Genomic DNA, 51,963 nt, shown 5'->3' on the forward strand with positions numbered 1-51,963 from the left:
CCAGCTGCCCCAGGCCAAACGCCTGGTCGTCAAGGTGGGCTCCAGCTCGCTGACCACCGTGGAAGGCGGCATCTCGCAAGAGCGGATGGACTTCCTGGTGGAAACGCTCTCCAGGACCGTGGCCTCGGGCACCGAGGTCGTGCTGGTGTCCTCCGGGGCCATCGCCGCGGGCCTGGCCCCGCTGGCGCTGGCCAAGCGCCCCAAGGACCTGGCTACCCAGCAGGCCGCCGCCTCGGTGGGTCAGGGGCTCTTGCTCGCGCAGTACACCGCGCAGTTCGCGCAGCAGGGGATCACCGTGGCCCAGGTGCTGCTCACCGCGGATGACCTGATGCGTCGCACCACCTACACCAACGCGCTGCGCGCGCTGGTGCGGCTGCTGAACCTCGGGGTGCTGCCGATCGTGAACGAGAACGACACGGTCGCCACCCACGAGATCCGCTTCGGCGACAACGACCGCCTGGCCTCGCTGGTGGCCCACCTGGTCAAGGCCGACGCGCTGCTGCTGTTCTCCGACGTGGACTCCGTCTACGACGCCCACCCGGCCCAGGGCGGCAGCCGCATCCCGCTGGTTGGGCACCCGGACGAGATCAGGGCCATCGACCTGGGCACCTCGGGGTCCTCGGTGGGCACCGGAGGCATGATCACCAAGGTGCAGGCGGCCACGCTCAGCGCCTCGGCCGGCATTCCCGCCCTGGTCACCTCCACCGCCAACGCCGCCCGCGCGCTGGCCGGGGAGGACGTGGGCACCTGGTTCGCCGCGCGCAACACCCGCCGCTCGGCCCGCGACGTCTGGCTGGCCCACCTTGCGGTGGCCCACGGCCGCCTGATGCTGGACGCCGGAGCGGTGCGCGCCATCCGCAGCGGCGAGAAGTCGCTGCTGGCCGCGGGCATCACCTCCGCCACCGGCGACTTCGAGGCCGGGGACGCGGTGGAGATCTGCGACGCCTCGGGGACCGTGGTGGCCCGCGGGCTGGTGAACTACGCCGCGCTGGAACTGCCGGCAATGTACGGCCGCTCGACCTCCGCGCTGCTCACGGACCTCGGCGAAGGTTACGAAAAACCCGTGGTACATGTCGATGACTTGGCGTTGATCTAGGCTACGGAACCTACAATGGGTGCATGACCCTCACCGTTTCCGAGACCGATGCAGCCGTCCACAAGCTGGCCGACCGGGCCCGCCGCGCCTCGCGCGTGCTGGCTCGCGCCAACCGCGACTGGAAGGACAAGGCCCTGCGCGCCATTGCGGCGTCCATCGACGCCAACCGCGCAGGGATCATCGCCGCGAACGCCAAGGACCTCGAAGCCGGCAAGGCCAACGGGACCTCGGCGGCGATGCTGGACCGCCTGAAGCTGGATGACCCGCGCATCGATTCGCTGATTTCCGCCCTGCACGAACTGGCAGGCCTGCCCGATCCGGTGGGCCGCGTCGTGCGCGGAGAGACCCTGCCCAACGGCCTGCGCATGCGCCAGGTGAACGTCCCCATGGGTGTCATCGGCACCATCTACGAAGCCCGTCCCAACGTCACCGTTGACATCGCCGGCTTGTCGCTGAAAAGCGGCAACGCCGTACTGCTGCGTGGAGGCTCCGCTGCGCTGAACTCGAACCTGGCCCTGGTCGGCTTCATCCGTGACGCCCTGGACTCCGTTTCGCTGCCGCGGGATCTGGTGATCTCCGTGGACGAATACGGCCGCGAGGGCGCCGACGCCATGATGGGCGCACGCGGCAAGATCGACGTGCTCATCCCGCGCGGCGGGCGAGAACTGATCCAGCGTGTGGTCACCACCGCCAAGGTGCCGGTCATCGAAACCGGCGAAGGCAACGTGCACATCTACCTGGATGAAAGCGCGGACCTGGAGATGGCCACCGACATCCTGCTCAACGCCAAGACCCAGCGTCCAAGTGTCTGCAATACCGTCGAAACCCTGCTGATCCACCAGAACGCCGCGGCCGCTGCCGGTGTGCTGCAGGCCTTGTCCGCGGCCGGGGTCACCCTGCATGCCGAGGAACGCGCCGCGGCACTGGTTCCGGAGATCACCATGGTACCGGCGGGGGAGGACGACTGGGCCAACGAATACCTCGACCTGGATCTCGCGGTCAAGGTCGTGGATGACATGGACCAGGCCTTCGAGCACATCCGCGCCTACTCCACCGGTCACACCGAGGCGATCATCACCTCCTCGCTGCGCAATTCGGAGCGCTTCGTCTCCGAGATCGACTCCGCTGCGGTCATCGTGAACGCCTCGACCCGCTTCACCGATGGCGGCCAGCTGGGCCTGGGCGCCGAGGTCGGCATTTCCACCCAGAAGATGCATGCCCGCGGACCGATGGGACTGGCCGAGCTGACCACGACCAAATGGATCGTCCAAGGCGATGGGCACATCCGTAAATAGTTTCTGACCGCCTTATTCGGTACCATGTAGAAGAACGTAAGTGACCTTTCGGGCCACTGCCCGGGGCTGGCCCCCGACGCGGCGGGCAACGAGGAAAACAACTGGAGAATTATCTTGAACGCGCTGATTATGGCTTCCGCAGCCGCAAGCACCACTGGTTTGGATTCGCATACCTGGGCCCTGATCGTCGGCGGCGGCATCTTCCTGGCATTCATGCTGTTGCTGTTGGTCGTAGTGTCCTACACCAACGTGGGCCTGCGCCACGAGATCAAGCCTGACGATTTCGACGAGCACCGCCAGTTCAAGTCCCACCCTGAGCACCACTAATCTTGGCGGACGAGCAAGTCAAGAACCGCCCATTGCGCCTCGGCGTGATGGGCGGTACTTTTGACCCCATTCACAACGGCCACCTGGTTGCCGCGAGCGAAGTGGCCGCGGAATACGACCTGGATGAAGTGGTCTTCGTGCCCACCGGCGAACCATGGCAGAAGGCTGACCGCAAAGTCACCGACGCCGAACACCGGTACCTGATGACCGTCATTGCGACAGCATCCAACCCGCGGTTCACCGTCAGCCGCGTGGACATCGATCGCGAGGGCGCCACCTACACCCGGGATACGCTGCTTGACTTGCGGGCGCAGCGACCGGAGGCAGAGCTGTTCTTCATCACCGGCGCTGATGCCATGAGCCAGATCATGAGCTGGCGCGATATCGACCAGGTCTGGGACCTGGCGCATTTCGTCGGCGTCAGCCGCCCTGGCTACGTGATAGCCGATATGGGGCGGGACAACGTCTCCCAGTTGGAGATTCCTGCACTGTCTATTTCCTCCACCGACTGCCGCGTACGCGTCGCAGAGGATAAGCCCGTCTGGTACCTGGTACCCGATGGTGTGGTGCAGTACATTGCAAAATATGGGCTCTATACCGAGTCGTAACCTCACATTGAGCCGTATTACACGGCATAATCGATTAAGGTGACGGTATTTGTCTATGCGGTCGGGAGTAGCACCAGATGAGCGATAACTCGCAGCCAGTTTCCAGCAGGCGGGCATTGCGTGAAAAGCGACGCGCCGAAATGGAGGCGCTGCTCGCCAATAGCAAGGCTGAACAGGCCGCCAAGGAACAGGCGGACAAGAAGGCCAAGGCTGAATCCGCCAACTCCGATTCCAAGGACTCGTCTGGTGCGGCAAAATCCGCATCTTCGGCTCCAAAGCCTGCTGTATCCAAGCCTGCTCCAGCCAAGGCCGCGGAGGCCAAGGCGTCCGCCAAGCCAGCAGCTAAGCCGGCCGCGGCGGCCAAGCAGCCAGCCGCCAACTCCGGCAACCCGAAAACTCCAGCGAAACCCGCCCCGAAGCCCGCTGAAAAGGCTCCGGCCGCCAAGTCTGCGCCAAAGCCTCAGCCTGCCAAGCCTGTCGATTCCAAGCCTGCGGCGGCGAAACCCGCTGAAACCAAACTCGCGCCGGCTAAGAGCGCGCCGAACAAGCCCGCGCAGTCGAAGCCCGCAGAGAGCAAGCCTGCTGCCTCCAAAACTGCCGTATCGACGTCAGCTGAATCACCTGCGGTGCAGAAGCCTGAAGCATTGGGGGAGCGTGCTTCGTTGCGCCGCGCCCGTGACCGCGAAGCCTTGCGTGAACGCCGACGCCTCGAAGAAGAAGTCGGCTCGCTGACAAGCCACGTTCCCACGGTGGAGCCCGCTGACGACCCGAAGCCGCTGACTCGTCGACAGCTGCGCCTGCAGGCCCTGGCCGATCAGAACAAGGGCGCCGCTGCGGCTAAGCCTGTGTCGGGAACCAAGCCCGCCAAGCCGTCAGGAGCAGAAAACGCTCCAGACACCACGGTCATGAGCGTCGAGGAAGCCTTGGCCGCGCGGCGTGCACACGACCCGAAATCTCCTGTAGACCCGGTTTTGCTGGGCGAAGATGATTCGGAAATCGACCTCGAAGTGCTGGCCCACCAACGTGAAATGGCTGCGCGTGCCGCAATCATCTCGCGACGGGCGGCTGAGCGCGAACGCTTGCGTATTGAAAACTCCAAGCAGGGCAAAGAAGATGTTGCATCGGACCCCTTCACCGGCGCGATGGGCAATATCCGTGAGGTAGAAGAACGGATCGCCAAAACTGGCGTCTCCGGTCCGAAAACCGAAAGCGTTTCGCTGTCGTTGGACGCCCAGGGAAAGATCGCTTCCAAGCCGGCAGTAAAGCCCGCGCCGAAACCCGCGGCGAAGGCCCCCGCCAAGCCGGCACCGAAACCCGCGGCCGCAGCAAAACCGGCTGCAAAGCCAGTACAAAAGCCTGTTGCGAAGCCAGCTCCAGCAGCCAAACCGACGCCGGTTGCCAAGGCCCCCGTGGCAGCCAAGCCAGCGGCGGCATCGGCACCGGAGAGCAAGGCTGTCGAACTACCTCGCATCGAGGCAGTCAACGCCCAAGGTCTACAGCCGCTCGACGTGCAGACTCACGGCGTCCGCCGTGCCAATAACATGCTCATCGCCATGATCGTGGCGCTGGGCGTTGGCGGTGCGGCCCTGGTCGCCGGCCTGATCATGTTGTTGACCAACTAGTTTTTATAGGACAATTAAGTCCTTGACCCACCCCTTCCTAAAGGAGACACCCAACTTCATGGGCGCACACGCAGACTCAATTGCCCTCGTGCATACCGCGGCACTTGCCGCCGCAGAAAAACTTGCCGAGGATATGGTCGCACTCGACGTGGCCGAACGTTTGGGCATCACCGATGCCTTCCTGATCGTCTCCGGTAGTTCCGAGCCTCAGGTCAACGCCATCGTGGATGAAATCCAGGCGAAGGTGATCGAGAAATTCGACCTGCGTCCGGTTCGCCGTGAAGGCTTCGGCCTTGGCCGCTGGGTGCTCCTCGACTACGGAGATGTGGTAGTCCACGTACAGCACCAGGAAGACCGCGTCTTCTACGCGCTGGAACGCTTGTGGTCGGATTGCCCGGTCATCGAGCTGCCTGCTGTCAGCGGCAAAAAGAACTAGTCACGATGGATTTGCATCCTGTTCAAAATTTCATCTATGATAGATGAGTTGCCTGATCAGGTAGCAATCCTCGCGGGGGTATGGCGCAGTTGGTAGCGCGTCTGCATGGCATGCAGAAGGTCAGGGGTTCGAATCCCCTTACCTCCACCATACATGTTTTATTCGAACCACCGTCCGAATAAAACTTAAGAAGTGAAGATAACAGAGGTGACGTCGAGTTTTCGGCGTCATTTTCTGTTTGTCCAAATGTACCGTCCGGAACGCCAGAAACGGCGTTTTGGGCGGTTTTTTGTACCCATTTGCTAAATACGGTAAGTGGGTACCACGAGTCCGGCTAGTCGGTATGTCCTCTCTCAGGACATCGTTTACACCATGACTCATAACATCGCTTACAGGATGTCTCAGGACATCGCTGACAGGTAGCAAGAATGCCTGGCAGGCCCGGTCTGGACAACGATCACTTCGATAATTAAACGTGTCAAATTCATTATCGGCGTCGATGCGCCGCCAAATTATCGAGTTCGATCCGGGCCTGCCGGACTCCTCAAGTATCTCGCAGTTCTGCAATGAACTGGGAATCAGCAGGCCCTCCTACTACAAAGTCAAAGCGCGATACGTCGCGGAGGGGAATAAGGCGTTGAACCCTCATTCCAGAGCTCCGAAAACAGACCGGCGCATCTACGGGGACCAAACCAAAGCCATGGTCCTGCGTATCCGCAAGCGACTAGCCAAAGACGGGTGGGACAACGGGCCACTATCCATCTGGTTCGAAAGCCTCGATACCGAGGAGTTCGGTGAGCAACGCCCCTCGGTGGCCACGATCGGCCGGATCCTTTCCGAGGCCGGGGTAACCCAGCGCAACCCGCGCAAACGCCCGCGTAAATCATGGCTACGCTTCGCCCGCTCCCACCCGATGGAACTGTGGCAGATCGACGGACTGGAGTATCGGCTGTTTGACCAGAACGCGACCAAAGCGATGATCTACCAGCTCGTTGATGATGGGTCCCGATTCGACGTGGGCACGCGGTGCTTTGAACAGCTGGAAAACGCTCGGGACGCGATAGAAACACTCAAGGCAGCGTTCGCGACCTACGGGGTGCCGCAACAACTTCTGAGCGACAATGGTGGGGCATTCAATCTTTCTCGGCAAGGCATCGTGAACCAGACTGAAATATTCCTGGCCAGCGTGGGATGCGAAGCAATCACCGGCCAGTTCAGCCACCCCCAAACGCAAGGCAAGAATGAACGCAGTCACAGTACGCTGCTCAAGTTTCTCGATGCCCACGCTCCGCAGAACCTGACGGAGCTGTCCATATTGTTGGAGCAGTATCGAAACCACTACAACCACCGACGTCGGCATCAAGCACTGAAAGTAGGGCACACGTACCTGACTCCGGCCCAAGCTTGGGAAGCTGGTGATCATCGTGCTTCGGATGGCGTGGCCATCGATATTGCCCAGTTGCAGGCCAAGGCACAATCGTACGTGGACAAAGCCTTGGCCGCGAAAGCTGAGTTGGCTGCACCAGAGGAAGCCGATGACGAGCCCCAGATACCTGGACGTACGAAGGATGAAAACCACACAGGCAGCCCCAGCGTGCTGGCTGATCAACGTGATGACGTGATCCAGATTCGGCGTACGAATCCTCAGATCTACTTTCGAGGTCGTATTTTCAAGGTACCGACTCATTTGATCGGTGAATACCAGCTGGTTTTGAGCAAGGATGCTTATACGCTTTACAGCATGGTTGACGGCGAGCAATCCGTGTCATTCCCGTTACCGGTCAGGCTGCAGTCCAGTGCGCGTCTAGTGCCGTTGTGGCAGGTGTATGGAGCCCGGATCAGGGATCCGAAGCCGGCTTGGACGCAGAAACGGATCGAGTACGAGGACATCTACTATTCGTCTGGCGATGCTGCTTCCTAGGACAGGCGAATCGTCGCGCGCGGTGTCAGCGATGTGTTGATGCCGCGTGTCTACGATGTATTGAGTTTGGTTGTCAGCGATGTGGTGAGTTCGTGTGTAAACAAACTACCGAGTGATTACATACCGACTGGCCGGACTTGACGTACCAGCTTTGCGTATTTGGCAGTATCGGCGGTGGCTGGCGTGAACCGTGCCAAAACTATCCGTTCCAGCCCTTGGCGGCGACATGTCTTAGCATTGCTGGACGATCCGTGGCCCAACACCTATTGACAGCATGGCTGATGGGGTCGATCCTTGAGTGCATGACGTGTAACCCCGGGGGTGACATTATCCCGTGCAGCATTGATGTTCATGCTGATCCGGAGTGGTTACGTGTGCTCGCGCATCGTCGGCGCGAACCAGTTGCTGTTTTGGAAGCTGCAGTCGGGAGATTCCAAGCGGCTGGTGTCACTCCGGAAATTGTTGAGTCCCATCTCCATGACGCCGGGGACCGACTCTACGCGGCCGCTGCTTCCGGACGAGCTTCGTGGGCAGCTGAATTCGGGGGAGAGCGTGTAGTCGCTCTCATCGCCGCCGAAGTCAGCGCACTCGCTTCCCATCTGGTCACTCGCGCAGCGTCCATACGTGCGGCCAGCATTGAAGTGTTGCTGGAGGAATACAGCGCAGTCACCGTGGCCAGCTCTCTGGGAGTGGCCAGGCAGAAAGTCTACGAACTCGCCAAAGGCAAAGTAGGCACCGACTTCATAAAAACCACGCCGTGGAGCTCGAAATGAATGAGATGAACGAAGCTGTAGATCTGCCAGATTTCTCGGAGAAAAAGTTCTTGCATCCTCTCGAAGTGGCCGAGGCACGCGGACTTTATTTGCGTGGATGGTGGTTTGCACGATTGCATTCAGTACCGGTGGTTGTCGCCATCGGGGCAGTCGTATGGGTTGCTACGAATAACCTGTTTGCGGCGCTAGTCGCGCCCGCTGGATCCCTGGCCATCGGCTTGGTCTCAAGCAGATGGCTGACTGCCCGAGCGTGGGACTTCATTCCGCGCAAACGCCAGCTCGACGGGGGAGCGGGGCGATGGCGGGTATTTGCGGCCGCTATCGACGCGGCTGCAATCTTGGTGATTGCCGCAGGAGTGATTTTTTCGATTTCAACTGCTTCCCCGGATCCGGGAGTCATTGCGTTCGCAACAGGTTCGGGCATCGGCGTGGCGCTAGTGCAGGCGCAGGAGCTGTTAGCCGGGAGGAAGCATGGTGTCGAGAACCATGAAACCCTGAGGAGAATAATCCTGTTTGCTGCCGTTGCCGTGGCAACGACAGCGGTTGGCTTGCTGGGCCTCGGCACGGTGTGGGGTGCCTGGACTATCGGAACCGTTGCGATGGGCACCGCGACCGTAGTTGCTGCCCAGGCGATTTTCTGGCTTGCGTCAACCTCACGTCACCGTGGCCAATTGGCGCAGAAGCCCAACTGACCACGGTACCTGTTCATCCTGCCTCGCACAGGGCTGTAGTCGTGGAACGTAAATCGCGCGGGGCAGCTTGCCGGCTATTGCTGTGAAGTGGACTTGCGGCTGACCATCTCATTGATCCAGATGGGTGCGAAGGGGGAGGTACATCCCGGAGGTGTTGGATAGTCAGCCAAAACCTGCAAGTCCTCACCGATTTGCAGTGCACGAGACCGCAGCGGCTCATGCTCGATGCCGATCTGAGCCAAGGTATTGTTCATCGCCCACTGCAAGCGGTCGGGTGCGGTCTTCATTTCGGCTTCGACGATGTCCAGCAATTGCGCAAGCTCCAGATTCTCCGGAGCCTTGACGACCTGGTGCGCAGTCAATTCCCAGCCGGCACTGGCAACAACAGGATCGGAGTCGTGCATAAGGAGCTTTCGGAGGTCTTCCAGGTGCTTGCTCTTCTTCACTACGTAGTTCACGAACCAGCCCTGTACCTTTGGAGTCCTGGCTTCGCGGAGCCACCGTTCCAGATCATCAAGGCTGAACATACGTGGCTTGCAGATCAGGATGGCGACCAGACGCGTGGCAGTCTCGCCGGTTGCCCATAGCCGCTGTGCCAATTCCTGATTGCTTTTCAGGGCTTTCGCCAGCCCACGAAGCTTGGAGAGATTCACTCCGAGGTCGTCGCCGTGCTTTTCATTGACCGCACGCATACGCGGGTCTTCCAACTCGGCGAGAGCCGTTTGAACCTCGGCCACCGTGCTCTGCGGGGTCAGTACAGTGCTCATGACTTGCTCCTAGATTCTCTCGTGGGATATTTAGTTCGCGGCCGGGACCACCGGCTGGCGCAATATGGTGCGAAGCTTCTCGGGTTGGACTCGACGAGGGTCGGAGAGGTAGATCTCGTGATGCTTCCCGGTCAGATCCAGGCCTTGATCCTTGATGTACTGGTGCATTCGAGCCAAAACTGGCGCTTCGTCATCATACGAGCCGATGTGCAGCACCTGGAGGCAGCGGCCTTCGGACAGGTTTCCAAGGCGGATCTTGTCGCCGGCGGGAAGGTCGGCCGAGTTCTGTGCGGCGCCCAGCGCCTTTGCGACGTCTTCCGGGCCGAGCCAATCGGGGACCATCAGCATCATTGTCCAGTCCCACTGGGATTTGTCGCGCGCTGAGGTGAAGGAATCCATTCTCTCGGCCCACCAGAGACCTTCCAATGGTGGCACCACGTAGTCCCGACCTGCCTGTTTGCTGGAGAACTTCAGCTTGTAGGCCACGGGGTAAAGGGTTTGCAATGCATCTTGGTAAGTCTGGGCTGTGTTCGGGTCACCATGCCCATCGATCATGAGGTACTGCATCTGCGGCACCTCTACGAACTGGAAGGACTTAGGTGCGCGATAGGAATCGGTTTTCTTGAAATCGATTTTGTCCACTAGAACCACTTCCTCCATTTGAAGACACCATAGAGCCCGGCGGCAAACAGGACCATGCCCGCGATCGCCACGGGATACCCGAGCGCCCAATGCAGCTCAGGCATATTGTCGAAGTTCATGCCATAAACTGCGGCAATGAGCGTCGGAGCGAACAAGATGGCCGCCCAACCGGAGATCTTCTTCATGTCCTCGTTCTGGCGTTGGGCCACCAGCGTGGAGTTCACGTTGAGAATCTGGGACAGGGCATCCCGGTACTCCTGTGTTTGGGTATGGGCCCGCGTCAGGTGGTCCGACACGTCCTGGAGGTAGGTCTGCAGTTCACCGGGAACGTTGTATTTCTCGAAGCCGGAAGCCAGCGAGCGAACGACCTCGCTGAGCGATGCAGTCGCATGCTGCATGTCGATGACTTCCTGGCTGAGGCGGTAGATTCGCTCGGTGACAGTGGCATCGCCGCCGAAAACCTGCAGCTCGATCTGTTCCTTGTCGATGCCAAGCCCCTGCAGGGCAGGGACGTACCCGTCGACGATCTCGTCCAGCAGGCGGTAGAGAATCGCTTCGGCCCCCAACTTCAGCAATGCCTGGTTAGCCAGGAGCTGATGGTCCAGAACGGCTTGGCTGCTGCCGATGCCCGAGGCCCAGTCGCGGCCCGGGATTCCGTTAATCCAGCGGTTGTCCTGGCATAGGATTGCCAACGCCCCGGGCCGAAGCAGTACGTGGAACTCCGAAAGCTCAACTTCTTCGGCCTCGTCAAGGTACAGCGCAGATCGGACAACCAGCAATGTCACGTCCCCATAGCGTTCGAGCTTCGGACGCTGTCCGGCGTGGAGCAGGTCGTCAACCAGCACGGGGTGCAGCTTCCAGGCCTCAGCCAGCTGGTGGATGTCCGCGGGAGAAGGCGCCGGGTAGATTGCCAGACCAATCCGGTTTGCATCAGTCCGGGGGAACTCCAAGACCGATGCGATGGTGGCATCCTCGGGGGCTTGAATGACCGCCCCATCCTGGATGAAGCGGAAGATCGCCGGTACGCGGCTTGGCATGTTGTGCTTCGGTGACCGACGAGGGAGACTACCTGCCATGGGACGAGACCCGCTCTCTTGGCTGGTTTCTCTGCGAACCTGCCACACGTCGAATTGTGGAAGCGAATGATATGGAAACAGCCGGGCTCATGAATCATGAACCCGGCCGGGAAGCCGTGGAGCTAAGGGGAGTCGAACCCCTGACCTCTTCATTGCGAACGAAGCACTCTACCAACTGAGCTATAGCCCCCTACCGGATAAACACTACTCCGATCGACTTTCAACGCAAAACTGGGCGCGCCCAAATTTGGGAGTGTTGACGTCAACTATCGACCGTGCGAAGACGCCTGAGCCGGTCAGATCGGAACCGCTCAGCCTTCCTGCCCTTGGAAGTATCCCCGTTGGGCGGGGTAGTAGTCATCCCAGACGGGAAGCGGCCCACCCGTGATAGAAGCGAGCAACTGGTCGAGGTAGTATTCCCAGCCCGGTCCGATGTCTCCGACCGCTCCTGGGACGAGTCCACGGTGCACGAAACGCAGTTCAGTAGCTTCATCCGCTGATGCCAAGTCGATAGACAGGTCCCATGATCCGGAATCGTCGACGGTTTGAACCCGCAGATAATTCGGTGCCCTGCATTCGGTGATGACGACGTCGGACCAGGAACTGCCCCCTTCGAAGCCCATCTGCAGCCTGATGGTCTGTCCCTGGGCGCCGGTTCCCTCCCAGCGCCCGATCCACCGTGATGTCTTCTCCGACTCGGTGATTGCCGCCCATGCTTCCTGAAGTTCGAGGGGAAGTATTCGGGTCAGGACGAGGTCGATTCCGTTCGCATTTTTCTCCACGCGTCCGCTGGGTTTCGGTGTGCTCATGCCGGCTCCTTGTCGGTGGTCGCTGCTGCAGGTCTGGTTGGTGCTCGTGGAGCTTGAGGGCACTGCGTCAGGACCGCAATGAGAGTTGTTGAGCCAAGGCTAACGAGTCGAGTTCGAAATGTCTGCAGTGTGGGCGAATCCGCTGTAGGAGTGGGTTTATCGAGCCCGGACAAGAAAAAATCCCAGGATGCCTAGGCATCCTGGGATTGATTTTCGTGGAGGTAAGGGGATTCGAACCCCTGACCTTCTGCATGCCATGCAGACGCGCTACCAACTGCGCCATACCCCCGTGAGGATTGCTGCCTGATGAGGCAACTTGATAATCATAGAACACAATTCCGGGAACGCGAAATCGAACATCGCACCAAGTGAAATGCGCTTCGAAGTGAACAACGGCTCCGACCCGCAGCGCGGATCGGAGCCGTTGGACGATGAGCTAGGCGACCTCGTCGACGTGCTCCACATCGATCACCTCGGGAACATTGCGCAGCGCGATCTTGGAAACGATCCAGATGACTGCGGTCAAGCCTGCGGTCAGCAGCAGCTGGGTGCGTGCCGCCTCATCGGTCATGGAGACCCCCACGATGCCGGCCAGGACCACCATGGTCGCGATGGACAGGTACGGGAAGCCCCACAGGCGGACGGGCAGGTGCTCGCCGTTGCGGTCGGCGCGGCGGCGCAGGATGAACTGGGTGACCGCGATGAACGACCAGATCACGATGATCGTGGAGCCGACGACGTTCAGCAGGATCGGCATGACCTTCTCCGGCCAGATCCAGTTCAGGCCCACGGCCAGGAAGGAGAAGGCTACTGAGCTGATCACGGCCTTGGCGGGCACCCCCTTGCCGGTCACGTGGGTCGCGGCCACGGGGGCCAGCTTGCGCTTGCCCAGCGAGTACAGCATGCGCGAGGAGCCGTAGATGTTGGCGTTCATGGCCGAGAGCAGCGCGATGACCACCACTGCATTCATGACGATCTCGACACCAGGGATGTTCAGCACGCTGAGCACCGCGGCGAAGGGGCCGTCCTTGATCGCGGGGTCGTTCCACGGCACCACGGCGACGATGACCAGGATAGAGCCCAGGTAGAAGACCAGGATTCGAGCCATCACCGAGCGCACTACGCGCTTGATGTTGTCCGCCGGATTGTTGGATTCGGCGGCGGCGATGGCCACCACTTCGGTGCCGCCGAAGGAGAAGATCACGATCAGCACCGCGGCGGCGATGCCTGCCATGCCGCCCGGGGCGAATCCGCTATGCGCGGCGAGGTTCCCCAGACCCACCGGCTGATCGGTCGGGATGACGTAGGTGAGCACCAGGGCGCCGAGCACCAGGAAGGCGATGATCGCCGCGACCTTGATGACGGCGAACCAGTATTCGAAGCGGCCGTAGTTGCGCACGCCCAGCAGGTTCGCGCCGGACAGGGCGATCACGAAGAGCAGGACCCAGCCCCACTGCGGGACGCTGGGGAACCAGCCGGAGACAATGGCCGCGGCGCCGGTGGCCTCGGCGGCCACCACCACAACCAGCTGGATCCAGTACAGCCACCCCAGGGTGCTTCCGGCCGAACGGCCCATCGCCTTGTGGGCGAAGGTGCTGAAGGCGCCCGATGAAGGGTTGGCGGCGACCATCTCGGCCAGCATGGCCATGATCACGATGATCACGGTGCCGGCCAGCAGGTAGGACACCAGCACGGCCGGGCCGGCGATGGAGATCGCCTGGCCGGAACCGACGAACAAGCCGGCGCCGATCGCGCCGCCCAGGCCCATCATGGAAATCTGGCGGCGGGTCAGCCCCGCGTGCAGCTGCTGCTCGGGCTGGTCCTTCACGGCCGCGCTCACGCGGTGGCCCCTTCGGTGGCGGCCACGGCGGCGGAATCGGCGCCCAGCGCGGCCAGCACGCGGTCCACATCCAGCGCGGAACCGGAGGAAATGCGCAGGCCCTCGCCCGGGAAGGCGCGGGCGACCACGCCGCCGGCCTCAAGGCGGGCTTCGATCTGCGCGGTGTCGGCACCGGCGGCGAGCCACACGAAGTTGGCCTCGGAGGCGATGACCGGGTAGCCGGCGGCGGCCAGGCCCGCGTACATGCGCTCGCGCTGGGCGACCACCTCGTTGATCCGCAGCGCCAGCTCGTCGGCGGCGTGCAGCGAGGCGACTGCCGCGCGCTGGGCCAGATCCGAGACGCCGAACGGGATGGCGACCTTGCGCAGGTTCTCGGCCACCTCCAGCGGGCTGATGGCGTAGCCGATGCGCAGGCCGGCCAGGCCGTAGGCCTTGGAAAAGGTGTGCAGCACCGCGACGTTCGGGTTCTTCTTGAACAGCTCCACGCCGTCGGCGCGCACTGCCGAGCGGTCGAAGTGCACGTAGGCCTCGTCGATCACGATCAGCACCTCGCGCGGCACGGCGGCGATGAAGCGCTCCAGCGCCTCGGCTTCCACCACGGTGCCGGTCGGGTTGTTCGGGTTGCAGATGAAAATCAGACGGGTCTTCTCGGTCACCGCGGCCAGCATGGCGTCCAGGTCGTGCTTGGCCTCGGCGTCCAGCGGCACCTCGACCGGGGTTGCCCCGGCGATGCGCACCAGCGACGGGTAGGCCTCGAAGGAGCGCCATGCGTACATGACCTCATCGCCCTCGGCGGCGACCGCATGGATCAGCTGCGCTGCAACCTCGACGGAGCCGGCACCCAGGGTCAGGTGCGCCGGATCCACGTTGTGCAGGGCGGCCAATTCGGCAGTGACCTGTGGGGCGGCGATGCTCGGGTAGCGGTGGATGCTCTGGAGTCCGTCGCGGATGGCGTCGAGCACCGACGGCAGCGGTTCGTGCGGCGACTCGTTGGACGAGAGCTTGGAGGCTCCAGCGGCGGCGGGCTTTCCCTGCTTGTAAGCGGGAACTGCCTGCAATGAAGGGCGCTGGTGAAGGGTCATGGGTTCCTCTCTGAAGACCATGGGCACAAATGGGGGTGCGGGTGGCCCCGCTCATATCCTCGCGTGTCGCGATTCACAAGCTACGACTCTAGGGCGGCGTCTTCCGCCGTTTCAATCGCCGCGCGCACCGCTATGCAACCTGCATAGCGAAAATTGGTCAACACCCCATTTTACTGGTCAGTCTGCACAGTCGCCGAACCGGCTTTCGCACAGGCTTCTACCAGGGGCAGCGTGCGTCCCTGGAAATGCTCGTGCAGCGCGAAGGACGAGGAGGTGCGCGCGACACCCGGGACGGTGTTGATCCTGTTGAAGATGTCCTGCAGGTCTTCCGGGGTGCGGGCCACGACGCGCAGCTGCAGGTCGGAGGTCCCGGTGACGGTGTACATGTCCACGATTTCCGGGATCGCCTCCTCCAGGGCGGTGGCTACCGGATCGTGTCCGTACTTCTGGATGATCTCCACCGAACAGAAGGCCACCAGCGTGTATCCGAAGCCGGCGGGCTCGATGCGCGGGACGATCCCGCGGATCACCCCGGCCTCGTGCAGCCGGGCCAGCCGGCTGCTGACGGTGCCGCGGGCCACCCCGAGGCGGCGGGCGCACTCCATGACCGGCAGCATGGGGGAGTCGGTGAGCAGCTCAATCAGGTCTGCATCCAATTGGTCGATGCGCATTCGGTCCTCACTTCGTCGTCGGTTGCCCGGGGTGCGGAGCGATCCCGCAGATTCAAGGCTAGCGTGGTGCACCGGCTGCCCGGGGCGCCGGGGCAGCCTCACCCCTATGGGGCATCTCACAAGATATTCTGGCCTTTTCAGACCCACAGGGAAAGGTGCACCATGGCGCGCACGCAGGTTTTGGAATCGGTCCACGGTTTGACGGTGCTGATCACCGGGGCGGCCCAGGGCATGGGGGAGCTGTTCGCCCGCCGGGCCTGCGCAGAACATGCCGCGCGGGTGGTCCTCTGGGACCTCAATGCGCAGCTGCTGGAAGAAACCGCAGGCAAACTGTGTGCAGCGTTCGGGCATGAATCCGTCGAAACCCAGGTTGTCGACCTGGCCGACCCCGCGCAGATCGCCGAAGCAGCGTCGCAGGCCTTGTCCGCCCGAGGGATCGACGTGCTGGTCAACAACGCCGGGGTGGTGACGGGCAAACCCTTTGCCCAGCACAGCACGGGGCAGATCAGTTCCGCCATGGCGGTCAACGCGCTGGCGCCCATGTACCTGACCCACGCGCTGCTGCCCCAGCTCGGCCTGCAGCGCCCGGGCCGCATCCTGACCATCGCCTCGGCGGCGGCACTGGTGTCCAACCCGAACATGAGCGTCTACGCGGCGTCCAAGGCCGCGGCCGCCAGCTTCAGCGACTCGTTGCGCCTGGAGCTTGAGCGGGAGCCGGGAAGGAACCTGGCGGTGACCACCTTCTGCCCGACCTACGTGGATACCGGAATGTTCGCCGGGGCCCGTCGCATGCTTTTCACCCCGCTGCTTGAAAAGCAGCAGGTTGCGGACCGGGCGTGGGATGCCATGCTGCGCGCCACGCCGATGGTGCTGCTGCCATGGACCAGCAAGCTGGGACAGGCCCTGCGCGGGGTGTTGCCCCGCGCGGCCTGGGATCTGCTGGCGGAAAAAGTGCTGGGCATCTACCACTCCATGGACGACTTTTCCGGACGAACCCCGGCAGTTGTCCAACCGGCCGCGGACCCGGGGCGCGGCACGGCGGCGGACTAGGAAAATCCGGGCAGGCAATCGGCGGTGGAGTATTCCGTGCGCGCAGTGCAGCAGGTAGCATCGTGTGCGCGGACGGCATCCGCCGTGGCCGCGCGACCTGGCCACACCCCGGCACGACGGTGGGCAGATCGGTATCGCAAGTACGCATATTTGTGAGGACCAGCCATGCAAAAGCTCAGAGTTAATTTGTGGATGCACGGAACCGGTGAAGAAGCCGGAGAATTCTATGCGGACGCCCTGCCCGGCGGATCGATGGAAGTCGAATCCCGTTATCCCACCGAGGGCCTGCTGGAGTTCCAGAAGCCGCTGGCCGGCCAAGCCCTGACGGTCGCCGTGTCCGTGCGCGGCCAGCGGATCACGCTGGTGAACGCCGGCCCGGATTTCACCCCCAACCCGTCGATCTCGCTGATGCTGAACTTCGACCCGACGGACTACGAGGGCGGCATCGAGGCGGCCCGCGCCGACCTGGATGCCACCTGGGCCAAGCTTTCGGCCGGCGGGCAGGTGCTCATGGAGCTGGGCGAGTACCCCTACAGCGCCCGCTACGGCTGGGTGCAGGACAAGTACAACGTTTCCTGGCAGCTGATCCTCACCGATCAGGAAGGCGACCCCCGGCCGTTCCTGATGCCCAGCCTGCTGTTCGGTGGTCCAGCCCAGAACCGTGCAGCCGAGGCGGTGGCGCACTACAAGGAAGTTTTCGGTGCCCGCGAAGGCATGTTCGTCACCTATCCCGAGCCCACCGGGCCCGCGGCGGCCGGCGCGGTCATGTTTTCCGATATCGCGCTTGACGATGACTGGGTGACCGCCATGGACTCCGGCGTCGAGCAGGATTTCTCCTTCACGCCCGGCGTCTCGCTGGAATGGCCGTGCGACGGCCAGGAGGAGCTCGACAGGGTGTGGGATGCCTTGAGCGCGGTGCCCGAAGCAGAGCAATGCGGCTGGCTCGCCGACAAGTTCGGGGTCAGCTGGCAAATCGTTCCCGCCAACATGGGTGAACTGATGTCCAGACCGAAGGCTTTTGAACACATGCTCGCCATGAAGAAGCTGGTGATCGACGAGTTCTAGGAGTGCGGGGCGTACAGTTGACTGGCAGTACCGTTCAGGCCGCACGTCAGGAGCACCATGTCAGCGCCCAAAATTCGTCCGTTCATCCTCCCCGAGCTGGCCGAAGGCTACGCGGGGGACCTGGACGCCGGAGGTTACCTCGACCAGCTGCGCTTCGCCCGGCTGGACGGGGAGGTCGTGGCCGATGAGGTGCGCTTCGAGCAGTGCGAATTCACCGGCATGAACGCCGACCGTTTCTCGCTGTGCAACGCCCGGGTGCTGCAGAGTTCGCTCAATCAGGTCTCTGCTCCGGTGCTGGCCGCCGCCGGCGTGCGCCTCGACGAGGTCCGCATTTCGCACAGCCGCTTCGGCTCGGCCGACCTGGCCGAGTCAAGCGTCGACTCGCTGCTGGTGGAGAACTGCAAGTTCGGCTGGCTGAACCTGCGCGGCGCTACGCTGCGCGACGTGGAATTCCGCGATTGCCAGTTCGACGAACTGGATTTGGGATCCCTGCAGCGGGTGCGCTTCACCAATTCGCGCGCCAAGGTGCTGGCGGCCCATCAGGCGAAGCTGAGTTCGGTGGACCTGACGGGCCTTGAATTCGATATGGTCGACGGGGTGACCGGGCTGCGCGGCGCGCAGGTCACGCAGCTGCAGCTCATGTCGCTGGCGCCGCAGCTGGCCGACCATCTGGGTATCAAGATCGCAGGCTGATCTGCGGGTGGCGCTGGGCCAACTGGCCCGCGGTCTGCAACAGCAGCTCGCGCATCGCGATGGCCGCCGCCCCGGGAGGGGTGTCGCGGCGATGCGCCAGCCCGATGGTGCGTTCAAGGTTCGGCTGGGCAAGATCCGTGTCCTTGCGTGCAGAGCTGCGCAGCGCCCTGCCGTGCAGCTGGCTCCGTCCGACCAGGGCCGTGGCCGGCACGATGGCCACGCCCAGTCCGACTTGGACGAAGCGCAGCACTGCGTCCATTTCACCGCCGTCAATGACCACGTTGGGGCTCAGCCCCAGCGTGCGGTAGGCGCTCTGCGTCGCCGCCCGCAAGTCGTAGCTGGGGGAGAAGGCGATCTGCGGCACCATTGCCAGGTCCCGCAATTCCACCGGGCCCTGGCCTAATCGAGGATGCTGCATCGAATCGGCCACCACCAGCTGCTCCACCAGCACTTCGGTGTGCGTCAGGCTTGGCTCGGTCACCGCGTGCTCGCTGGTGACGATCAGCGCCAAGTCGAGCTGGCCGCCGGTGAGCTGCTCCAGCAGCATCCGGGAACCTGCCTCGGAGATCTGCAACTCGATGCCGGGATACGTCGCGCGATAGGTTTCCAGCACCTCGGCCACCAGCGACACGCATAGCGTCGGCGGCGCGCCCAAGCGCACCCGGCCGCGGCGCAATCCGGCCAGTTCGGCCATCTCCACGCGAATCGACTCCGCATCTGCCAGCATCCGGGTAGCCAGCGGAAGCAGAGCGCGCCCCGCGGCGGTCAGCGTGAGGTTGCCGCGCGTGCGGTTGACCAGCGTGGTGCCCAGATCGTGCTCCAGCGTGGAGATCTGCCGGCTCAGCGACGGCTGGGAGAGGTGCAGGGCCTCGGCCGCGCGTGTGAAGTGCCCCACGCGGGCAATGGTGGCGAACCCTCGAAGTTGCTCTAGATTCATGATGCATAGCTTACTGCTATGGAAATCATGAGGATAATTTATTGGACGTATCGTGGACCCGGGCAGATGCTGGAAAACATGAAACCAGAACAGCAGATATCCACGTCAGTCCTCGTCATCGGCACCGGAGGATCCGGCCTGCGCGCCGCGATCGAATTGTCCGAGCAGGGCGTCGACGTGCTGGCGGTGGGCAAGCGCCCGCGCCACGACGCGCACACCTCCCTGGCCGCCGGCGGCATCAATGCGGCGCTGGGCACCATGGACGAGGAAGACAGCTGGCAGCAGCACGCGGCCGACACCATCAAGGAAAGCTACTTCCTGGCCGACCCGCGCACCGTGCAGGTGGTCGCCCAGGGCGCCGCCCGCGGCATCGAGGACCTTGAACGCTACGGGATGAACTTCGCCCGCGAGGTGGACGGCCGCATCTCGCAGCGCTTCTTCGGCGCCCACACCTTCCGCCGTACAGCCTTTGCCGGGGACTACACCGGCATGGAGATCCAGCGCACGCTCATCAAGCGGGCCGAGCAGCTGCAGGTGCCGATCCTCGACACCGTGTACATCACCGAGCTGCTCACCGCCGAAGGGCAGATCTTCGGAGCCTACGGCTTCGACGTCAACCACGGCACCGGCTACCTCATCCACGCCGACGCGGTGATCCTGGCCGCCGGCGGGCACAACCGCATCTGGCGCCGCAGCAGCTCGCGCCGCGACGAGAACACCGGCGACTCGTTCCGCCTGGCCGTCCAGGCCGGCGCCCGGCTGCGCGACCCCGAGCTGGTGCAGTTCCACCCCTCGGGCATCATCGAACCGGAAAGCGACGCCGGAACCCTGGTCTCCGAGGCCGCGCGCGGCGAAGGCGGAATCCTGACCAATGCGCTGGGCGAACGCTTCATGGCCCGCTACGACGCCAAGCGCATGGAGCTGTCCACCCGCGACCGGGTCGCGCTGGCCGCCTACACCGAGATCCGCGAGGGACGCGGCACCGAGAACGGCGGGGTGTGGCTGGACGTCTCGCACCTTGACCGCGAGGTCATCATGAAGCGCCTGCCGCGGGTCTACCAGACCATGATGGAACTGCAGCTGCTGGACATCACCCAGCAGAAGATGGAGATCGCACCAACCGCGCACTACTCCATGGGCGGGGTCTGGGTGGACCCGCTGACCCATGCCACCGAAGTTCCCGGGCTCTACGCCATCGGCGAGGCCTCCTCCGGGCTGCACGGGGCCAACCGGCTGGGCGGCAACTCGCTGATCGAGCTGCTGGTCTTCGGGCGCATCGTGGGACAGCACGCGGCGCAGTACTCCGCGTCGCTGGCCTCCCAGCCGCGCTCGGCGCAGGCCATCGCCGCCGCCCGCGCCCACATCGCAGAGCTGCTCGGATCCCGCGGACAGGAAAACGTGCGCAACTTGCAGCGCGCCATCCGCGACCTGATGACCGAGCACGCCGGGGTGGTGCGCGACGAGGCCGGACTGCTGGAAGGCCTGGCGAAGCTTCAGGCCATCGAGCAGCGCATGGCCAACGTGGGAATCCACCCGGACATCGCCGGCTACCAGGACCTGGCCCACGCCTTCGACCTGCAGTCCTCGGCGCTGGCCGCCCGCGCCACGCTGGAAGCGGCGCTGGAACGCCGCGAAACCCGAGGCTGCCACAACCGCAGCGACTATCCGGCCATGGACCCGGCGCTGCAGGTGAACCTGGTCTGGTCGCCGAGCACCGGGATCACCCGCGAACCGATTCCCGAAGTCCCGGCGCAGATCGCGGAACTGATCACCGAGGTGTCCCAGGAAGGCAAACTCGTGGAGTAACGATTCGGCGCGGACTTGCCACCCGGGCATCGGTATCTGAAACTGTGGTTAGCGGCAGGACGCGGGTCCCGATGCCCGGATCCGCATCCGGGTGCGCCGCGTGCGAGTGGAGGAACCCATGGTCCATGTCGGGCTGGTTTTTGTAGGCCTCATCCTGTTTGTCAACGGGCTGGTTTCACTGGGCCGGATTCCGGCGCGGTCGGCCGCTGTGCTGAACCTGCTGGTCGGCGGGGTGCAGATCCTGCTGCCCACGCTGATCATGGTGCAGGCCGAGGGCGATCACGTGCTGATCAACGATACGTGGCCCAGCTACTTGTTCGGCATGACCTACCTGCTGGTAGGGCTGAATACGCTCTTCGGCTTCGATGCAACAGCCTTCGGCTGGTTCAGCAGCTTCGTGGCGGGCATTGCCGTCTACAAGGCGCTCACGTCCCTGGACTTCGACCCGGTTTTCGCGGTCATTTGGCTTGCCTGGGCGATCATGTGGCTGTGCCTGTTCCTGCAGCACGCGCTGGGCGTGAGCAGGCTGGGGCGCATCGACCTGCAACGTTTCGCCGGATGGCTGCTGGTCAGCGCCGGCATCCCGTCGAGTACGGTGCCGGCGCTGTTCGCGCAAAACGAGTTGTGGAGCACCAGCGGCGCCGCGGGCCTCGGTACGCTCCTCGCCCTGGCCTCGGCCCTGTGCTTCAGCGCGTGGCAGGGGAGCAGGATGCCCAAGCCCGCCGCCAGCACCGGGCACCTCGCCGCGTAGCATCCACTGTCGGGTTTAGCGTTCGCGCTGCACCCGGGTCTCGTCCCACACCGGGGTGTCGGATTCGTAGACCTTGCCGTCCGAGCCGAAGACCAGGAAGCGGTCGAAGCCGCGGGCGAACCAGCGGTCGTGGGTGACTGCCAGCACCGTGCCCTCGAACGCGTCGATGGCGCGCTCCAGCGCCTCGCCTGAATGCAGGTCCAGGTTGTCGGTGGGTTCGTCGAGCAGCAGCAGGGTTGCGCCGGAGAGCTGCAGCAGCAGGATCTGGAAGCGCGCCTGCTGGCCGCCGGAGAGCGAATCGAACTTCTGCTCCGACTGGCCGGCCAGCCCGTAGCTGTCCAGCGCGCCGGCGGCCGCCTCGCGCGGCAGGCCCGAACGGTGCTCGTCGCCGCGGTGCAGGATGTCCAGCAGGGTGCGGCCGAACAGATCCGGGCGCGAGTGCGTCTGGGCGAAGTAGCCCGGGCGGATGCGCGCGCCGAGCTTCACGGATCCGGCATGCTGAACCGGCTCGATGACCACGTCGGACACCGGCAGGTGCTCGCGCTCCGGGTCCGTGCCGCCGGAGGCCAGCAGGCGCAGGAAGTGCGACTTGCCCGAGCCGTTGGAGCCGAGCACACCCACGCGGTCGCCGAACCAGATCTCCGCGTCGAAGGGCTTCATCAGGTTGGTCAGTTCAAGCTTTTCGGCGACCACCGCGCGCTTGGCGGTGCGCCCGCCCTTCAGGCGCATGTTCACGTTCTGCTCCAGCGGGATGGCCTGCGGCGGGCCTGCCTCCAGGAACTTCTCCAGCCGGGTGGTCGCGGCCTGGTAGCGGTTGGCCATGTCGGAGCGGAACGCCGCCTTGGTTTTGTACATGTTCACCAGCTCCTTGAGCTTGGCGTGCTCCTCGTCCCAGCGCTTGCGCAGCTCCTCGAAGCGTTCGTTGCGCTCCTTGCGGGCCTCCACATAGGAGCCGAACGCGCCGCCGTGCACCCAGGCGGTGGCGCCGCCGTGGCCCGGTTCCAGGGTCACGATGCGGGTGGCTGCGTTGTTCAGCAGCTCGCGGTCGTGGCTGATGAACAGCACGGTCTTGTTGGAACGGGACATGGTGTCCTCGAGCCAGCGCTTGCCCGGCACGTCCAGGTAGTTGTCCGGCTCGTCGAGCAGCAGCAGTTCGTCGTTGCCCTCGAAGAGCGCTTCGAGGACCAGGCGCTTCTGCTCGCCGCCGGACAGCGTGCGGGCCAACCGGTCGCCAGCCTTGTCGAAGCCGACGCCCAGGGCGGCCATGCAGACCTTGTCCCAGGTGGTTTCCAATTCGTAGCCGCCGGCGTCGCCCCATTCGATGATCGCCTCGGCGTAGCGCATGTGGACTTTCTCGTCCTCGCTGGTGAGCATTTTGGCCTCGTATTCGGCGACCTTTGCGGCGGCCTGGGCCAGGGCCGGGGCGGCGGTGGACAGCAGCAGGTCCTTCACCGTGGACTCGTCGCGCACCTGCCCGACGAACTGGCGCATGATGCCCAAGGTTCCAGTGCGGTTGATGGAGCCTTCGTCGGCTTTCAGGTCGCCGGCGATGATCTTGAACAGGGTTGTCTTGCCGGTGCCGTTGGGACCGATCAGCGCCGTCTTGGAACCGGCGGTGACCTTGAAGGTCACCCCGCCCAGCAGCTGGGTGCCGTCGGAAAGGAAATACTGGATGTCAGTCACGTCAATATGAGCCACCCGGCAATCTTATCGGGCTTTGACCGGTTCGTTCCCGTTGCCGTTCAACCAGCTCGGTTAGCGTGGTGCCATGCAGATCGAGTTGGAAATCTACGGGGCGCTTCATGCCTGCTGCCATCCGGGGTTCGAGGTGGGTCAGCAGGTGCAGTGGGAGATTGCCCGCCTGCGCCATCCGGATGGCACCGTGGTCTACGAACTGAATGACCATGACACGCTCAGCGAATCAGGGGTGCCGGTCGCGGCGGTTCACGGCACGGTGAAGGAGATCCACTACATCGACCGCCGCTACGAGCCGGCCATCGGCGATCCGGTCCAGCTGCTGCCGACCGGGGAGCCTGCCCGGATCACCCCGACCACCAGCGTTCCGGCGGGCACTGACTTCGACCACGACCTGATCCATGTCACCCTGAAGCTGCAGGACCCCGGGCAGCTGCCGGACATCTGCGACTGGGATCCGCAATTGGAGTGCCCGGCGGAGCCGGGAGCGCGCGAAGACGCCGCCGTGACGCAGTTCGAGCTCAGCAACGCAGCCGTCCAATTGCGTGAACTCGCTGCCGATGTGGCGCAGCGTTACGGCCACGTGGCGGAGGCGCGGATCGACGCTGCAGGTTGTGGGTCGCTCCTGCCCCGGGCCCGGGGAGCAGCCGCGGTGCACTGGCATCTTGATTTCACCGACATCCCGGCACAGCTGCTGTTGCGGATTGCCGGCGCCGACTGGACCTTCCTGCTGGACGAGCCGTCGATCATGCAGCTGGGACAGATCGTGGAGGCTGTCGCGGCCGGGCGCCTTCGCGACGAGCAACGGGCAACGGGTGCCAGCCTGCTCCTTGAGATGAGCATCGACCTCGCAGGCGGCGCCACGCTGACCCAACGGGACACAATTCAGGGTGTTGCCGCGCGGGATTCATTCTCGGTCGTCGGTCCGGTGGGCGAGCGGTTGGCTCGAAGCGGCACATTCACGCCCTGGGTTTAGCGGCTGTCTGCCTGCCGCGGGGTGCGGTCCGCCGAAAACGACGATAGGTGGACACCCGCCCGTCGCCTGGTGTTCGCCAGCTGGTTGCAAAGGCTTGAGACTCTTGGGAGGCCATCTTGAGCAAACACCAAGCTATTTTTTTGGGGGACTACCCACGTGAATCGAACCGCAAAGAGGTCAGCAGGCATTATCGCCGCGCTGGCATTGGGGGCCGGCGGTCTGGCGCCGCTGACACTGTCCGCAGCCGCCAGCGCGGACACCGGGAACTATTTTGAACGCACCGCCACCTACCCGGTTTACCAGAACCACCCCGAGGGGGCCGCGGCTGAGACCGCCGCGGAAATCTCCACCGTTTCCGCAGACGGCACAACGCTGATCTACACCGACGCGGTGTCCCGCCGGATCGGGTTCGTCGATATCTCGGACGCTTCGAATCCAGCGGGCTTGGGAACCCTTCCGCTGCACCAGCTGGGCAGTGCCGAGGACGAGCCGACCAGCGTCGCCGCCTACGGCGAGTACGTGCTCGTGGTCGTCAACACCTCCAAGAGCTACACCGACCCGTCGGGCCGCGTGGACGTGGTGCGCATCGCGGATCGCAAACTTGTGCACAGCATCGAGCTGTCCGGGCAGCCCGACTCCATCGCCCTGTCCGCCGACGGCGCCTACGCGGCGATCGCCATCGAGAATGAACGCGATGAAGATGCCGGGGACGGCGGACTACCGCAGGCTCCGGCCGGTTCGGTGGCCATCCTCGATCTGCTGGGCGGCGCCCCGGACGAATGGACGCTTCGCGAAGTTCCGCTGACCGGCGGCACCCGCGAAAAGCCGGTAGCCCTCGACCAGCTTGCCCAGGCCGGACTTGATACCCCGCAAGATCCGGAACCCGAATATGTCACTATCAATGACCGCAACCAGGTGGCGGTAACCCTCCAGGAAAACAATGGCATTGTCCTCATCGACCTGCCGACCGGAAAGATCACCAAGGCGTTCAGCGCCGGATCCGTGGATCTGGCTGGCATCGACACGCAAGACGACGGAAAACTCGACCCCAGCGGTTCGCTTCAGGGAGTTCCCCGCGAACCGGATGCCATCGGATGGATCCAGGACCGCTACCTTGCGACCGCCAACGAGGGGGATTGGAAGGGCGGCAGCCGCGGCTTCACGATTTTCGATTCCCTCACCGGCGAACCGGTGTGGGACGCCGGAAACCGTTTTGAGCACCTCGCGCTGTCCCAGGGGTTGTTCCCCGAAGGCCGCGCAGGCAAGAAGGGCACCGAGCCCGAAGGCCTGGCCGTGCATGAGTACCGGGGTGTCGAGTACGGCTTCGTCGCCTCCGAACGCGGAAATTTCGTGGCGGTCTACGACCTGAGCGACCCGCGCGAGCCGAAATACCTGCAGACGCTGCCCACCACCAATGGTCCCGAAGGGATCCTTCCGATCCCGGGCCGCGACCTGCTCGCCGTCTCCTCGGAAACCGACGAGGCCGACGAGGGGGTGCGCTCGGCGCTGACCCTGTTCAGTTTCGGTGCCGCCGCGCCGCAGTTCCCGCAGCTGTCTTCCGATCCATCCGCTCCGGTGCCCTTTGGAGCGCTCAGCGGGCTGAGCGCCGACCCGGAGGCTGCGCACCAGATTTTCGCGGTCAGTGACAATGCCTACGAACCGCTGATCTACACCATCGATGCCGGCCGGGGGCTGGTCACGGGCTCCCTGCCGGTGACCGAGGACGGCGCCCCGGCGAAATTGGACCTGGAAGGCATCTCCGCCCGTGCAGGGGGCGGCTTCTGGGCGGCCAGCGAGGGAGCCGAAGGCGCGGGCAACGCGCTGGTGCGCATCGATGCCGACGGCGCGGTCGCCGAGCGGGTGCAGCTGCCGCAGGACATCGTCGGGACGTTGAAGGGCCAGGGGCTGGAAGGAGTTGCGGCCTTCGGCGCGGGGGAGGCGGAAGAAGTGGTCTTCGCCCTGCAGCGCGAGGTGGCGGGCGAGGACTTCGTCCGCATCGGGCGCTACCTTCCAGCCAGCGGAGAATTCTCCTGGTACGGCTACCAGCTGGAGGACGCCGGGGACGACGGGAGCTGGAACGGTCTCTCGGAGATCACCCGGCTCTCAGACGGCAGCTTTGCGGCGATCGAGCGCGACAAGCGCATCGGCGAGAACGCCAAGCTGAAGGCCGTCTACCAGTTCGCCCTGCCCGAAACCTCGGCCAGCGCGCCAAACGACACGGTTCCCCTGCTGGAGAAGAAGCTGGCGGTGGACGTCCTGCCGGTGCTGGAGCGGACCAACGGCCGGACCCAGGAAAAGCTTGAAGGCCTCACTGTCGCCGGCAACGGCCAGGTCTACGTGGTGACGGACAACGACGCGGTGAAGGATGCGAGCGGGGAAACCGTCTTCGCCAGCCTCGGGGCCGAGGCCGAAGTGTTCGCCCTGGCGCCTGCGGCGAGTACCGCCCCGACCGAATCTGCGGCGCCCACCGCATCCTCGGCTCCCACCGATTCGGCTGCACCGAGCACCTCGCCGTCGAGCACTCCGTCCACCAGCGAGGGCACGGGTGACGGCTCAGCGGGCGCGCCGGACGCCGGGGAAACCTCGGCCGCGGAACCAGCCACGGATGACCTGGCGCAGACAGGGGTGGGCAGCCTGTGGTTCCTGCCCCTGGGCCTGGGCCTGGTCCTGGCTGGGCTCGGCGTGGCCGCGGCCCTGAAGGCACGCAGCACTGCACGCGGGCACTGACAACCGAGAATAGCGGGGACCGGGGTGGTTGCCGACAGCCGCCGCGGTCCCCGCTTGATGCGTGGCATGCTTCTATACTGGCATGATGCAGATCACCGTGATCCTCGACCCCGCCGAGCAGGCCTGCTGCGGTCAGGCGCTGGGCCTCGGCCAGCGTGTCGAGTGGGTGCTGGCCTACGTCACGCGCGGTGAACAGCCCTATTACATGTGTGATCAGCACGAGCAGTTCGCCGTCCATGGCGCGAAGACCAGGACCGTCAGCGGTTCTGTTGCGGCGATCCGCGAGCTGGCCATCCACCCCTCACGCCCCGATGGCACGCCAGTGCGCCGCGTCTGGCGTTCGCTGTCCGCGCTGCCCGATGGAGTGGACTATGACAGCGACGGCATCGAAATCGACCTGCTGGTCGATCACGGTCAGCAGTTGCCCGAACTGTTCAGCTGGCCGCGCCGTTAGTTGTACTTGTAGAAGCCTTCGCCGGCAGCGGCGCCCAGCTTGCCCTTCTCGATGTACTCGCTCTTGAGCATGGCGGCGAACTTCTGGCTGGTCTCGTCACCCCTGCTGGAGATGTTGTAGGCGGTGTTCAGTCCGACGATGTCGTAGATCTCGAACGGCCCTTTCGGGGCGCCGGTGCCCAGCTTCCAGGTTTTGTCGATCGTCGGTGCGTCGGCCACGCCGTTGACCAGCAGGTGGCTTGCGGCCTGGAGGAACGGGACCAGCAGGGAATTGAGCAGGTAGCCCGGCTGCTCCTTGAGGACGCGGATGGCCACGAGGCCGGTGCGTTCGGCGAAGTCGACCACGGCGTCGTAGGCTTCGCTGCCGGTGAGCTCGGTGCCCATGACTTCTCCGGTGTTGTTCTGCCAGACGTGGTTGGCGTAGTGCAGGGCCAGGAATTTCTCCGGGCGCCCGGTGTGCGGTGCGATGGCCGAAGGCAGCAGGGTGGAGGAGTTGGTGGCGAACACGGTGTTCTCCGGCGCCACGGCCGCCAGGGCCTCGTAGGTGGCCTGCTTGATGTCGAGCGATTCCGGGACGGCCTCGATGACCAATTCTGCGTCCTTCACCGCATCGGCCAGGTCCGTGGTGAGCCGGATGGATTCGCGCGCCGCCTGGGCCTTGGCGCGGTCTCCCGCATCGAAGAAGTCAGCATAGGTCTGCACCAGGGAATCCAGCCGGTGGTTGGCCGCCTCCAGGGCTTGTGCGGTGATGTCGTATCCGACAACAGGCAGGCCGTGATAAGCGGTCTGGAAGATGATCTGCGAGCCCAGCACGCCGGTGCCCAGGACTGTGGTGTTGGTGAGGATCATGGTTTGCCCCGATTCCGCCGGCAGGTGCTGGCAAGTATTTTCTGCGCGACGGCCGCCGCGCCGCCAACCACTAAGTTACTGATTGGTAACTTCATTGTGCGACACCCTTCGGCCGGCCGCAACGTTCTGTGAGGCGAAGAACGAGGTGCTGGGGTGCAGGCCACGTTGCAGGGCAGGCAAAAGGGCATCCGGGGCGCGCCCCGGATGCCCTTCAGTTCTGAAGCCTTAGGCGGTCTTCTTCTTCAGCACCACGGCGGCAACTGCGGCAACGATCAGCGAGATGATCAGGAAGTTGCGGCCCTTGTGGCTCTGCTTCGGAGCCAGGGTCTTCTGCGCGCTCTTCACCGCATTTTCCACCGACGCGCGGGTGCGCTTGGCCGCCTTGGACTTGCCGGTCACGCTCTCCACCAGATTCGCCCCTGCATGGCTGATGGCCTCGACGTTCACGCCGGAAATCGCGTTGTTCCAGGTTTCACGCAGCTCCTCCGGCAGCTCCTCCTTGGCGGACTTGGCGAGCTTGGCCAGCGACTTCTCTACTTCCTTGAAATTCTTGGCGGTCTTCGACATAACTTCCTCTCGGTTTGCCTGCGCCCATGGTTGGGACGCCGTGCGGTCGTGCCTCCAGCCTAGCCAGCACCGATAACGCGCTCAAGCACCGTTGGTTGCGCTCAGTGCGAACTCCCAGAGACTTCACGGGCGCAGCTCACGCGGCGGACTCGCCGTCCGAAGGCTGTATGGGGTGCCTCAACCGACGCAGCCGGGTGCGCAGCGCGCTGGCTAGGCACAGCAGCAGCAGCAACGTGGCGACGCTGGCCACCCCGGCGAACAGGAACGAGGACGCCTGCCACGCATAGCGGTCGACGGTAATCCAGAAGACGACCCACAGGGCTCCGGCGTTCATGTAGATGCCGATGGGCTTCTTGAAGGTCAGGGCGCACAGCAACAGGCTGACCAGCAGCAGCACCAGGGCCGCGATTCCCTTGAACATCATCCGGCTCGAGTCCACACCCAGGGCCGCCAGCCAGGCCGCGGCCTCGCCGAGCACGATGATGCCCAGCCACCCGGTGAACAGCCCGAAGCTGGAGCGGGTGATCCAGCGGTCCATGTTGTTGCGCAGCGTGGCGCGGTCGATCATCACGGCGATCCGTGTCAGCACCAGGAGCATGAGCAGGGCGAACAGCAGGCTGAAGCCCATCCGGTCGCGCTGCAGCAATTGCAGCCACAAGGCATTGAACAGGACCAGCGCGAGAACCCAGGGACGCAGTTTGCCGTGCAGGTCCGTGTGCCTGGCGGTGGGCATGCATTGCCACACCGCGTAGATGCCCAAGCCCGCCATCAGGGCGAACCAGGGCAGCTGCCCGACCAGGGGGACCGCCATGACTGTGGCATCGGGCTCCAGCCAGCCGCCGGCGATCTGGCCCAGGTGCGAGCCGCGGATGGCTCCGGTGCCGAACACGGCCCAGCCCAGGGTCGCGAAAATGACCAGAGCGTAACAGATCGACACTAGTGGTGTCGCATTTTGCCGGGGCTTGATCATGGCATCCCTTATCCGATACTTCGTCTCGAATCCGAAACTACCATGGCGGGGCGGAGATTGCCTTGCGGCGCGGCAGGTGGCGATAAGCTGGGTCGATGACGCAATCATCACAGTGGGTCCGCGAGGCCATCTCCCTGCTGGACGCCGATGCAAACCGCAGCGCCGACACCCATCTGCACCGCTTTGAACTGCCCAAGCAATGGGGGATCGAGCTGTACCTGAAGGACGAATCGGTGCACCCCACCGGATCGCTTAAGCACCGCCTGGCGCGGTCGCTGATTCTCTACGGTCTGGTGAACGGCAAGATCCAGGAGGGCACCACGCTGGTGGAGGCCTCCAGCGGCTCCACCGCGGTTTCCGAAGCGTATTTCGCCCGCATGCTGGGCCTGGAATTCATTGCCGTGGTGCCGAAGTCCACGAGCACCGAGAAAATCGAGCTCATCGAGTTCTACGGCGGGCGCTGCCACCTGGTGGATCAGGCCGGGCAGGTCGACGCGGCGGCCCGCGAGCTGGCCGCCGGCCCCGGCGGCTACTACCTGGACCAGTTCACGTTCGCCGAGCGGGCCACCGACTGGCGCGGCAACAACAACATCGCCGAATCGGTGTTCGCGCAGATGAGCGCGGAGCGCTACCCGATCCCGAGCTGGATCGTGGTGGGCGCCGGCACCGGCGGCACCAGCGCGACCTTCGGGCGCTTCGTGCGCTACAAGCGCCACGACACGAAGGTGGCCGTGGCCGACCCCGAGGGCTCCTCCTTCTACGAGGGCTGGCGCTCCGGCAACATGGGCTACTCCACGGGCGTGGGCTCGCGGATCGAGGGCATCGGCCGCCCGAGCGTCGAGCCGTCCTTCGTGCCCGGGGTCATCGACGAGATGATTCAGGTGCCCGACGCCGGCTCGCTGGCCGCCATGCGCCTGCTGCGCGCCAAGACCCGCTACTTCGCCGGCGGCTCCACCGGCACCAACCTCTACGCCGCGTTCCAGATCATCGCCGGCATGCTCCAGCGCGGGGAGCGCGGCAGCATCGTCACGCTGATCTGCGACTCCGGCGAGCGCTACGCCAACACCTACTACAACGACGACTGGCTGGCCGACCAGGGGCTGGACCTGGCCCCGCACACCGCGGTGCTGGAACGCTTCCTGGCCGAAGGGATCTGGGAGGACTAGGATGCGCTGGGCCGGCGCGCGGGCATCAGCCCGGTGGTCTTCTTGCGCTGATGCACCGAGAAGTAGCACAGCCCCTGCTCGCCGGCGACGAAGTGGCGCCGGGCCCTGGCCGGCAGGTAGACGACGTCGCCGACCGCCAGTTGCACGGTGGTTCCCTCGCCGTGCAGCGTGCCCGACCCGGCGACCACGTGCAGCAGCACGTCCAGCTCCGGGCCCGCATGCTCGCCGATCTCGGCCCCCGGAGCCAGCGCGATCACGTTCGCGTCCAGGTCCCGCTGGCCCGGTTCAAGTTTCCACAGCGCCCCGTTGCGGCCGGCCGCCCGGGCGGCGAGGTCTGCGGTGTTGGCCATATGGTGCGGGACCGGGGGCATGCTGGTCATGGGGAGCTCCTGTTCAGTGCCGGAATCCGAGCCGGTGCGCGGCTGTCATCTGTGCACCCAGCATAACCGCGCAGCGCCGACGCGGTCGTAGGATGGGACCATGAGTGAACACCCCTCCGCAGCCGCCCACGCCCAGACCCAGGCGGACTTCGCCGCGAACCTCGCCTCGGTGCGCGAGCGGATCGCCCGCGCGGAGCAGGCCGCGGGCCGCGCGCCGGGCAGCGTGCGCCTGCTGCCGGTCACCAAGACCGTGCCCTCGCAGCGGCTGCGCCTGGCGATCGCCGCCGGGGTGGACTGGCTGGGGGAGAACAAGGTGCAGGAGGCGCTGCAGAAATCCGAGGAGCTGGCGGACCTGCCGCAGCTGAAGTACTCGGTGATCGGGCACCTGCAGACCAACAAGTCCAAGTACGTGGCGCGCTTCGCCCACGAGTTCCAGGCCATGGACAACCTGCGCCAGGCCGAGGCGCTGCAACGCCGCCTGGAGCTGGAGGACCGCACCCTGGACGTGTTCGTGCAGGTGAACACCTCCGGCGAGGAGTCCAAGTTCGGCATGCCGCCGGAAGCTGCGCCCGGCTTCGTGAAGCAGCTGCCGGCTTTCGACCGGCTGCACGTCAAGGGCCTGATGACCCTGGCGATCTTCTCCACCGACCACGCGGCGGTGCGCCGCTGCTTCCAGACGCTGCGGGCGGTGCGCGATACCGTGCGCGAGACCGACGAGCGGATCGCGGAGCTGTCCATGGGCATGAGCGGCGACTTCGAGCTGGCCATCGCCGAAGGCGCTACCGTGGTGCGCGTGGGGCAGGGCATCTTCGGGGCCCGCGCGCTGCCTGACTCGCACTACTGGCCCGGGTTCGCCGGCTGAGCTGCCCGCGCGAGCGCCTGTGACCTGAGAAGCAAGCGCCTGTGACCTGAGAAGCAGCGGGGTATCTCGAAGAACACTTAGCCCTCGGCGGTGTAGGGCAGTAGGGTGAAAACGACACCGTCACTGTTCCAAAGGAGCTGTTTTGCCTACCGTCGCCGAACACATCATCGACCAGCTCGACGCCCAGGGGGTCCGCCGGATCTACGGCATTCCCGGGGACTCGCTCAACGGCTTGACCGACGCGCTGCGGGTCAACGGGCAGATCGAATGGATCCACCACCGCCATGAGGAAGCCGCCGCGTTTGCCGCCGCGGCCGAAGCGGAGATCACCGGGAACCTGGCCGTCTGCGTGGGATCCTGCGGGCCGGGCAACCTGCACCTGATCAACGGGCTGTACGACGCGCAGCGCTCACGGGTTCCGGTGCTGGCCATCGCCGCCCACATCCCCACCGAGGAAATCGGCTCCAGCTACTTCCAGGAAACCCATCCCGTGGAAGTCTTCCGCGGCTGCTCGGTGTACGCCGAACAGGTCTCGGACCCCAAGCAGATGCCGCGCATGCTGCGCATCGCGATGCGCGAGGCCATCGAGAAGCGCGGCGTCGCCGTGCTGGTGATCTCCGGGGACGTGGCCCTGTCGGCCATGGAGCGCAGCGAAACCCACGCCATCGTGAAAACCAACCCGCGCATCCTGCCCGACGAGCAGGAGCTGGAGCGCGCCGCGGAGATCCTGGAATCCTCGCGCAAGGTCACCATCCTCGCCGGAGCCGGCACCGCCGGTGCCCACGACCAGGTCATTGCCCTGGCCGACAAGCTGGCTGCTCCCGTCGTGCATGCGCTGCGCGGCAAGGAGCACATCGAATACGACAACCCCTTCGACGTGGGCATGACCGGACTGCTCGGTTTCGCCTCGGGCGCCAAGGCCATCGCCGAATGCGAGGTGCTGCTGATGCTGGGCACCGACTTCCCGTACCAGCAGTTCTATCCCCAGCAGGCGACCATCATCCAGGTGGACATCCGCGGCGAGCAGATCGGCCGGCGCACCCGGGTGGACGTCCCGCTGGTGGGCACCGTGAAGGACACGGCCGCCGCGCTGGCGGCGCTGCTGCCGGTGCAGACCCACCGCAAGCACCTGGACACCGCGCTGGAGCACTACCGCAAGACCCGCGCCAAGCTCGACGAGCTGGCCACGGAATCCAAGCCGGGCGCGGCGATCCACCCCCAGTACCTGGCCCGGCTGATCGACCAGGCGGCGGACGACGACGCGATCTTCACCGCGGATGTGGGTTCCCCGGTGATCTGGGCGGCCCGCTACCTGTCCATGACCGGCAAGCGCCGGGTGCTGGGTTCCTTCAACCACGGCTCCATGGCCAACGCGCTGTGCCATGCGCTGGGCGCCCAGGCCATCGACCGCTCGCGCCAGGTCATCGCCTTCGCCGGAGACGGCGGGCTGGCCATGATGCTCGGCGAGCTACTGACCGCGACGCAGAACAAGCTGCCGGTCAAGGTCGTGGTCTTCAACAACTCCTCGCTGAACTTCGTGGAACTTGAAATGAAGGCCGCGGGCTTTGTCACCTACGCCACCGAGCTGCAGAACCCGGACTTCGGCGCGCTGGCCAACGCCGCGGGGCTCAAGGGCTACCGGGTGGCCGACTCGTCCCAGCTGGAAGGAGCCGTCAAGGAATTCCTGGCCCACGACGGGCCTGCGGTGCTGGATGTCGTCACCGACCGCCAGGAGATGTCCATGCCGCCGGCGATCAAGCTGGAACAGGCCAAGGGTTTCGCGCTCTACGCCATTCGCACCGTCATGTCCGGGCGTGGCGATGAGCTGCTGGATCTGGCCAAGACCAATTGGCGGCAGATGTTCTAGGTTTTAATTGCCTATGCTTAATGCTGGTGCCGTGGATTCGGCGCCGGCATTTTGCATGTGATCTTCAGAAAGAGGCGTAGGCGCTTTGACTTCGCAACCGGCCGCGGCCCACGCGGCAACCACCGAGGACTTCTCCCGCAACCTGGCAGCGGTGCGCGAGCGGATCGCGCGGGCGGCCCGCTCGGTGGGCCGCGACCCGGAATCGGTGCGACTGCTGCCGGTCACCAAGACCATCCCGGCCGAACGGCTGCGCCTGGCCATCGCCGCCGGCGTGGACACGCTGGGGGAGAACAAGGTCCAGGAAGCGCACGCCAAGTACGAGGAGTTCAAGCAGGACTACCCGCACCTGCGCTACTCGGTGATTGGGCCGTTGCAGCGCAACAAGGCGAAGTTCGTGGCGCAGTTCGCCGACGAGTTCCATGCCCTTGATTCGCTCCGGCTCGCCGAAACCCTGCAGAACCGGCTGGAGGCCGAAGACCGGTCCCTGGAGGTCTTCCTCCAGGTGAACACCTCCGGGGAGGAGTCGAAGTCCGGCATCGAGGCAACGGAAGCCGCGGAACTGCTGGCCGCGCTGAAGCCGCTGGACCGGTTGAAGCCCGTCGGCCTGATGACCATGGCGGCGAACACCACCGACGAGGCCTCCATCCGCGCCAGCTTCACCCTGCTGCGCGAGACGCTTGCCGAGCTGCAGGCCGCCGGAGCCCCTGAGGAATTCACCCAGCTGTCCATGGGCATGAGCGGCGACTTCGAGATCGCCATCCAGGAAGGCGCCACGGTCGTTCGTGTGGGCCAGGGGATCTTCGGGGCCCGCCAGTATCCCGCGTAGGCATTCCGGGACGCCTGCAAGCCCTGGGCGGCGGTTTAGGACGTCGTTGGTGTAGTGCGCCTTTGTATCCATTCCCCGGGTGTTTCCACATGTTGCCTGAACCGGCCTAAAATGTCGGTTCGCCGGCGGATACTACATCTAGGTACAGACACTTCAGTCAGGGCACAAGTTGACGGGGGCGAAACACGCCGAGGAACTTCTCACACTAAGTATTTTTAACCCACACAGCCAATATCCCAAGCTGTGGACAAAGCATGCTGGACCGCGAGAAATCAAGGTTTAAACAGTGGGTAATATCCACAATTCCTGTGGACTCCGCTGCAGGGGGATGAAATCGTCGTAATACATCATCTTGTGGCCGCTTGACCGGCCGGACACAAGATGTAGTATTGAATCCGATGGCGCGACAGGCGCCGGAAACACCACGAAGTTTAACTTCGGGGCATCCGAGAGGTTGGTCCGCACCGCCGTGAAAACGGTGCGAAGACGGACCAAAACTAGGACTTTTTAAAGGGGATCAGGGACTATGTCCATCACGGTTTACACGAAGCCTTCATGCGTGCAGTGCAACGCCACCTACCGGGCATTGGACAAGAAGGGTGTCGAGTACAACAAGGTCGATATCTCTCAGGATGCTAACGCCTTGGAGCACGTACGTGGCCTTGGATACATGCAGGCACCAGTTGTCGTGACCGACAACGATCACTGGTCGGGATTCCGCCCGGACAAGATCGCTCTGCTGGCTCCGGCGAACTAACCAGATACCGAAACCAATCGGTACTAAATCCGCTCTTTTTGCAGTGGAGGCGAAATACCATGCCACCGACAGCTCTTGCCGACAGGCAACATGCTGAGGCACACGAACCAGTGGTGTACACCGATTCGAAGCTGATTTATTTCTCTTCGATATCGGAGTACACCCGTCGGTTCGTTGAAAAACTCGAGATGGATTCGGCGCGAATACCGCTCTACGGCTACGAACCGAAACTCATCACCACAGCTCCGTACGTTCTGCTGATTCCTACCTATGGGGGAGACGGCGGCAAACGTTCAATCCTTCCGCAGATCATGAAATTTCTCGGGTATGAAGAGAACCGCAAGAACCTACGCGGCGTCATCGGAGCAGGTAACACAAACTTCGGCGAGTACTACTGCATTGCTGCCAAGCGAATTGCGGCCAAATGCGATGTGCCCGTACTTTATACATTCGAACTCATGGGAACGCAGGAAGATGTTCTCAAAGTCAAAGAAGGGCTTGAAACCTTTTGGAAACCAGCATCGCAGAAGCAGCAGGAACGATGAAGGACACTAAGGAGCTCCCCGCTCAGTTCCAGGGGTTGAGCTACAACGACCTCAACGCCATGCTGAACCTCTACGGTCCAGATGGAAAGATCCAGTTCGAGGTGGATCGCTATGCGGCTCGCCAGTACTTCCTGGATCACGTGAATAACAACACCGTGTTCTTCCATGATCTGGATGAGAAGCTCGAATACCTGGTCAAGCACGAATACTACGAGCGTGAAACCCTCGACCAGTATTCGATGAACTTCATCCGCGATCTGTTCAAGCACGCTTTCTCCAAGAAGTTCCGTTTCGAGACCTTCCTGGGTGCCTTCAAGTTCTACACCTCTTACACCCTGAAGACCTTTGACGGCAAGCGCTACCTGGAACGCTACGAGGATCGTGTCTGCATGGTTGCCTTGCACCTTGCTCGCGGTAACGAAGAACTGGCCACCCAGCTCGTCGATGAAATCATCGAAGGCCGCTTCCAGCCGGCCACCCCGACCTTCCTCAACGCCGGCAAGGCACAGCGTGGAGAATTGGTCTCCTGCTTCCTGCTTCGCATCGAAGACAACATGGAGTCGATTGCCCGTGCGGTGAACTCCTCGCTGCAGCTGTCCAAGCGTGGCGGCGGCGTGGCCCTGGCCCTGACCAACCTGCGCGAGCACGGTGCCCCGATCAAGCAGATCGAGAACCAGTCCTCCGGCGTCATCCCTGTGATGAAGCTTCTGGAAGACTCCTTCTCCTATGCCAACCAGCTGGGCGCACGCCAGGGTGCCGGTGCTGTCTACCTGAACGCACACCACCCGGACATCTACCGTTTCCTCGACACCAAGCGCGAAAACGCCGACGAGAAGATCCGTATCAAGACCCTGTCGCTGGGTGTTGTCATTCCTGACGTCACCTTCGAACTTGCCCGCAAGAACGAGGACATGTACCTGTTCAGCCCGTACGACGTCGAGCGCGTCTACGGCAAGCCGTTCAGCGAAATCTCGGTCACCGAGAAGTACACCGAGATGGTCGATGATTCGCGCATCAAGAAGACCAAGATCAACGCCCGCGAGTTCTTCCAGACTCTGGCGGAGATCCAGTTCGAGTCGGGCTACCCGTACATCATGTTTGAAGACACGGTGAACAAGGCCAACCCGATCGAGGGCCGCGTCTCCATGTCGAACCTGTGCTCGGAAATCCTGCAGGTCTCCTCGCCGTCGGAGTACAACGACGACCTGAGCTACAAGACCGTGGGCAAGGACATCTCCTGCAACCTGGGTTCGATGAACATCGCCAAGGCCATGGACGGCAAGAACCTGGCCAAGTCGGTGGACATCGCCATCCGCGCGCTGTCCGCAGTTTCCGACATGTCCTACATCGACTCCGTTCCTTCGATTGCCGACGGCAACAAGAAGTCGCACGCCATCGGCCTGGGCCAGATGAACCTGCACGGCTTCCTGGCTCGTGAGCGCATCTACTACGGTTCCGAAGAAGGCATCGACTTCACCAACATCTACTTCTACTCGATTCTGTTCCACGCGCTGACCGCGTCGAACAAGATCGCAATTGAACGCGGCGAGGTCTTCGACAACTTCGAGAACTCCAAGTACGCATCGGGCGAATTCTTCGACAAGTACATCGACGTGGAATGGGCTCCAGCCACCGAGCGTGTGAGCGAACTGTTCGACGGTATCCACATTCCTACCCAGGAAGACTGGATCGCGCTGAAGAAGTCGGTCATGGAACACGGCATCTACAACCAGAACCTGCAGGCAGTGCCGCCAACCGGTTCGATCTCCTACATCAACAACTCGACTTCGTCGATCCACCCTGTTGCTGCAAAGGTCGAAATCCGCAAGGAAGGCAAGATCGGCCGCGTCTACTACCCGGCCCCGTACATGAACAACGAGAACATCGAGTTCTACGAGGACGCGTACGAGATCGGTTACGAGAAGATCATCGACACCTACGCCGCTGCTACCCAGCACGTCGACCAGGGACTCTCGCTGACCTTGTTCTTCAAGGACACCGTCACCACCCGTGACATCAACAAGGCCCAGATCTACGCATGGCGCAAGGGCATCAAGACCTTGTACTACATCCGCCTGCGCCAGCTGGCGCTCGAAGGCACCGAGGTGGAAAACTGTGTTTCCTGCATGCTGTGACAATTTAGAAATTTATTCATGTAAAAGTTGTTGATGCAGAGTGGAAACGGCTACTACAGGAATCGTTTATGGAATCAGGCTAGAGTCTGGTTCTGAGTACCGGTATGTCGGTATTACAACGAAGACTGCCAGTCGCCGTTTTCATCAGCATCTGCGTTTGGCAAAGGTTGGGCGCAAAACGCCCTTCTACGACTGGCTTAGAAAACATGAAAATGAGGGACTTGCTGTAGATATTTTGGAACGGGTTAGTGGCCTAGCCGAGCTGGGACACGCCGAGGTTGCATGGATTTCCAAACTTCGCGGCCAAGGGCAACGTCTACTTAATATTTCTGAAGGTGGGCTAGGGTCTGCAGGTGTTCAGTGGACGGAAGAAATGCGGGAGGCAGCAAGAATCCGTGGCCTCGGTCGCAAAGGTGTCAGTAGACCAGGCGCTTCAAATCCTTTCTATGGTAAGAAACACAGCCCAGAGCAACGTGTCAAGTGGAGTCATGACCGAAAAGGCACTAATCAGGGCGTTTCTAATCCGAACTACGGCAAGTATGGATCAGACCATCCAAGCTTTGGGCATGTTGTCTCAGAAGAAGCTCGAAAAGTACTTTCTGATTCAAGGCAAGGCGCGGGTAATCCGAACTTCGGTAAAACCGCTAGTCTTGAAACTCGGGAGAAAATGTCAGCTGCTCGAAAAGGTCGTCCGCAGCCCTCAAGCAAACGAAGTGCTCACACTAGACACCACACGAACAAGGGTGTGAGTAACCCCAATTGTAAATATTGCCTTGAAGTTATTGACCCCCGAGACCTCTTTTAGAAAGTGAACATACAACATGACTGACAGTGTTAAGCTTCACGGACACGTGACTGCTATTAACTGGAACCGTATCCAAGATGACAAGGACGTGGAGGTCTGGAACCGACTCGTCAATAACTTCTGGCTGCCGGAGAAGGTGCCGCTGTCCAACGACATCCAGTCGTGGGGGACCCTGACCGAAGACGAGAAGCTGCTGACCATGCGCGTCTTCACCGGCCTGACCCTGCTTGACACCCTTCAGGGCACCGTTGGCGCAGTGTCGCTGATCCCGGATGCAATCACCCCCCACGAAGAGGCCGTGTACACCAACATTGCCTTCATGGAGTCGGTGCACGCCAAGAGCTACTCCTCGATCTTCTCCACCCTGGCTTCCACCAAGGAGATCGACGAAGCTTTCCGCTGGTCGACCGAGAACGTGAACCTTCAGAAGAAGGCTCAGATCATCGAGAGCTACTACTACGGCGACGACCCGCTCAAGCGCAAGATCGCTTCGACCCTGCTCGAGTCGTTCCTGTTCTACTCCGGCTTCTACCTGCCGATGCACTGGTCCTCCCACGCCAAGCTGACCAACACCGCTGATCTGATCCGCCTGATCATCCGCGACGAAGCCGTTCACGGCTACTACATCGGCTACAAGTTCCAGAAGGGTCTTGAGGGCCTGAGCGAAGAGCGCAAGCAGGAGCTGAAGGACTACACCTTCGAGCTGCTGTTCGAGCTGTACGAGAACGAAGTTCAGTACACCCACGATCTCTACGATCCAGTGGGCCTGGCCGAGGACGTCAAGAAGTTCCTGCACTACAACGCCAACAAGGCGCTGATGAACCTGGGCTACGAGGCCATGTTCCCGTCCACCGTGACCGATGTGTCGCCAGCCATCCTGGCTGCGCTGAGTCCGAACGCCGATGAGAATCACGACTTCTTCTCCGGCTCCGGCTCTTCGTACGTCATCGGCAAGGCAGTGAATACTGAAGACGAAGACTGGGACTTTTAAGCAATCGTAGCCCGATGGGCCCCTTTGCGGGCGGAATGCCACAAGATATTCCGCCCGCGATAGGGGAGGGTTCAAACTAATATTGAAATTTAGTTATCGTTTATCAGTCAAAATGATCTCGCGTAAGCTAAGCGTGGATAGTAATTTATTGATGACAGGGGAATCGTCAACTGGTATTAACGGTATAAACTTTGGCCTATAGTCCTATTTCAAATGATAATGTCGATTTAACGCTATCGGGGAATTTGGAAGTTAAATTCCGTTTCTTTTGAACCTTAAGTGGGGGGCATGCATATCTATTCGAAGAAAGATTTCGAAAATACGGTATTACGTAATTATGATTCCAGGAGAGGTAGCATTCTCCATGCGAAGGAGTCATTGAGCGCTTCAGGTGAACTTGAAACTAAATCCTTGGGGCACCCATATTTCGAGGACTTGGCTGTCGGCGAGTGTCGTGCTGAATCAATGGTTATGGTTTTCTTAGATCTAACCGACTTCACTGGGCGCAGTTTCTGGGATGCCGAAACGGAAGTAGTGGATCTGGCTCATGCCGTACTTTCGGGCTTCATTGAAACTGTTAGCAAGTTTGGAGGGTACCCTCTAGGACTTCGCGGTGACGGATTGTTTGCTGGATTTGGACCATGCAAAAATGGGGTACCGGCTGCTTTGGCGCTAGTTGCGTGTGCGTTTGCTTTGGATGCGGTTGAGAACTCACTAAATCCGCGACTTAAAGAACGTGGGATTGCTCCGGTTCAAGCCCGAGCGGGTCTTGACTATGGCCGGATTTCATTTGTTCGTAGCGGAAACGAAGAACATAGCGAAATCAACCCACTTGGTTTTGCGGCGAATTTCGCTGCAAAATGTGAAAAGAAGGCAAAATCTTGGGAGGTGGTTGTCGGTGAGGGGCTCACGGGCCTGGTGCCGAACGATGCAAACTTTGTCGAGCATAACGACTCTCCCAAAATATATCAGCGTAATTATGAGAAAAAAGCTTATAAATATTACAACTATTCTTGGAGAAAAGTACTCGAGCATATTCCCGGGATAGTTGAAGAACTGAATGGAAGTTCATCCGAAATGATCGCGATCTTCTAGGAGCGAAAATGACTATTGCTTCGTTGTTGCGCCACCACGGCATAGATGTTCCAAAATATGTGACCGTAAGCGGACGGATCATTTTTGATGGTGTTACGAAGAGTGCGTCTGGAGATCATGTGCACAACGAGTTTGGCGTTGTAACCCCTGTTGCGAGCCATACTTTCCATGGCGGTGCGGCTGTTGTGGATTCTCGCTCCGAGAATGATTCTGTTTGGTGGGAAAACGTAAATATGATTCAGCCTCATATTGACGCCATGAGCAATTCTTTTCCTGGGTTTCGCTATCAACCAGCTATCGCTGAGTCAGGTCCATACTGGCGCGGAACCATTGACACAGGGAGAGGGAAATTTGATGTTGGAGTTTTCCTCCGTCAAGATCAAAAAATTCCTCGAGTTCGTGTATTGAACAAATTTCAGCTTGGAGTCTCTGTAAACGGAGGTTGGCGAGCATCTCCGCATCTGTATGATAACGGAAACTTGTGTGTTGCAGGCTCTTCTGACTGGATTGCAGGAATCCATACGGCGGCGACTGCTACGGCCTGGGCTGCTCATTGGCTTGCAGCTTACACTGAATGGCGATTTACGCGAGTCTGGCCTGCTGATGGAGCTCGATTTGCCGATGCGTAGGCGACGTGGACCTAATAAGATATCTGAAGGTTCAGTATCGGAATCTACGTCTGTCGATGCGTCTATGGATGGCTGTTTTCAAGCTTTGGATCAACTGGCAAACTGGGTGAGGTTCGCCGACACGAAGGCTACCATTCTCACAGCTGGACTTGGTGTTGTTCTTACGGTGTTGGTAGCCAATGCAAATACAGTTGTCAGTGCGATCAAGTACGATGTCAGCTCCGCTATCATTGTTAGCCCATTGCTCTTTTTGGCTTGTGCTGCTTTGCTGTGGACACTCTATTGGCTTATCCGTGCGATTGGCCCTCAGACATCTACAGCATATTCAGAGATCAATAGGTTTGCGTGGCCAGCGCTTCAAGAAGTTACTGTTGCACAACTTGAATTGCATATCCGTCAGGTTGATGTAGCCTCGGATGGATGGAGGCAGGTGCTGGATTTGTCAAAGTTGGCAAAGCGAAAGTTTGAGGCTTGCTCTAGGGCAGTTGCGGGATTCTCCGTTCTGGCGTTATCGACACTGGCATGCGTCTTGACAAGCGTGATCATAACGTCCTAGTTCACCAGCCTTTCAGGTGATTCCGAAAACCCACCAGCTCCCGGCAATTTCCTTTGACTGATGGGTTTTCGGTTTCTAGGGCGCGGCTACTATTGCGACCCAATCCAGTGTGTGTCAGCTACCTTCATTCGGTAAGCAGAATTTTTTGATGGGGCCATAGGCCAACCTCTGGTGACTTAGCTGCCGAGTATCCTTGGAGTTAAGGTTTGTCAGCAGGTTGCTGCGTTCCTGTATCAGCAGTTCTAGTACGACTTCAGTATTCACGTACTAGCCCGTATTTCATGACAACTGCAGTCATTGAACTGACTTTAAAGAAGAAAAGGTGACCTGAACTGGAAAAATAGGAGTTGTTGAAGCTCTACATCACCAGATCAAAGGATCACCTTTTCAGTGAACCATTCTACCCACGTTTTCCCTGCCCTCCCGACCCAACTCACCGGCCAAGCCCTCATCTCCCGTGCTGGGTTGTCGGTGCTCACCAGCTTTCTGAACGCCCTGGACTTCCGCCAGCTTTGCGAAGACCGGTTCAGCCAATTCGTGCCAGCCACCGCAACACACCGGCCAGGAAAGATCCTTGGTGCGCTGGCCCTGTCCCTTGCTGCTGGCGGCGAGCAAGCCGCAGACATCGACCAGCTGCGTGTCGCACCAGGGCTCTTCGGACGCGTAGCGTCTGATGCGATGGTCAGCCGGTTTATGGGTCGCATCAAGGTCCAGCCCGAAGCCTTCTCCTATGGGTTCGCCACCATGGCCCGCAGCTTGCGCTCCAAAATTTGGGCTGCAGCCGGGCCACGGAATCCTGCCCGGCTGGCCACGCCAGCCAACCCGCTGATCATCGACCTTGATGCCTCACTAGTGCACGTGAACTCCGACAAAGAGAACAGCGCCGGCACGTATAAAGGCGGGTACGGATACTCACCCATGATCGCCATGGCCGACTACGGCAAGACGAATGGAACCGGCGGAGTGTTGGCCGTGCAGTTGCGTCCGGGCAACCGGGGTGCGAATTCCGCGAAGTCCCACATCGAAGTGCTCAACCAAGCGTTGGCGCAGCTGCCTGATGATTTCTATGACGAGCACGGAAACCTGCATGGAGAGAAGATCCTGGTCCGCACCGATAGCGCCGGCTCGTCCCGTGAGTTCTTGCACCACCTGCAGTCGTTGGGGATCCAGTTCTCCACCTCGTATTTGTTGCCGGTGTTCTAGGAGCGGTTCATCCGGCGGATCGATGAGAAGAAGTACTGGGAACCAGCCCTGGATGCTGGCGGGGAACAGCGTGATGATGCGTGGGTGATCGAGCTGAAGGACTACCCTGCGGGGACAAGGATTTATTTGCGGGCTGAGCCGTTGCATCCCGGGGCGAAAGCGACCTTGTTCGGTACGGACGGGAACCAGGTGACCGCGTTCTTGACCAATAGCCCGCGGTTCAACGTGGCGTTCCTCGATGCCCGGCACCGGGTGCCAAATACGCCTAGATGGTACGTCAAGTCCGGCCAGTCGGTACCCGAAATCCGGCTTGTCCTGTCTCATAACTTCGTGGACATGATGTCTCACCTCTTCGTGGACATTTACAACGTGACTTTCTGGCACCCTCGATTGCATGCCTAACGCACTTTCTCCACGCCTGCGCGCGATGATCATCAGCTTCGATCCGACACAGCCCGAGGCCCTGACCATCAGCGAATTCTGCAAGACCCAGAAAATCTCGCGCAGCATCTTCTACCGCATCCGCGACCGAGCCACCCAAGAATCAGCCGGCGCGCTCCACCCGCGCTCCAGAGCCCCAAAGCAACCTTCCAGACGCTACGGTCCCGCAGTGATCAACGAACTGGTCAGGATCCGCAAAGAACTCAAAAAAGACGGTTGGGACTACGGACCGAAAACCATCCACTACGAAGCGTCTATCCTGGATGATTTTCCTGGCGGACAAATCCCATCCGTAGCGACCATTGCCAGGTTGCTGGCCAGTGTCGGTCATGTTGAACGCAGCCCGCGCAAGCGCCCTAAATCCTCCTACGTCCCCTTCGTACGCTCCACCGCTACGGCCCTGTGGCAACTCGACGCATTCGAGTTCAGAACGCTCTCCGATCAGGTGGTGACCGGCTACCAGCTCCTCGATGATGCGACGCAATTCGATGTGGGTTCCAGCGCGTACGCACGGCACGAGAACAGCGGCGATGCGCAACAGGTGCTCACCCAGGCCATCAATGAATACGGGCCTCCCAAGGAAGTCCTCAGCGATAATTCCAAGGCGTTCAATCAGCTTCGCGGTGGAACCATCGGCATCGTGGAGGCCTATCTAGCTTCTCAAGGAAGCATGCCGATCACAGGACTACCGGGCAGGCCGACGACTCAGGGGAAGAATGAACGCTCGCACCAGACCCTTCAACGGTTCCTCAAAGCTAACAAACCCCACAATCTTGCTGACGTGCAGAGGCTGCTTCGCCGTTACCGTGAGCGTGACAACCAGCGCCGCCCACATCAGTCCTTGAATCAGGCAACCCCGCAGAAGGCTTGGGAGCTGCTGGAGCACACACCGGCCACCGAGCCGATACCGATGGTGGTGCTGGAAGCCAAGGCGGCTGAGTACCTGGTGAAGCGCCGCGTCGGCAGCTCGGCGGTGAATCGCGCTGACCTTGTCGTTTCGAAAACCGGGGACATCTTGGACAAGCTCACGGAGCAGCACGAGCCTGCCATGGATCGGGAAAGCCATCAGCTACTGGTTCGGGTCAATAGAGACAACTGCCAAGCGTATTATCGGGGCAAGCAGATCTCACTGCCTCAGACCTATGCCGACCGACAGTTCCTGAGAACCATCACCGCTAACGAATTCATCTTGTCGGATCCCGATACCGCAGAAGTCGTGTTGAGCTTCCCGTTGCCCACGGTGGCATTGCGTGTTCATCAGCGGTTTGTGGCCTCGTACTCGATCAGAGGAATTCACCTGGCGCACCCAACCAAGCAGTGGAGCCGGAAGGCCGCCGAATACCAGGCCCAGTACGAAGCGCGGGAAGAAGACATGCCAGAGGTCTTTGATTACCGGTAGTCAACCGTTGCCGGCGGCTCCCGACTGGGAACCGCCGGTAGCTGTGTACAAAGTCATGAGATCGGTTGTCCACGAAGTGCTGAGTTTCAGTGTCTACGAAGTGACGAGATTTCACATCCGATACGCGCGCAGGTGCTACCAAATACCTCTGCTAAACAGGTGGCGGTTCCGGCTGTTTTCAATGGCAGGGAAGCTTGTCTCTGGTAGCCGGCAACGCCGGCTGCTGATCCCGAAAATGCACAGGAAGCTCAGCTGCTATATCAATTGATTGAGGGCATCGGCGCATTGTTTCAGCGGTGGCGGCACGGCGAGCTGGCCGCTTGAACTGGTGGTTGCCATGTTGTTTTCTTGGTTTCGAAAGGTCTTTTCAGCTCTGGTCGGTGGATCCTGGCATTGCGCGTCGATGGTTTAGGCGCTCTGTGGCGTGGGCAGAAGCAAAGACGGCCACCGGGAATCCATTGGGAGTGGATTTCGATGGTCGTCGGAGCTCTGATGACATCTGGGTTAGAGACCTGTTTTAGGCCGTTGAGAGGAATAGTGTCTATGTCGTGGCGGCTTCCTTGTTGTTGATCACACACGCCGGGAAAGGACTCAGCGGAGAGGCGAGACCCACATGGCAGCTGATGCGGGGGCCGGTTGCCAGATGCGGTTCACGCGCAGGGCGAACCTCCGTTGTTTGGTACGGGTGCAAAACGATGCTCGGCCAGGTGTGTGGCCGGTTGGCGCAGTCCGTGCATGCGGTAGCTTTGGTCAGGGGTTTGCTTGTTTTGTGAGGAAAAGAAATCTTTCCTGAATTGGAGCTCCACGCGTCTTCGGTCGTACCACTTCCCTTTTTGTAATGATCCTGAAAAAAGAACTTCACTATGGACAGGAATTGAAATGGCGCATAGGCTGATCTCACCATAAGTTTATGATGATTGGGGATTTCTCATGGCGTGTGCGTGTCAAGACTAAGTGAATAATTCTAATGGACGTTGCCCGGCTTGTAATGAAGCGATTTTGCGCGGCATCGAAAAGTCTAGGCATATTTGTTAATGTGGCAACTGAAAATAGCCAATTTGACTAGATCCGCTCCACTGCGCGTTGGGCTATAGAGTTATTTTCAGAATCTTCAAGAATATTTATCGCAGATGAATGTTGATCGAGAAATAAATGACCGTAACCGCACATTTATACCTGTTGATATATAGTCTAAATTGAGTCGTTTATATTTCACGTCCAAAATGGGGTAGTAGCTCAAGGTTCTCGGCGACGAATGACTCCATGTTCATCGTAGTCCACCGTTTCTTTTCAATGTGTTTGTTGTAGTCAGGTTCAGAATTTTCAGGAGTAGTCATGTTTTTTGGAAAAAGGAAGAACAAAGGTTCCTCGGCCTCCAATAGCAATGAGGATGTGACGCCGGCTATCCCTGTGAATGAAGCGACTTCTCCTCGTGATCTTACGGTTACCTACTCGGCGCTCTCTCAAGCTGGAGAACACGGATCTGCTCTTCTGGAATCTATGGAGGTTGCTGGACTGACGTGGATTATTCATGGTGAGGGTGCATTGGATGAGCTGATTGAAATTGCTAGGGGAAGATTCTCGTCTTGGAAGCGTTTTCGGCCCCTTGGGAACGGCATGCTTTATTTGCCGTCCGGGGAAGATCAACTAGTTATCGCAGCCGTGAAAAGTGATTCAACCTCTGCACTCATCATACCTATCTTCAACAATCCAACGGCTAGCGCCTTTTCTAGCGAGAATATTACTAATATTATGGGGCTTCCTCAACCATGGACTGTCGCCATTGCGACAATCGGAGCTCAGCTTGACGAGAGAGTCGCGGCGAAGTTGGGCAGGCCTGAGATTGTTGATCTAAGACCGTATGCTGAAGCTGGTTAGCCTGGATTAAATGCGCATTATCTGATGCTACAAACGAAGTGGAAGCGATTGAAAGGGCTGGTTCTGTCCGATAAAATTAAAATATTTGGCAATGTGATGACTCGGAAAATTAACGCAAGGAACCGGAGTCTATATTTTTTGCGTATTGGCTGTCAAGGGGAACTTAATTGCACTTCTGACCCCTAGATTAGGTAGTCTGTCGCTGTGGAAATTTTTCTAGAAAAATACATGAAACCATAACCATTTTTCTCAAACACTTCGTAAGCTATATTCGATTATCTATGATAAGAGAGGTTCGCGGTTCCGTGACCAGATAATCTGAGAAGGAATTACATAATGGGCGGACTCGGCATTCCATGTGAGGGGCCGCGTCCGCAGTGTGGCAGGGCTCTGTTCAGCAGACCCCATGCCGTCTGGGTAGAAGAGAATCGATTCGGTTGCGCCTGTGCCGTATCCCTTGACCTGGCTACGGACAGCAGTACATCGTATACCGGTATTTTCACACGATGACGTCTAATTGCAAGGAGAAAACTATCAGTAACTATGTTCGAATCGAAGGGCCGCACGGGGCCTATCAGGTCAACGAGACTTTGCGCCGGTTCATGGAAGTCAATGGAATGTCAGTGGTCATCCCGAGCAACGACAATGCCGCAGTATTCTTCAGTCAGATCCTGGAAATGTTGCCCGAACTGAAAAGGAGCGGGGTGCACGAGCACGGATATTTCGTTTGGGAACGTGGCGCAACCGTCCTAATCTGGGGGATCCTTGCCCGAGTCGAAAATGAAAATGAGTCTATGGCAGTCTTTGTGAATGCAAGCATGAATGACGATCACATTCCGCGCATGTTCATGGCGCTGCAGGACTCAGCAAGATCGTATGGCATCGAACCGGGTGCCGTCTTCCAAGGTGAGACGTCGTCAGAGGCGGCAGTGCGCATTAAGGGCTCCACGGTTGTTCCTGCCCAGCTCTTGCTTGGCCTGCCGTGGGAGGGAGAATAGCCGTAATATTATGGCGTTTGTGACTCTTCCGTGGGCCAATCCCACACCGGAAGCACCAGCCTGTGGCCACGGAGGCTGAGAATCGCCATGGAGATCAACGCATGTAGGCCCCTGAACCCGAACACAGTGCGGGTGATCAACCGGATCTTCGTCCATGGCATCCATCTCCCACCGCACGATGTTGAACGGATCCGCGCAGCGGATCGCGTTCAGGCATTTCTCGGCCACGATATCTCCGTTCCGGTCCGCCCCATCGAAGCTGACGTGGGTGAGCCGCTGGTACCGGCCTTCCCCAGACGCTTCCAACGCGTCGAAAAAGCGCCGCCGCGTGTCCCTATGCACCCCACCCTGGCCCATACCAGCCGACGTGTTTCATGGCACACCCACCACGGTCAGCTACTTGTGCCCCTTCTTGTAGTCGATCTCGTCGATACCGATGCGTTTGAGCCCGTCAAGCAGATCGAGATTGTTGCTTGTTTCCTCCCAGACCCTGCGGATGATCGAGCCGGTCGTGCGCCACGCGATGCGCAGCAGTCCTGTGACGGCGCTCTTGGAGGTGATGGTTGGTAGCCAGGCGGCTGCTCGTCAAAGTGGCGGGTGTGCCCTGCCGAATAGGGCGAGTTGGTACGGCTGTTGCGGCTACTGGGTGTGTAATCTCGTCACTTCGTAGACACTGAAACTCACTACTTCGTGGGCAGTGGATCTCAATACTTTGTACACAGTTACCAACTGCCAACCGACCTAAGCAGTTGGCAACTGTTTACCACCTAGTGATGCTCGAAGAACGTCGGCGACTGCTCCTCACGAGCCTGGATGACGGCACGGTACTGCTGCGCTTTCTTCTCCCATTGACGAGTCGCCAGAGTCATCTGAATACCCCTGATTGAATACGACGAAACGAACTTGCCCTCAACTTTCAAGGCCACCATCGGCAGCGGGAACGACATGACAACTTCACTCGTCTTCGGGTCCGACAACAAGAATTCTGTGCCCGTAATCGTCCTGACGAACTGGCGGCGAGCGAACGGAGTGGGCAACGAAATATGGAACCCTTGATAGAACGTTCTGCGGTTTTCCCTAGTCACTTCCACAAGCATCTGATTAGATTCCAACAGGGGCACTGGATCCGATGCATCATGAGTGCTCTTCATGATTTCCCCCGACTTCGACACGACCACGTCCAACCTGCTGGCCGTAGGCCGGGCCAAGCGACGTTTACTGAGATATTCGGCGGCTTTCGCTTCCAACACCGATCAGTGAATCGGTTTGGTGGCCGGCGTGTGCTCCAGCAGTTCCCAGGCAGCTTGTGGGGTCGCTTGGTTCAAGGGTTGATGCGGACGCCGATTGTTGTAGTGCTCCCGATACCGTTTCAGCAGCCTCTGCACATCGGCCAGATCCTGTGGCATATTCGCCGTCAAGAAACGTTGCAACGTACGGTGTGAACGTTCGTTCTTCCCCTGAGTCGTCGGCCGTCCCGGAAGCCCAGTGATCGGCATGCTTCCCTTGGATGCGAGAAAGATTTCTACCGAACCGAATCTCCCGCTACGCAGCTGGTTGAACGCTTTGGAATTATCACTGAGCACCTCTTGCGGTGCACCGTACTCAGCGATGGCGCGCACGAGGACTTTCTTGAGCGTCCTGGCTGTTTTCGTGGCGTTGGAACGCTCGGGAGCCAACATCAAATCTGCTGGCATCATCGATGAGCTGGTACACGGTGATGAGCTGATTCTTGGCAGTTCGGTATTCAAAAGCATCAAGTTGCCACAGGGCCATGGCCGTTGACCGTGCGAACGGAACATAGGAAGATTTGGGTCGCTTGCGAGGGTTGCGGTCCACGTGACCGACGCCGGCCAGTAAGCGGCCGATCGTAGCACTAGACGGAATCTTGCCGCCTGGGAAAGTGTCTTGGTTAATCGTCGCTTCGTAGTGAATGGTTTTGGGACCGTAGTCCCACCCATCCTTTGTGAGTTTCTGGCGGATCTTCACCAGCTCGTTGATCACTTCTGGTGAGCTGGTCAAGTTTCTGAGACACAATCTTTGATCTTTTCTCAATATCCTCAGAGCCTGTCAGGTAGTTTGTGTAAGCCCCTAGTCACCTCCGTTATTCAGGGCTCGTAACAATTACTTCAAATACGGTTCAATCCGCTCCGGGTACGCCATCGCCAACTGCTGCAACGCCTGCTTCCAGCCATTCGTCCCGGCTCCTTCCACCAGATGCGACCCGGCGCCGGCCCTCGGGGTGCGGCCCTTCTTCTGCGCATCCTTGAACCGCTCCCGGGCCCGCTTGTCCTCGATATTGCAGATCGCCAGCCATAGCATCTTCACCGCCGCCGCATCGGACGGGAAGTGCCCCCGGGATTTGGTGACCTTGCGCAGCTGGTAGTTCATCGATTCAATCGCGTTGGTCGTGTAAATGACCTTGCGCAGCTCTGGCGGGAATTCCAGGAACGGGGTGAAGCGTTCCCACGCGTTGCGCCACGTGGCCACCGCCGACGGATACTTCTGCCCCAGCGCACTGGCCTCGAAATCATCCAACGCCTTCACGGCTGATTCGATGCTCGGTGCCGTGTAGATGCTCTTCAACTGGGCGCTGACCGCTTTGCGATCACCGTAGGAGACGAACCGGTTCGCCGCTCGGATCAGGTGCACCACACAGGTCTGCACGGTCGCCCGCGCCCACGTCGCCTCAATCGCCTCGGGGAAGCCAGTCAGCCCGTCGCAACAGGCAATGAGGACGTCTTTGACCCCGCGGTTGGCTAGTTGGGCGCAGACTTGCGCCCAGAACTTCGCCCCTTCATTCTCCGTGACCCACAGGCCCAGCACATGCTTGACGCCTTCCACCGTCACGCCGATGGCCATATGCGCGGCCTTGTTCCGCACCTGGTGGCCGTCGCGGACCTTGACCACCAGCGCATCCAGATAGAGGATCGGGTAGAACTCTTCGAGCGGACGTTCCTGCCAGGCGGCGACTTCGTCGAGCACTTCGTCGGTGATCTTGCTGATCGTGTCGTGGGACAGCTGGGTGCCGACGGTGGTTTCCAGGTGGTAGGCGATATCCCGCACCGTCATGCCGCCGGCGTAGAGGGAGATGATCATTTCATCCAGGCCGCCGGTGCGGCGCGAGCCCTTGGGCACCAGCGTCGGGGCGAAGGTTCCGGCCCGGTCCCGGGGGATCTGCAGGTCGATATCCCCGGCCACCGTGGACACGGTCTTCGGGTAGGAGCCATTGCGGGA

47 protein-coding genes, 3 tRNA genes and 3 pseudogenes (1 of these 53 cut by a window edge) are annotated in these 51,963 nt (G+C 61.2%); 36 read left to right on the top strand and 17 right to left on the bottom strand.

Going from position 1 to position 51,963, the window contains the following annotated elements; all coding sequences use genetic code 11:
• The 10 genes from proB to IEY43_RS02165 all read left to right on the top strand — a co-directional run.
• Positions 1-1,096: the 3' portion of a glutamate 5-kinase gene (gene proB / locus IEY43_RS02120; RefSeq protein ID WP_188946908.1), read on the top strand. Its footprint begins 41 nt before the window's first position; 1,096 of the gene's 1,137 nt are visible here — the last part of the coding sequence; its start codon lies off the left edge, out of view; the stop codon is at positions 1,094-1,096.
• 23 nt (positions 1,097-1,119) lie between these two features.
• Positions 1,120-2,391 carry a glutamate-5-semialdehyde dehydrogenase gene (locus IEY43_RS02125; RefSeq protein ID WP_188946909.1) on the top strand — a complete coding sequence of 424 codons (1,272 nt, stop codon included), beginning with the start codon at positions 1,120-1,122 and terminating at the stop codon, positions 2,389-2,391.
• 114 nt (positions 2,392-2,505) lie between these two features.
• Positions 2,506-2,718 (top strand): hypothetical protein, encoded by a 213-nt coding sequence (locus IEY43_RS02130; protein ID WP_188946910.1) that lies wholly within the window; start codon positions 2,506-2,508, stop codon positions 2,716-2,718.
• A 2-nt stretch (positions 2,719-2,720) separates the two neighbouring features.
• On the top strand, positions 2,721-3,326 hold the full coding sequence (nadD, locus tag IEY43_RS02135; RefSeq protein WP_188946911.1) for a nicotinate-nucleotide adenylyltransferase: 606 nt from the start codon (positions 2,721-2,723) through the stop codon (positions 3,324-3,326).
• Positions 3,327-3,403: 77 nt separating this feature from the next.
• Positions 3,404-4,948 (top strand): hypothetical protein, encoded by a 1,545-nt coding sequence (locus IEY43_RS02140; RefSeq protein WP_188946912.1) that lies wholly within the window; start codon positions 3,404-3,406, stop codon positions 4,946-4,948.
• Between the two features lie 58 nt (positions 4,949-5,006).
• Positions 5,007-5,384 carry a ribosome silencing factor gene (gene rsfS, locus IEY43_RS02145; protein WP_188946913.1) on the top strand — a complete coding sequence of 126 codons (378 nt, stop codon included), beginning with the start codon at positions 5,007-5,009 and terminating at the stop codon, positions 5,382-5,384.
• Positions 5,385-5,458: 74 nt separating this feature from the next.
• Positions 5,459-5,534, top strand: a tRNA-Ala gene (locus tag IEY43_RS02150).
• A 325-nt stretch (positions 5,535-5,859) separates the two neighbouring features.
• Complete coding sequence (locus IEY43_RS02155) at positions 5,860-7,305, top strand: IS481 family transposase (RefSeq protein WP_188946914.1); 1,446 nt, start codon at positions 5,860-5,862, stop codon at positions 7,303-7,305.
• Between the two features lie 302 nt (positions 7,306-7,607).
• Positions 7,608-8,078, top strand: a complete 471-nt coding sequence (locus tag IEY43_RS02160) for a hypothetical protein (protein WP_188946915.1) — start codon at positions 7,608-7,610, stop codon at positions 8,076-8,078.
• Positions 8,075-8,770 carry a hypothetical protein gene (locus IEY43_RS02165; RefSeq protein ID WP_188946916.1) on the top strand — a complete coding sequence of 232 codons (696 nt, stop codon included), beginning with the start codon at positions 8,075-8,077 and terminating at the stop codon, positions 8,768-8,770. The genes IEY43_RS02160 and IEY43_RS02165 overlap by 4 nt, the downstream gene beginning before the upstream one ends.
• A gap of 74 nt (positions 8,771-8,844) precedes the next feature.
• Here the strand turns inward: IEY43_RS02165 and IEY43_RS02170 are convergent, their stop codons facing one another.
• From IEY43_RS02170 to IEY43_RS02210, 9 genes are all read right to left on the bottom strand, one after another.
• Entirely contained in the window at positions 8,845-9,537 is a 693-nt protein-coding gene (locus tag IEY43_RS02170) for a DNA alkylation repair protein (protein ID WP_188946917.1), read from the bottom strand.
• Positions 9,538-9,567: 30 nt separating this feature from the next.
• Positions 9,568-10,197 carry a GyrI-like domain-containing protein gene (locus IEY43_RS02175; protein ID WP_188946918.1) on the bottom strand — a complete coding sequence of 210 codons (630 nt, stop codon included), beginning with the start codon at positions 10,195-10,197 and terminating at the stop codon, positions 9,568-9,570.
• Positions 10,179-11,216 carry a magnesium and cobalt transport protein CorA gene (locus IEY43_RS02180; protein WP_229777222.1) on the bottom strand — a complete coding sequence of 346 codons (1,038 nt, stop codon included), beginning with the start codon at positions 11,214-11,216 and terminating at the stop codon, positions 10,179-10,181. The genes IEY43_RS02175 and IEY43_RS02180 overlap by 19 nt, the downstream gene beginning before the upstream one ends.
• 156 nt (positions 11,217-11,372) lie before the next feature.
• Positions 11,373-11,445, bottom strand: a tRNA-Ala gene (locus IEY43_RS02185).
• A 121-nt stretch (positions 11,446-11,566) separates the two neighbouring features.
• Positions 11,567-12,064: an SRPBCC domain-containing protein gene (locus tag IEY43_RS02190; RefSeq protein WP_188946920.1), complete on the bottom strand. Its 498-nt coding sequence runs from the start codon at positions 12,062-12,064 to the stop codon at positions 11,567-11,569.
• Positions 12,065-12,280: 216 nt separating this feature from the next.
• Positions 12,281-12,353, bottom strand: a tRNA-Ala gene (locus IEY43_RS02195).
• Between the two features lie 147 nt (positions 12,354-12,500).
• Entirely contained in the window at positions 12,501-13,904 is a 1,404-nt protein-coding gene (locus tag IEY43_RS02200) for an amino acid permease (protein WP_188946921.1), read from the bottom strand.
• On the bottom strand, positions 13,901-14,986 hold the full coding sequence (hisC, locus tag IEY43_RS02205; protein WP_188946922.1) for a histidinol-phosphate transaminase: 1,086 nt from the start codon (positions 14,984-14,986) through the stop codon (positions 13,901-13,903). Before hisC ends, IEY43_RS02200 begins: the two co-directional genes overlap by 4 nt.
• Positions 14,987-15,156: 170 nt before the next feature.
• Positions 15,157-15,657 (bottom strand): Lrp/AsnC family transcriptional regulator, encoded by a 501-nt coding sequence (locus IEY43_RS02210; RefSeq protein ID WP_188946923.1) that lies wholly within the window; start codon positions 15,655-15,657, stop codon positions 15,157-15,159.
• Positions 15,658-15,819: 162 nt separating this feature from the next.
• Between IEY43_RS02210 and IEY43_RS02215 the strand changes: the two genes are divergently transcribed.
• The 3 genes from IEY43_RS02215 (at position 15,820) to IEY43_RS02225 (ending at position 18,465) form a co-directional block, all read left to right on the top strand.
• Positions 15,820-16,707, top strand: coding sequence for an SDR family NAD(P)-dependent oxidoreductase (locus IEY43_RS02215; RefSeq protein ID WP_188946924.1), 888 nt, complete (start codon positions 15,820-15,822; stop codon positions 16,705-16,707).
• 165 nt (positions 16,708-16,872) lie between these two features.
• Positions 16,873-17,772, top strand: coding sequence for a VOC family protein (locus IEY43_RS02220; protein WP_188946925.1), 900 nt, complete (start codon positions 16,873-16,875; stop codon positions 17,770-17,772).
• 57 nt (positions 17,773-17,829) lie between these two features.
• Positions 17,830-18,465, top strand: a complete 636-nt coding sequence (locus IEY43_RS02225) for a pentapeptide repeat-containing protein (RefSeq protein WP_188946926.1) — start codon at positions 17,830-17,832, stop codon at positions 18,463-18,465.
• Here the strand turns inward: IEY43_RS02225 and IEY43_RS02230 are convergent.
• Entirely contained in the window at positions 18,449-19,402 is a 954-nt protein-coding gene (locus IEY43_RS02230; protein WP_188946927.1) for a LysR family transcriptional regulator, read from the bottom strand. The genes IEY43_RS02225 and IEY43_RS02230 overlap by 17 nt on opposite strands.
• Before the next feature lie 78 nt (positions 19,403-19,480).
• Here IEY43_RS02230 and IEY43_RS02235 point away from each other — a divergent pair, with 78 nt between their 5' ends.
• Together IEY43_RS02235 and IEY43_RS02240 are read left to right on the top strand one after the other, a co-directional pair.
• Positions 19,481-21,208, top strand: a complete 1,728-nt coding sequence (locus IEY43_RS02235; protein ID WP_188946928.1) for an FAD-dependent oxidoreductase — start codon at positions 19,481-19,483, stop codon at positions 21,206-21,208.
• A 100-nt stretch (positions 21,209-21,308) separates the two neighbouring features.
• Entirely contained in the window at positions 21,309-21,959 is a 651-nt protein-coding gene (locus tag IEY43_RS02240) for an AmiS/UreI family transporter (protein ID WP_188946929.1), read from the top strand.
• A 15-nt stretch (positions 21,960-21,974) separates the two neighbouring features.
• Here IEY43_RS02240 and IEY43_RS02245 read toward each other — a convergent pair whose 3' ends face one another.
• Positions 21,975-23,657 (bottom strand): ABC-F family ATP-binding cassette domain-containing protein, encoded by a 1,683-nt coding sequence (locus IEY43_RS02245; RefSeq protein WP_188946930.1) that lies wholly within the window; start codon positions 23,655-23,657, stop codon positions 21,975-21,977.
• Positions 23,658-23,727: 70 nt separating this feature from the next.
• Between IEY43_RS02245 and IEY43_RS02250 the strand changes: the two genes are divergently transcribed.
• The 3 genes from IEY43_RS02250 to IEY43_RS02260 all read left to right on the top strand — a co-directional run bounded on the left by IEY43_RS02250 (position 23,728) and on the right by IEY43_RS02260 (position 27,811).
• The gene (locus tag IEY43_RS02250) at positions 23,728-24,630 is read left to right on the top strand and encodes a DUF6578 domain-containing protein (RefSeq protein WP_188946931.1); all 903 of its coding nucleotides are present in this window, start codon (positions 23,728-23,730) and stop codon (positions 24,628-24,630) included.
• 156 nt (positions 24,631-24,786) lie between these two features.
• Positions 24,787-27,357 carry an esterase-like activity of phytase family protein gene (locus tag IEY43_RS02255; RefSeq protein ID WP_188946932.1) on the top strand — a complete coding sequence of 857 codons (2,571 nt, stop codon included), beginning with the start codon at positions 24,787-24,789 and terminating at the stop codon, positions 27,355-27,357.
• Between the two features lie 82 nt (positions 27,358-27,439).
• Positions 27,440-27,811 carry a DUF6578 domain-containing protein gene (locus tag IEY43_RS02260; RefSeq protein ID WP_188946933.1) on the top strand — a complete coding sequence of 124 codons (372 nt, stop codon included), beginning with the start codon at positions 27,440-27,442 and terminating at the stop codon, positions 27,809-27,811.
• Here the strand turns inward: IEY43_RS02260 and IEY43_RS02265 are convergent.
• The 3 genes from IEY43_RS02265 to IEY43_RS02275 all read right to left on the bottom strand — a co-directional run bounded on the left by IEY43_RS02265 (position 27,808) and on the right by IEY43_RS02275 (position 30,163).
• Positions 27,808-28,659, bottom strand: coding sequence for a 3-hydroxyacyl-CoA dehydrogenase (locus tag IEY43_RS02265; protein WP_188946934.1), 852 nt, complete (start codon positions 28,657-28,659; stop codon positions 27,808-27,810). The genes IEY43_RS02260 and IEY43_RS02265 overlap by 4 nt on opposite strands.
• 225 nt (positions 28,660-28,884) lie before the next feature.
• Positions 28,885-29,226: a hypothetical protein gene (locus IEY43_RS02270; RefSeq protein ID WP_188946935.1), complete on the bottom strand. Its 342-nt coding sequence runs from the start codon at positions 29,224-29,226 to the stop codon at positions 28,885-28,887.
• A 136-nt stretch (positions 29,227-29,362) separates the two neighbouring features.
• The gene (locus tag IEY43_RS02275) at positions 29,363-30,163 is read right to left on the bottom strand and encodes a TspO-related membrane protein (RefSeq protein WP_188946936.1); all 801 of its coding nucleotides are present in this window, start codon (positions 30,161-30,163) and stop codon (positions 29,363-29,365) included.
• A 128-nt stretch (positions 30,164-30,291) separates the two neighbouring features.
• Between IEY43_RS02275 and IEY43_RS02280 the strand changes: the two genes are divergently transcribed.
• Entirely contained in the window at positions 30,292-31,362 is a 1,071-nt protein-coding gene (locus tag IEY43_RS02280) for a PLP-dependent cysteine synthase family protein (RefSeq protein ID WP_188946937.1), read from the top strand.
• On the opposite strand, the gene IEY43_RS02285 is transcribed toward IEY43_RS02280, so the two are convergent.
• The gene (locus IEY43_RS02285) at positions 31,359-31,742 is read right to left on the bottom strand and encodes a cupin domain-containing protein (RefSeq protein WP_229777223.1); all 384 of its coding nucleotides are present in this window, start codon (positions 31,740-31,742) and stop codon (positions 31,359-31,361) included. The genes IEY43_RS02280 and IEY43_RS02285 overlap by 4 nt on opposite strands.
• Positions 31,743-31,842: 100 nt before the next feature.
• On the opposite strand from IEY43_RS02285, the gene IEY43_RS02290 reads away from it, so the two are divergent.
• The 17 genes and pseudogenes from IEY43_RS02290 (at position 31,843) to IEY43_RS18060 (ending at position 49,299) form a co-directional block, all read left to right on the top strand.
• Positions 31,843-32,604 (top strand): YggS family pyridoxal phosphate-dependent enzyme, encoded by a 762-nt coding sequence (locus IEY43_RS02290; protein ID WP_188946938.1) that lies wholly within the window; start codon positions 31,843-31,845, stop codon positions 32,602-32,604.
• A 142-nt stretch (positions 32,605-32,746) separates the two neighbouring features.
• Entirely contained in the window at positions 32,747-34,471 is a 1,725-nt protein-coding gene (poxB, locus tag IEY43_RS02295; protein ID WP_188946939.1) for a ubiquinone-dependent pyruvate dehydrogenase, read from the top strand.
• Between the two features lie 85 nt (positions 34,472-34,556).
• Entirely contained in the window at positions 34,557-35,297 is a 741-nt protein-coding gene (locus tag IEY43_RS02300; RefSeq protein ID WP_188946940.1) for a YggS family pyridoxal phosphate-dependent enzyme, read from the top strand.
• A gap of 526 nt (positions 35,298-35,823) precedes the next feature.
• The gene (gene nrdH / locus IEY43_RS02305; protein WP_047119244.1) at positions 35,824-36,054 is read left to right on the top strand and encodes a glutaredoxin-like protein NrdH; all 231 of its coding nucleotides are present in this window, start codon (positions 35,824-35,826) and stop codon (positions 36,052-36,054) included.
• Positions 36,055-36,113: 59 nt separating this feature from the next.
• The gene (gene nrdI / locus IEY43_RS02310; protein ID WP_188946941.1) at positions 36,114-36,599 is read left to right on the top strand and encodes a class Ib ribonucleoside-diphosphate reductase assembly flavoprotein NrdI; all 486 of its coding nucleotides are present in this window, start codon (positions 36,114-36,116) and stop codon (positions 36,597-36,599) included.
• Positions 36,596-38,734, top strand: coding sequence for a class 1b ribonucleoside-diphosphate reductase subunit alpha (gene nrdE, locus IEY43_RS02315; RefSeq protein WP_188946942.1), 2,139 nt, complete (start codon positions 36,596-36,598; stop codon positions 38,732-38,734). Before nrdI ends, nrdE begins: the two co-directional genes overlap by 4 nt.
• Positions 38,735-38,774: 40 nt before the next feature.
• Positions 38,775-39,539 (top strand): NUMOD3 domain-containing DNA-binding protein, encoded by a 765-nt coding sequence (locus tag IEY43_RS02320; RefSeq protein WP_188946943.1) that lies wholly within the window; start codon positions 38,775-38,777, stop codon positions 39,537-39,539.
• Positions 39,540-39,555: 16 nt separating this feature from the next.
• On the top strand, positions 39,556-40,530 hold the full coding sequence (nrdF, locus tag IEY43_RS02325) for a class 1b ribonucleoside-diphosphate reductase subunit beta (RefSeq protein ID WP_188946944.1): 975 nt from the start codon (positions 39,556-39,558) through the stop codon (positions 40,528-40,530).
• 288 nt (positions 40,531-40,818) lie between these two features.
• Complete coding sequence (locus IEY43_RS02330; RefSeq protein WP_188946945.1) at positions 40,819-41,625, top strand: adenylate/guanylate cyclase domain-containing protein; 807 nt, start codon at positions 40,819-40,821, stop codon at positions 41,623-41,625.
• Between the two features lie 8 nt (positions 41,626-41,633).
• Positions 41,634-42,254 carry a type II CBASS E2 protein gene (locus IEY43_RS02335; RefSeq protein ID WP_209550410.1) on the top strand — a complete coding sequence of 207 codons (621 nt, stop codon included), beginning with the start codon at positions 41,634-41,636 and terminating at the stop codon, positions 42,252-42,254.
• Positions 42,229-42,810 carry a Pycsar system effector family protein gene (locus tag IEY43_RS02340; protein ID WP_188946946.1) on the top strand — a complete coding sequence of 194 codons (582 nt, stop codon included), beginning with the start codon at positions 42,229-42,231 and terminating at the stop codon, positions 42,808-42,810. Before IEY43_RS02335 ends, IEY43_RS02340 begins: the two co-directional genes overlap by 26 nt.
• A gap of 390 nt (positions 42,811-43,200) precedes the next feature.
• Positions 43,201-44,265: pseudogene (locus IEY43_RS02345) on the top strand (IS1380 family transposase); the annotation flags it as partial.
• A 142-nt stretch (positions 44,266-44,407) separates the two neighbouring features.
• On the top strand, positions 44,408-45,853 hold the full coding sequence (locus IEY43_RS02350) for an integrase core domain-containing protein (RefSeq protein WP_188946947.1): 1,446 nt from the start codon (positions 44,408-44,410) through the stop codon (positions 45,851-45,853).
• A 151-nt stretch (positions 45,854-46,004) separates the two neighbouring features.
• Positions 46,005-46,177, top strand: a pseudogene (locus IEY43_RS02355) (IS1380 family transposase); the annotation flags it as partial.
• Positions 46,178-47,188: 1,011 nt separating this feature from the next.
• Positions 47,189-47,731 carry a hypothetical protein gene (locus IEY43_RS02360; protein WP_188946948.1) on the top strand — a complete coding sequence of 181 codons (543 nt, stop codon included), beginning with the start codon at positions 47,189-47,191 and terminating at the stop codon, positions 47,729-47,731.
• A gap of 506 nt (positions 47,732-48,237) precedes the next feature.
• On the top strand, positions 48,238-48,729 hold the full coding sequence (locus IEY43_RS02365) for a hypothetical protein (protein ID WP_188946949.1): 492 nt from the start codon (positions 48,238-48,240) through the stop codon (positions 48,727-48,729).
• 87 nt (positions 48,730-48,816) lie between these two features.
• Entirely contained in the window at positions 48,817-49,299 is a 483-nt protein-coding gene (locus IEY43_RS18060) for a hypothetical protein (protein ID WP_229777224.1), read from the top strand.
• Positions 49,300-49,496: 197 nt separating this feature from the next.
• Here the strand turns inward: IEY43_RS18060 and IEY43_RS18065 are convergent.
• Together IEY43_RS18065 and IEY43_RS02390 are read right to left on the bottom strand one after the other, a co-directional pair.
• A pseudogene (locus tag IEY43_RS18065) lies at positions 49,497-50,736 on the bottom strand (integrase core domain-containing protein); the annotation flags it as partial.
• Positions 50,737-50,850: 114 nt separating this feature from the next.
• Positions 50,851-51,963: IS256 family transposase (locus IEY43_RS02390; protein WP_188946954.1), on the bottom strand; the 1,113-nt coding region annotated here is incomplete at its 5' end.

The sequence above is a fragment of the Glutamicibacter protophormiae genome, from assembly GCF_014647495.1.
Taxonomy (GTDB): domain Bacteria; phylum Actinomycetota; class Actinomycetes; order Actinomycetales; family Micrococcaceae; genus Glutamicibacter; species Glutamicibacter protophormiae.

Bases quoted from the DNA above. Each gene is read 5' to 3' on its own strand.
- IEY43_RS02125 (WP_188946909.1), top strand. From the start codon at position 1,120: ATGACCCTCACCGTTTCCGAGACCGATGCAGCCGTCCACAAGCTGGCC.
- IEY43_RS02140 (WP_188946912.1), top strand. From the start codon at position 3,404: ATGAGCGATAACTCGCAGCCAGTTTCCAGCAGGCGGGCATTGCGTGAA.
- rsfS (WP_188946913.1), top strand. From the start codon at position 5,007: ATGGGCGCACACGCAGACTCAATTGCCCTCGTGCATACCGCGGCACTT.
- IEY43_RS02160 (WP_188946915.1), top strand. From the start codon at position 7,608: ATGACGTGTAACCCCGGGGGTGACATTATCCCGTGCAGCATTGATGTT.
- IEY43_RS02165 (WP_188946916.1), top strand. From the start codon at position 8,075: ATGAATGAGATGAACGAAGCTGTAGATCTGCCAGATTTCTCGGAGAAA.
- IEY43_RS02170 (WP_188946917.1), bottom strand. From the start codon at position 9,537: ATGAGCACTGTACTGACCCCGCAGAGCACGGTGGCCGAGGTTCAAACG.
- IEY43_RS02175 (WP_188946918.1), bottom strand. From the start codon at position 10,197: ATGGAGGAAGTGGTTCTAGTGGACAAAATCGATTTCAAGAAAACCGAT.
- IEY43_RS02180 (WP_229777222.1), bottom strand. From the start codon at position 11,216: ATGCCAAGCCGCGTACCGGCGATCTTCCGCTTCATCCAGGATGGGGCG.
- IEY43_RS02190 (WP_188946920.1), bottom strand. From the start codon at position 12,064: ATGAGCACACCGAAACCCAGCGGACGCGTGGAGAAAAATGCGAACGGA.
- hisC (WP_188946922.1), bottom strand. From the start codon at position 14,986: ATGACCCTTCACCAGCGCCCTTCATTGCAGGCAGTTCCCGCTTACAAG.
- IEY43_RS02210 (WP_188946923.1), bottom strand. From the start codon at position 15,657: ATGCGCATCGACCAATTGGATGCAGACCTGATTGAGCTGCTCACCGAC.
- IEY43_RS02215 (WP_188946924.1), top strand. From the start codon at position 15,820: ATGGCGCGCACGCAGGTTTTGGAATCGGTCCACGGTTTGACGGTGCTG.
- IEY43_RS02220 (WP_188946925.1), top strand. From the start codon at position 16,873: ATGCAAAAGCTCAGAGTTAATTTGTGGATGCACGGAACCGGTGAAGAA.
- IEY43_RS02225 (WP_188946926.1), top strand. From the start codon at position 17,830: ATGTCAGCGCCCAAAATTCGTCCGTTCATCCTCCCCGAGCTGGCCGAA.
- IEY43_RS02230 (WP_188946927.1), bottom strand. From the start codon at position 19,402: ATGAATCTAGAGCAACTTCGAGGGTTCGCCACCATTGCCCGCGTGGGG.
- IEY43_RS02235 (WP_188946928.1), top strand. From the start codon at position 19,481: ATGAAACCAGAACAGCAGATATCCACGTCAGTCCTCGTCATCGGCACC.
- IEY43_RS02250 (WP_188946931.1), top strand. From the start codon at position 23,728: ATGCAGATCGAGTTGGAAATCTACGGGGCGCTTCATGCCTGCTGCCAT.
- IEY43_RS02260 (WP_188946933.1), top strand. From the start codon at position 27,440: ATGATGCAGATCACCGTGATCCTCGACCCCGCCGAGCAGGCCTGCTGC.
- IEY43_RS02265 (WP_188946934.1), bottom strand. From the start codon at position 28,659: ATGATCCTCACCAACACCACAGTCCTGGGCACCGGCGTGCTGGGCTCG.
- IEY43_RS02270 (WP_188946935.1), bottom strand. From the start codon at position 29,226: ATGTCGAAGACCGCCAAGAATTTCAAGGAAGTAGAGAAGTCGCTGGCC.
- IEY43_RS02280 (WP_188946937.1), top strand. From the start codon at position 30,292: ATGACGCAATCATCACAGTGGGTCCGCGAGGCCATCTCCCTGCTGGAC.
- IEY43_RS02285 (WP_229777223.1), bottom strand. From the start codon at position 31,742: ATGACCAGCATGCCCCCGGTCCCGCACCATATGGCCAACACCGCAGAC.
- IEY43_RS02290 (WP_188946938.1), top strand. From the start codon at position 31,843: ATGAGTGAACACCCCTCCGCAGCCGCCCACGCCCAGACCCAGGCGGAC.
- nrdH (WP_047119244.1), top strand. From the start codon at position 35,824: ATGTCCATCACGGTTTACACGAAGCCTTCATGCGTGCAGTGCAACGCC.
- nrdI (WP_188946941.1), top strand. From the start codon at position 36,114: ATGCCACCGACAGCTCTTGCCGACAGGCAACATGCTGAGGCACACGAA.
- nrdE (WP_188946942.1), top strand. From the start codon at position 36,596: ATGAAGGACACTAAGGAGCTCCCCGCTCAGTTCCAGGGGTTGAGCTAC.
- nrdF (WP_188946944.1), top strand. From the start codon at position 39,556: ATGACTGACAGTGTTAAGCTTCACGGACACGTGACTGCTATTAACTGG.
- IEY43_RS02330 (WP_188946945.1), top strand. From the start codon at position 40,819: ATGCATATCTATTCGAAGAAAGATTTCGAAAATACGGTATTACGTAAT.
- IEY43_RS02335 (WP_209550410.1), top strand. From the start codon at position 41,634: ATGACTATTGCTTCGTTGTTGCGCCACCACGGCATAGATGTTCCAAAA.
- IEY43_RS02340 (WP_188946946.1), top strand. From the start codon at position 42,229: ATGGAGCTCGATTTGCCGATGCGTAGGCGACGTGGACCTAATAAGATA.
- IEY43_RS02350 (WP_188946947.1), top strand. From the start codon at position 44,408: ATGCCTAACGCACTTTCTCCACGCCTGCGCGCGATGATCATCAGCTTC.
- IEY43_RS02360 (WP_188946948.1), top strand. From the start codon at position 47,189: ATGTTTTTTGGAAAAAGGAAGAACAAAGGTTCCTCGGCCTCCAATAGC.
- IEY43_RS02365 (WP_188946949.1), top strand. From the start codon at position 48,238: ATGACGTCTAATTGCAAGGAGAAAACTATCAGTAACTATGTTCGAATC.
- IEY43_RS18060 (WP_229777224.1), top strand. From the start codon at position 48,817: ATGGAGATCAACGCATGTAGGCCCCTGAACCCGAACACAGTGCGGGTG.